The sequence below is a fragment of the Hyphomicrobium sp. genome (genome assembly GCF_041659645.1).
GTDB lineage: Bacteria > Pseudomonadota > Alphaproteobacteria > Rhizobiales > Hyphomicrobiaceae > Hyphomicrobium_B.
Genome location: NZ_JBAZXX010000002.1, coordinates 460,898 through 517,650, shown reverse-complemented (window position 1 = coordinate 517,650; position 56,753 = coordinate 460,898). Strand labels below are relative to the sequence as shown.

The following is a 56,753-nucleotide window of genomic DNA, read 5'->3' as shown; positions in this document are numbered from 1 at the left end:
TCCGATTGATATGGCACCACCACGGCGGCATAAGCCATTCCCCTTCGACCCTCGGCCGTAACGCAAAGGATAACGCTTGGACTCGATCAGCGCCCGCATCGCCAAAGAACTCAATGTTCAAACGGTGCAAGTCGCCGCCGCCGTGGCGCTTCTCCATGAAGGCTCGACGGTGCCGTTCATCGCGCGGTATCGCAAAGAAAAGACAGGTGGCCTCGACGACACCCAATTGCGGAAGCTCGAAGAGCGCCTCGGATATCTGACGGAACTCGAAGATCGGCGTGCCGCAGTCGTAAAGAGCATCACCGAGCAAGGCAAGCTGACGCCTGAGCTGCAGCGCGCCCTCAACGCCGCCGATACCAAGGTCGAACTGGAGGATCTCTACGCTCCGTTCAAGCTGAAGCGGCGAACCAAAGCTCAAATCGCCCGCGAAGCCGGGCTTGAGCCGTTGGCCGATCTGCTTCTCGGCAATCCGACGATTGACCCCTCGAACGAAGCTGAAAAATATGTGAGCGCCGAAAAGGGCGTGGCCGATGCCAAGGCGGCGCTCGATGGCGCACGGTCGATTCTGATCGAACGGTTCGGCGAGAACGCCAAGCTCGTCGGTGACTTGCGCCAGTGGCTCTGGACGACGGGACACATCACGTCAAAAGTTTTGAAGGGCAAGCAAACAGAAGGCGCGAAATTTTCAGACTACTTCGATTTCTCGCAGGCGATTTCGAAGATCCCGTCGCATCGCGCGCTGGCGCTTCTGCGCGGACGCAATGAAGGCTTTCTCGATCTCGATCTGGATGTAGAAATCGAACCGGGCCGTTCGCATCCGGCGGAAGCGAAAGTCATGACGGCTTTCAACATCGCCGAGCGCGGCCGCTTGGCGGACAAATGGCTGATCGATACGGTCAAGCTCGCCTGGAAGACGCGACTGCACACGTCTCTGGCCGCCGACCTCCTGGTACGCCTGAAGGACGACGCCGATGCCGCCGCCATCGGCGTTTTCAAATCCAACCTGAAAGATCTGCTACTCGCGGCGCCCGCCGGACCAAGGGTGACGATGGGCCTCGATCCCGGCATCCGAACGGGCGTCAAGGTCGCCGTCGTCGATCAGACCGGTAAAGTCCTCGATACGTCGACCGTCTATCCGCATGAGCCGCGAAACGATTGGAACGGGGCGCTGGCGACGCTTGCCGCGCTGAGCATCAAGAATAAGGTCGACATCATCGCCATCGGTAACGGCACCGCCAGCCGCGAGACCGATAAGCTCGCCGGCGATCTGATGAAGAAAATGCCCGACCTCAAGCTCACGAAGGTGATGGTCTCGGAAGCTGGTGCTTCGGTCTATTCCGCGTCCGAAATCGGGGCTCAAGAATTTCCGAACCTGGACGTTTCGTTGCGCGGCGCCGTATCGATCGCCCGACGTCTACAGGATCCGTTGGCCGAACTCGTCAAGATCGAGCCGAAAGCCATCGGCGTCGGCCAGTATCAGCACGACATCAACCAATCCGCGCTAGCGCGTTCGCTCGATGCCGTCGTCGAAGATTGCGTTAACTCCGTTGGGGTCGATATCAACATGGCGTCGGCGCCGCTTCTCGCTCGCGTCGCCGGACTGACCGCGACGATCGCTAGCAACATCGTTCTGCATCGAAACGAGAACGGCGCTTTCAAAAAGCGGACCGAGATCAAGAAGGTGGCGCGTCTCGGACCGAAAGCCTACGAGCAAGCCGCCGGGTTCTTACGCATCGTGAACGGCACGAACCCGCTCGACGCATCCGCCGTTCATCCCGAAGCCTACGAAGTTGTTGAACGCATCGCGGAAGCGACGAAGCGGCCGATCAAAGCCATGATTGGCGACGGCGCGTTCCTGAAATCGCTGAATGCCAAACAATTCGCAGACGAGCGGTTCGGCACGCCGACTGTCATCGACATTCTGGCCGAGCTTGAGAAGCCCGGCCGGGACCCGCGCCCGGAGTTCAAAACGGCGGAGTTTAAGGAAGGCGTCGAGAAAATCGCCGATCTGCAACCCGGCATGATGCTCGAAGGCGTCGTAACGAACGTGACGGCCTTCGGTGCGTTCGTCGATGTCGGCGTGCATCAGGATGGCTTGGTGCATGTGTCGGAGCTCGCCGACACGTTTGTAAAAGACCCGCGCGAAATCGTAAAAGCCGGTGATGTGGTCAAGGTCCGCGTCAAGGATGTCGACGTGGAACGCAAGCGCATCGCGCTGACCATGAAATCCGGTGCGATTGAATCCCAAACCACGCGTCACGAACGCAGCCCGGACGTTCGCCACTCCAACACCACCGTGTCGAACGCAAAACCCGGGGTGGAGTCGGCGCTGGCCGCCGCTCTCCGGCGTGCCCGCGAGGCCGGTTAATGATGAAAGCAGCGTCCTAGGAAGCAGCGCTCGGGTTATCGTTCAGAACCCGCATTCGTCGGAAAGGCCGCTTAACGCTACGGCGCCTCATCGGCGACGTCGGAAATATCATGTGTCCCGGCACCTGCTTCATCGCGGAAGCAGGCAAGTTATCAGGCGACGAGCGCCACGTAATCCGGAGCGGATTCTTCTTCGATCTCGAACGAGTAGGGAAGTCCGGCGCAGCAGGTCTGGGCGGCTCGTTCCGCATCATCTCGCGAGTCATAGCTGTTGAGTACATAGGCATTGTCGCCGCTCACATCACACCAGACATGAATCCGATATCGCGTCATCTCAAATCGCTCCCTCAAGCTGCCAAGCAGCAATGACACCTTCCGACATTCGCAATGAATTGAGGATGAATGGTTTGGTCTGCTTAGCGACGAGACTGGGACAAACGATTGCCACAAACAGGTATTGTATCCCGTCGCCGAACCCAGAGTTCAGATCAGTAGCCGGCAGCCCAACCCATCATCAGCATGAAGACGAACATCGCCGACATAAGGAACGTGAGCGCGAAATAGGATGCGCTCCTTGCCGCTGCGCTGTCCGCCGCGATCGCCTTGGCCTGAGCCCGCGAGCGACTCGTCGCACCAAAATTGTGTCCAGTCGGGGTCATCTCGTTTCTCCTGTCTTCAAGAAGCCTGGAGACGATATCGCCACACGGTCGACCGCGCCGCTAGCCAGCGCTTGGTCTGCTCCCATCATCCTTTGGTTTGCTTGAGCCGAACTGGAGGGAGACCGGAACCGCTTCGCCAGCGCCGATATTCTAATGCGCGCCCGCGCAATTGCTCGGAGCAGCAGTTCCTGCGAACCGGTCCGCCATCCAATCCACAGACGGCTTGGCGGCGTCGCGGCTGATCATGCCGTGGCCCACGCCATTATAGAGCAGTGTCAGTACTCGGCTGCCCGCGCCGCAAAGTGTTTTAACGTATGCGGCCGTTACCGGCGGATCGACGACATTGTCGGCGGTTCCCTGCGCGATCAAAATAGGGATGCCGGGCGGAAGCGTTCCGATTGTATTTTCGCCGAGAAGACGGTGCCAGGGCTCCATCATCGTCGGGTCTGGCACCTTCAGGAATTCTTGCGACAGATCTTTTCCGATCATGCCACGCGGCCGCAGGTCGATGATCGATTCAAGGCAGATGTTCGCGAGCCTGTCGACGTCCGGAATGGCTTCCCGAACGACGATCTCCTGCATCGGGGCATTGAAGACTCTGTTCCAGGACCATAGGGTCATCGCCAGCAGGTTCTTGCCGCCAGCCGTCGCGATGTCGGCACGCATCAGGGCGCCGAGTTCGGTCGCGGGCGCGGCGGCGACGATCCCCAGAATAGTGAGCTCGGATGCATAGCTTTTGGCGAGCTTGCCGGCGAAGAGCACAGCCTGGCCGCCTTGCGAGTGCCCCCAAAGAACGGACCGCGCGCCGATACCGCTTCCGGGTAAGGCTACGGCCGCCCGGATAGAATCCAGCACGGCCCGGCCTTCGCTCACACCGACCAGATAGGGATGAGGCCCCGGCGTCCCCAACCCTGGATAGTCGGTCGCCGCGATGGCGAGGCCGCGCTCCAGCATCATGCGCAGCCCGGGGATCTGCTGGAAGAAAAAATGCGCCAGCGTCGGCGCGCAATGCGGAACGATACCCGTCGTCGGATGTGCCCAACCAATGACGGGCCAGCCGCCGGGTGGTGGCGTTCCGCCGGGAACGATCACCGCGCCCGACACCGCAATGGGTTCCCCGTTGAGCCCCGTCGAGCGATAGAGAACGCGGACCGCTTGCGCCCCGAACCAACTGTCGCCCATCGCCTCCGTGCGGATGATCGTCCCGGGCGCGCCGGCGATTTCGCTTGGCGAAGCCTGATAAAAATTGGATTGCGCCTCGGCGGGAGCGCCCGAAAATAGCGCAAGGAATGCCATCGCGGCCGCAGCGATAAGCGTGAACGCTCTAGCGATCATAAGCGAACCTCCGCCGGACCGGCAAGCGTGGCATGGCCATGACCCACCGATATCGCGACAATCCGGATATATCTTGTGCTGCGCATATTTTGCTCCACGCGCGACGCGCGCCGATGCAAATAATCAGTAAGCGAATGGAAAGCTTCGCGACAACTTCGGAGCCACGGGGTAGCGAGAGCGGCGTTCTGGCTGTCGCTTTCTTTTGCAATGGAAGTGAGGCCGCGCTCTGTTCGCCAAAAAGGCAAATGAAGTCGAGAGCGGCTCCTCAAGGATGTCTCAACGCCGGCGGCCGCGGTGTCCACCGCCACGTCCCCCACCGTGTCCCCTTTTCGGCGCATTGAACTTACGAGCATGCCCGCCGCCATTTCCGGCCGCTCGGTGCGGACGAGCCTTGAATGAGTTTCCTGCCCCACGATTTTGGCCTTGGGACTGACGCTTATGCCGGAAACGTGCAGGATCTCCTCCGCCGCGCTTGCGATCGACATTCGCTGGAGCAATCTTCGACCGATTGACATTGCCATCCGTGCGGCGAAGATCCTTGTTTAGCTCTCTCCGGCGCGTGGCGTCGCCGGCCGCGTTGTTGTGCGGTCGCATCGAGCCGCGATGACGGGGGTTATGTTTCCATTGATCGGATGAAATGTGGTTGTGTCGCCCGTTGATCCGGTTCCACCGGTTGACGTCGACGTGAATGTCGTGTCGGCGCCAATCCCAGCGGTTCCAGCCCCAGATGCCGCCTGCGATCGCGAAACCTGCCGCTCCCCACCAATAGCCGTTGTTGAAAACAGCTCCTGGGTATCCCCAATAGTACGGTGGGTAGTCAGGATACCACCAAGGGCCGTAAACGACGTCCGGCTGGTAGGTCGGCACGTAAACGACGTCCGGGTCCGCGGGCTCGATGACGTAGGTGTCGCCGTCCTGCTTGATCGTTTGCTGCGAGTTGTTCTTCAGATGACCGGACGCGGATGCTTTTGATCGCAAGAACTGAACTTCATCCATGACTTCCGCTTGCTGGTTCGTAAAAGCGGTACCCAGGTTCTGCGTCCAGTCCAGCTGATCGCTCATGGTCTTCAGAACATCCGGGAACAGCAACAACGCCTTGATGCTCGGATCCCAGTCCTTTGACTTGACCGCGTCGGTCAACGCGTCGCCCTCGAGCTTGACGTTTTCCGGCTCACTGCGCCAGCGTTGCGCTTCAACGATGTCCAGCGGATATGTCGATCCCATCAGCACATTCGACAGAAGATCATCGGGATAGAGCGCGATCGGCGCTAGCATCTGATCGAGTTGCTGCTTCGAAAATTTCACGTCATCGGCGAGCGCCGGCCCGGTATGAAGTGCGGCGATAAATAGGAAAGCCAGCCAATACGCAAATCGCACTTTCATGGCGAAACTCCTTCGGGCTCGGTACGGATCGACCTCGTTGCCGGTTTCAACCATCCGTAGCATAACCCGATCTAGCATGGGAGCGGCCGTTACGTCATCCGCCGATATCGTCGTTTCGCAGTGCAACCTGATCATGGTTGATCGAGCAATACCGGCAGGACGGAGATGATCCACATGCTTCAATCGGTGGATCTGAGCGCTAGCTCGGATTGGGATGCGGCGGTCCGGCGAAGAATGCCTCGCAGTCTCTGATAGTCGGGCATGATTGCATAATCCGCGCAATGCGAAAGGTCTTCCTCAAGATCATCCCATTGCATGGCGAGAAGCTGATCGCGGGAGAAGCGGCCGCGAACGCGCGAGGTGTGCATTTGAACGACGGGATTGCAGGCACCCGCCGCGAGGGACGCAGCAATCGCGCCGTCGTCGCTTGAGATAAATGTCAGGAACGACAGGCCGGCCTCGCTCGGCACAACGTCGTGATGGACGAGAGCATTGATTTCGACGAACGCGACGCCGCCTTTTCCTTCTATCGGGCCGCTGTCTGGGGTGATTGCGCGAACTTCGAGTCGCCCGGCGAGACGCGCAGGCGACGCGGTATAAGTTCCCCCGCTGATGTAAAAATCGATATCGCCGTCGATGAGCGCGCGGTTCAGAAGATCATGGTCCGTCGTAATCATCTGCGCCGATCGATAAATGGCACGGGCCGTCTCGGAGAAAACAGCGAAGGCGGCGTCATCGAACGCCGCGAAGGGATTGAGGTCCGCCGCGATCGCGACATGCATGACATTGAAATCATCGTAGGAGAGAATTCCGAACCGTCGATGGAAATCCGAACGCAGCGTAAGCTTGAAACCTTGCTCGCGCGCCAGAGCTGGCGATAGCGTGTCCTGATTGATGACGAGATTAAACGGCCCACACCTTTGTGGAACTCCAATTACGTTTCCGCCGCTACCCCGTGCGGCGGCTGCGAAGCGTTCGAATGGGTCAGAGGGCTGAGACCCCAAGGCTTCAGGGAGCGAGTGGATAAATCCAGCCGGGTCCAAAGTGTCCCGGACGAATGGCGTGTTGATGTTGATGATGTCCCAGCAACCCGGATCGCCCATAAGCTTACGGCACGCGAGATCGTCGGACACATGGTTCTCACCGCCGATATTCAATCCGGTCGCGGCACGCAGCGAGGAAGGAAAGTCGCCGTCGGCGTAGCCTTCCCAGCCGAGATATCGCAGCGTTGTCATTCCCCGGCGCGCTCGAAATAGGATTGATCGAGCGGCGCCTCCTCTGACTTGCCTCGCTCGACGAGGGCCGAAAGATCCTTGACCATCCATGCGAAGAGTTCGCGTCCCTGTTCGACGCGTGCAAGGCTCGGCGTGCCCGTTACGCCGTTGAGGCTCGTCCGGTTCACGGGATGAGAAAAGACCAGACCTTCGGTGCGGTCGGGATCGTCCGAAGCCGGGATCAGCTCGGTGCGCACAATCTCAGGGGCTTCCGCCAACATGAGGGCGGTTTCGGCGGCGTTCGCATGCCAGTCTTGCGCGTCCGAAAAGTGCGCCAAGCGTACACGCTCGCTGATGGTTGCCGTGTTGATCACCGCAACCATCATATCGTCGTGCTCGGCACGGAGCATTTCAAGCGCGCAGCGGAGCGGCGCCGCGTTCGTCACATGGCTGTTGACGATGAACAGTCGTCGAACGCCGCTGTGATACGCCCAATCTCCGATCTCCTTTATCACCGTGATCAAGGTGATCGGCTGCAGAGCAATCGTCCCAGGCCACCGTCGGCTGTGTCCGAGCGAGCAACCATAGGGAAGCGTCGGAAGCATCGGGACCCCCGTCTGCGCCGCGACGGCTCGGCAGAGTTTGTCCGCGAGAACGAAGTCCATGCCGGTGCCGAGATGCGGCCCGTGCTGCTCGGTCGCGCCGATGGGTAGAATTGCCACGTGACTGGACTTCGCCAAATCGCTCGGCAATTCGCTCCAGGTTCTATCCGCCCAGTTCATTGTCGCGCCATCAGTAGAATTTCAGATAGCGGGCATGTTCCCAGTCGGAGACGTGGTTGATGTAGCTCAGCCATTCGTCGCGCTTGAAATCGACCCACGCTTTCTTCATCGCGGGGCCGAACGTCGCCTCGCTCAACGGATCGGCATCGAAGGCATTCACCGCTTCTTCGAGCGTACGCGGAAGATGATAGACACCCAAGTCTTTCAGTTCGGCTTCGCTCTTCAGGTACATGTTTTCGGTATGGGGATCGCCGGGATCGAGCTCGTTGGCGATGCCCTCGAGACCCGCGGCGAGCACGAGCGCAGCGCCGAGATAGGGATTGCAGGAGCTGTCCGCGGCCCGGAGTTCGACACGGCCGCCGCCGAGCGGAATGCGCAGCGTGTTGGTGCGGTTGTTGTTGCCGTAGCAGGCCCAGACGGGGGCCCACGTAAACCCAGACATCGAGCCCTTGAGAACGAGGCGCTTATAGCTGTTCACGGTCGGGGCGACGACGGCACAAATTGCGGGAAGATGTTTCATGATGCCGGCGAGGAACTGATAGCCGAGCTTCGACAGGCCGCAACCGCGCGAATCCGACGGGTCGGAGAACAGGTTCTTGCCGGTGGCTTTGTCCGAAAGAGACATGTTGAAATGCGCGCCGCTGCCGGCGCGGTCGCCGTAAGGCTTTGGCATGAACGTCGCGAAGCCGCCGTGCTTGCGGGCGATCTCATGCGCCATCATCCGGAAGAAGACGTACTTGTCGGCCATCGAGAGCGCGTCGAAATAGCGAAAGTCGATTTCGAACTGACCGATGCCGTCTTCGTGGTCGAAGCTGTAGACGTCCCAGCCGAGACTGTTCATCGAGTCGATCAGTTCGCCGATCCAGCCAAGATTATCGAGCGTTCTCGCGACATCGTAAGCCGGCTTTTCGAGGTTCTTGCGGTCCGAAAGCGGCTTGAAGCCGAGAACCGGATCGTCTTGAAGAACGAAAAACTCCGCTTCCATGCCAAGGTTGAGGCCGTATCCCAACGCATCGGCTTTCGCGAGGGCGCGCTTCAGAATATTTCGGCTGCACGCTTCGAATGGCTTTTTCCGGCACCAGAGATCGCTCGCGAACCACGCGACGTCCTTCTTCCATGGGAGGACCGCGCAAGAAGCGGCGTCGGGGTGCGCCGCCACCTCTTCATCGCTGACATCCTGTGGGATGCCATCGAGAGCCGCGCCGGTGCAGAGTTCCGAACCGGCCATCATGTTGCGCATGTGCGCGATTGGAACGGCCTTGCCCTTGGAAACGCCGTGCATATCGACGTAGCTTGCGAGCAGATACTTGACGCCTTCCGCAGCAAGTTGGCTTTCGAGCTCTGTCGGCCCTTTTTTGACGATGGCGTCCATTTTCGTTTCGACTCCGTTATAGGACTTGAATTGCTGAGGGGTGAAGCAAAGCGCGGCCGATACTTCCGTTTCGGCCGCGTTGGATTTGCTCTGGACTATTTCGCTGCAACCAGTGCGCTGACGAACGTCGCGTCGTAGGTGTCTTCGATCTTCGGCGCGGCTTCGATCTGCTTGCGCTTTATCAAGACATCCGCGATCAGCTTTCCAGACGTGTAGAGAGACTTCGCATCATCGCGCGGCGTGAAATATCCAGACATCTCGGAGACGGGGATGTTGTAAGCGCCTTTGGCCTGCTCTTTCACGTCATCGACGGTCGTTGAAAAATACTTCGCGACGATCGCGTAAGCTTCATCGGGATGCGCTTTTATAAAGGCCATGCCATCAATGTAGCCCTTGATGACCGCGTCGATCGCCTTCGGGTTCTTGGCGATGTAATCGGTCGAGAAATAGAGAATATCCGTGATCAAGCCGGGAGCGGACGCCGACGTATAGATCGCATGGTAGCCGCCGTTGACGTCGAGTTTCAGGATTTTGCTGACGTTCGGCTCGTAGGTGGCGCCTGCGACGGCGCCGCCGACTAGGGCCGCGGCAACGTTCTCCGGCGTCGTATCAAGGCCTTCGACATCGGCTTCCGTCAAGCCTGACTTTTGCAGTCCATAGGCGACCAGAAGGTTATCGCAGGTAGCGAAGGGATACGCGACTTTTTTGCCCTTGAGGTCCGCCATGGAGTTGACTGAATTCAGCGCGACGACGGCATCGGCGCCGTTCGAATAATCGATCGGCATCACGACACGAAATGCATTTTTATTCGCCACGAGATTGATCACCTGATCGTAGGTGTACATCGCGCCTTGAACGCCGCCGCTCTGGAGTGCCGCGGGAATGAGAGCGGGGTCTGCGAAATCCTTCAACTCGACTTTGACGCCGTATTTCTCGAACAGGTTCTTCTCAACGGCAACGTAGAACGGCGCATAGCCGATCCAGGCAACGGTCGCGAGCGTCACCGTTTCCTCTGCACGAGCGGCAGTTGCGTGGAACGAGGTGACGCCTGCCAACGCGACCGCGCCGACCATTCCCAGGTTTCGGATTTTTGTCCAAAGCTTATGCATGTACGAGGTACTCCTTCAGGAAAGGTGCCGGGCGTTATGCTTCGGCTCCGGTGTTTGCCAATGCAGATGCGTCAAGCGACATGCCAACCGTCTTGCGGACGCGTTCCATAACGGTCCGCTTCAACGCCACGAAGTTTGGGTCGACGCGCATCATGACGTTGCGGTCTCTCGGCAACGGCACGTCGTAGATCGTGTCGATTCGGCCGGGATACGGGGACATCAGAACGACGCGCGAGCCGAGATAAAGCGCTTCCTCGACATCGTGCGTGACGAACACGATTGTCGTGCCTTCGCGCTCGACGACGCTCAAAACGAGGTCCTGCATGACTTCGCGTGTCTGAGCGTCGAGCGCGCCGAAAGGTTCATCCATCAGAATTATCGACGGCTTCGACATGAGTGCGCGCGCGATGGCGACGCGCTGGCGCATGCCGCCGGAAAGTTGCGACGGATACGCGTCCTGAGCCTTGGACAATCCGACCAGCGAGATGAGTTTCAAGGCGCGCGCGTCTTCCGCACCGCGTTCGAGCGCCAAATTATCATGACTGTTGGCCGCGAGGCGCCGGCTGAAGATAACGTTCTGCTTGACGGTCAGCCATGGGAAGAGGCTGTAGTCCTGGAAGACCATGGCTCGGTCGACGCCGGGCCCATTGACCGGCTGGCCGCCGACAATGACCTTGCCGTTATCGGCGGTCTCAAGACCCGCAAGAATCCTGAGAAACGTTGATTTTCCGCAGCCCGATGCGCCGACAATCGTCAAGAATTCGCCGGCGGCGATCGAGAGCGAGATGTCGTCGAGCACGAGCATACTGCCACGCGCGGTATTGAAGCTTTTGAAGAGATGTTTGACTTCAATCGACGTCGTCATTGGTTATTGCCTCCTCAAATAGGGGAAGAGGGCATGATGCAAGGCGCGCAGAAGCTGATCTTGGATGAGGCCAAGGAAGCCAATGACAATGAGACCGGCGAAGATTTTGTCCGTCTGCAAGAAGCGCTGCGCTTTGAGAATAGCGTAGCCAAGCCCGGAATTGGCAGCGACGATTTCCGCAACGACCAGATAAGTCCAAGCCCATCCGAGCGTGATGCGGCACGTCGTTAGAAGAGCCGGTGCGGCTGAAGGGAAGATGACCCTGTAGACAATTTCCCGTCGTGTGCCGCCCATCGTCTGCGCGGCTTCGATCTGCTGCAGGGGGACTTTTCGCACGTCGTCCGCGAACATCAGAACCATCTGAAAAAAAGTCCCGATGAAGATGATCGAGACTTTTGAAAGTTCGCCGATACCGCACCAAAGCATCATCAACGGAACGAAAGCCACAGCCGGCATGTACCGAATGAAATCCATCGCCGGTTCGATAATGGCCTCAGCGGGCTTGAAGGTCCCCGCGAGCAAGCCGAGCGGGAGAGCTATGACGAGCGACGAGATAAAGCCGAGACTTACGCGCTCAAGGCTGATGCCGAGATCGCCCGCGAACCCTTCGTTCGCGATCCATGACCAAAAGCGCTTAAGCACATCCCAAGGTCCGGGCATGAATATTTTCGGCACGATGGCTGCCTCGCTGAGGAATGCCCACAGGAGTATCGGAGTGGCGACGCCGAGGATCGCGTAAGCCGCATATGGACGCCGACCGAGCGCTCCCCGGATGGTCCACTGACGTTGAGGCGCGGCGCGCTTCGGCATCGTCGCGCCCGTTCGCTTGGGCGAGATCTCCGTGGTGGAAGCGTTCATTGCAACAATCCGCATGTCGAAACGCTCATCGTTCCATCTGTTCCGGTCGGCTTCCCGATAGAAGAAGCCGCTTGCATGTTGGATAATTAGACGATTAATTAATATGGAAGCGCAAGCGATTGCGTTGGACAAAGTGCGGATTTTTTGAACAATTTTTCCACCATGACGCACATTCTCCAGGCAGTGATGTGGGGTGCAACCGCTCTTCGTTTGCTAAGAAGGTAGAGCAAGAAAGAGATTCGGGAGGTTTGAGGTTTGGCAACGGATAATAGAGCGCCGGTCGCGGTGAACGCGTCGCGTCGGCAGGTTCGCAAACCAGTGAAACGCAAGCCCGCTCGTGTAGGACGTCCGAAGTTCGACGTCTCGTCGCGAGATGCCGAGACTCACATCCGAGAAATCTCTCTCGATCTATTTGCCGAACGCGGATTTTCGGCTGTCACCACGAAGGACATTGCCGACGCGACCGGATACAATACGGCGATGATCTATTATTACTTCGGCAGCAAGGAAGAGCTGTTTCGCAACGCCGTGACGCTCGCTGTTGAACGGGCTTTCCAACAGTTCAGCATCGCAAGGGAAGGCCTAAAGCATCCGCGCGAGATTATCGATGGGTGGCTCGACAATCACGTGAAAGAGTACGAGACGATATCAAAACTAATAAAAATTTCAGTCGACTACGCAAAGACATCGAAGCGCAACGTGCGCATCGATGGGGCGATCCGGCGATTCTACGTAGATGAGCGTGATGTCTTGCGCGCCGCGTTGGTCTCGGGGATCGAGCGCGGCGATTTTCGCAAAGTGGACGTCGACGAGACGGCGAGCTTTATATCGACCTATCTCGATGGGGTCTTTGTGCGCGCGATGATCCTGAAGGATTTTGACCCGATAGAATCGATCGGCGATCTCCGGTCATTCTTGGGCGCGTATCTCAAGCGCGGGAAGTCCGTCATGCGATAATTGGCGCGTGGTTGTTCGATTGGGCGGCGAACCCTTCCGGCAGCAAGTCACGCAGGCTCGTGTCGGTCGGCTTTGGTGCTGAGTAGCACCGTGTTTGTGCTTCGCGAAAAATGTGTCGTCTCCGCTTGCTAGGCAGCTTCTCGCCCGGGAGCACGAGAGAACGATCTCACCGCTTGAGGGAGGGGCCCGTCGCCCGCTGCCGCGAGCGCGTCGCTTATCGAGGCATAGTGATAGTGCATGGCCGTCTTGACGGCATAGGTGAAAAGCAGCTGCGGCTCAAACCGCCGCGTCCGAAAAGCCCGGAAAAGTTGAGACCGGTATTTGGTTCGCAATGCGCGATCTTCGACCGATGAGACCAAGCGCCCGGCTAGCACGAAAAACATGATGTAGTTTTCAATGAAGCTCTTTACCCAGGCTCCGCGGTGGTGCCGCCAATACTCAAGCTGATGCACGGCGAATTTGAAATTGCCATCAATAAATAGCGCATCAACACGCTCGAAATAGGCGTCGGCCGTATAGGTTTTCCCCGTGATCTCGACGAAACCCTTACGCAAATCTTCCCGCGACATACCCAATGGAGCGACATTCGTACCGAAGGCCGCGCTGTCGTCATCATCGTTCAACCGGCCTTCCTTCTTCAGCCGGTCGTAGAGGGGGGTGGTCGGGATCGCGTGGAGTAGTCCAATGAGGGCATTTGCGATCCGCGCATCTGCAAGAAACCGGGGGAGCTCTCGAAAGACGGAGGGCTTGTCGCTGTCGAAACCGACGATCATTCCGCACCAGACATCAAGGCCACTGCTTTGGATCCGATGCACGCGCTCAAGCAGCGTTCCCGCTCGCTCTCGAACATTCTGAAGTTTCTTGGTTTCCCTCAGCGATTCTTCATTGGGGCTTTCGATGCCGATAAAGACACTTTGAAATCCGGCCTGACCCATAAGCCTCATAAGTTCATCATCTTCGGCCAAGTCGAGAGACGCCTCTGTGAACAAGGTGAGGGCATAAGCATGCTCCTCCTGCCATTGGATCATATCGCGTAGGATGGGTTTGATCGCTTTCTTATTTCCGATCAAATTATCATCGACCACAAACACGATCTTGATACCGGCATCATAATAAGCCTGGAGTTCCGCCATGACTTGTTTGCTCGATTTCAGTCTGGGTTTGCGACCGAAGGTAACGATGATGTCACAAAACTCGCAGGTGAACGGACACCCGCGCGAAATCTGCATGCTGCCGAACATGTAATGCTGTGATTTGAGAAGATCGAGCCTCGGCGCTGGAAGCGTCGTCATGTCAGTCCTTTCGGCCTGGACGTAACGGCTTCGATGTTTTCCCAATTCCCATTCGCGCAAAAACTGAGGAAACGTCTCGTCGGCTTCGCCAACGAAAATAATATCGGCCAAGCCATCGAGTTCTTCGGGTTCGACGGTCGCCATGGCGCCGCCGACGACCGTGAGGACGCCACGTTTGCGAACCTCAACGAGGATTTCTCGAAGTCGCCGCCCTTGAATGCTCATCCCCGTTACGCACACCATATCTGCTCGGGCGAGACGGTCGAAATCAATCTCCTCGACGTTCTCATCAACGAGCGTGACGTCGTGATGCTTAGGAACCAATGCCGCAAGGAGTGGAAGGCACGCGACCGGTAAATTTGCGCGCTTGCCGAGCATGCTCATACATTTTTCCATCCCCCAGAAGGACACATCGAAGCGCGGATTGATTATGACTATATCGGCCACAGTCGGTCCCTCCGTATTCGCCCACAAGATAACGTCCGATCTTGCCGCTACGAAGGCGCTCGTTATACGGCGGAGTCAGGGGTTAAAAGCTTTATAGCCTCGACAATGTTCCGATGGGCTACGTTTGACGCGTGCTTTCAGACGTTCAATAGCTCGTCGGACAAGCCCGCGCCGATCCGGATCCGCTGGCGCTTCGGCCACGGCCAACTTCATCCGAAAAGGCGCACCTCACAAGCTGCGCGGCGGAGTTCCGCCCTTGGCCATAAGCGGATATGGCTTACCGCTTCCAAAAAGCATTACGCAATACAATCTAGGCCGTCCTCGTAAATCCAACATTGTCGGCGATAACGGTCGTCGGGCCGATAGGAAGCGGTTCCGGGTTGGCGATGTCGAGTTTCTGGAAGCCGATTTTATCCTTCCATATCTTCCGCAGAAAATCCTCGAAGACTTGGATGGTGAGTTGTTCGCCGGGACAGCGCCGGTACCCGAAGCCAAAAGACGCGAAGCCCGCGTGATCGCATACGGGGAATGGCTTGTCGTCGATGATGCCATAGACCGTTCCGAAGCCGCTGTTGTGCATCGTCGCCTTTCGTCCATCCCGGACGTCGAACGACGTCCTGTCGAACGGACATTTTGCAAAGCCGATTTGCTCGGCTTTGGCTTCGTCGATTTGATGACTCGTTGGGACGCTGTTGTAGCGGTCTGGATCGAATTTATCGGGATCCTTCCACTGTACGGGATCAAAGCTCGTGTCCCAATGTGGACTGACGACATAGCCGAACCGTTGAAAGGGAGGGGGCCTGACTTCGTTCATCGCGGAAATGCTCCCGCCGTTCGGCGTGATCGTGCGGAACAGCTCCATCACGAACCGTTCGAGGGGCGTGAAGGCCTTGCCGTCGGCGTTATCGAAATCGCTTTCCATCGTCTTCTTGAACCAAGTCTTCGTATCGGGATCGCCGGTATCCTTCGCCAGCTTGAGCATGATGTTGTAAAGCGTATTACCCCATTGGCTCAGCGCGACGAAGTTGTGGAACACCTCGAAGACGACATCCTGGTGCGCAAAATATTCACCGTCTCCGGCATTTTTGATCCAGTAATAGGTGAACGTCTTTTCAGGATGAGGCGTCGCGCCGCTATTGAGATCTGCGATTTTCTCATCGATCCATTCCTTCAAAAACGCCAGGTGTTCACGGACTTCCATATAATTGTCGTAGACAATCTTTTGGGTTGGATCGCGATAGGCCAGGACCGTGTTGAAACTTTCGCCGATCTGACGAACTCTCTTAGGAACCGCGTCGCCTTTGACGCCGAGGTGCAAATCCCAATACAGGTCGAAATAGCTCTCCAAGTAGGGACGCATGAGAGGCTTGTTTGAGTTGGCATCGCTGAGCAGCTTATCGAAGAAGAGCTCGACCTTCTCGCCGTACATCGGGTGGTACAAATCCGGCGTCAGCGCCGACATGTAAATTCGCTTCCGGCGATTATCAGGTCCGCGCTTTTCTAGCCCCTGGAGGAAAACGGTGACTCCATCTTCCGGAGCAGGTTTCCAGCTTTCGCTCAGTAGACCCCAAAGATCGTAAGGAAGGGCATTCTCTTTGGTGAATTTGACGTCGATCATCGGCAAGCTCAACCGCTCGCCTTGGTATGTACTGACCAGAAAATGCGGAACGATCACGTTTTCGACATACGCAGCGTCAAACTCCGAAAGGTATTGTTTTCGCAGCCGGGCAACAGCTCCCTCAATATCGCTTGGCGCTAATGGTTGTCCGGGAACGGGGGGAGATTGTGAGGCAGCGGGTTGAGCGGTCGTTGCAGCAATCGCCGTCGCAGTTCCAATCAGAAATGCTCTACGTTCCATTTGAAATACCTCGCGATCTGGACGCTCCTGAATAGGAAAACGCCTTTTCAGCCGGGAATTCGTAGCTAGGCGTTCTTAGGGTTCGCTTGGTGAGAAAGTGTCTTCATATTCGGGCGGACGATGAATCCGCAAAATTTTTAATGCGCCGGAAAAGGCTCGGAAATTACGCTCGTTGCTCCGCCGTGGCAATTACTTACAGGGTTAATGCCGATAGCCATCTGCAGGGCGAACTGGCAATTGAACAGCAAAAGCGAAACGTACAATTTGAATTATCGACGTGTCCCAGATCATAAAAAATAATTCCAGGACATATGAGGCGCGTCTCCTCTATACTGCGGAATAGACGGGGGACACTTGGAGGAAGACCAAGGAGTCCAGACGATGAAATATATTTTCGCGACTGCGGCCGCTACGTTTCTCTTGGGCGCTGCGACTATTCCAGCAACAGCTGAAGATCAACCCGCCGCGAACAGCTCATCCCATACAATGGGCGACAGCGGCAAACTTCCGGCGAGCGGCGCAGTCAGTGGCCGCGTTCCGGATATGGGCGCTGGCACGGGATCAAGCACCGGCACGGAAGGCACCTCGCACCGGATGGGCGACGACGGCAAGCTTCCGGCGACGAATTCCATGAGCAACGAAGTGCCTAAAATGACCTCGCCAAGCGCTACCGATAAGTAAGAAATTTCAGGCTCATCCTCGTCACTGAGAATTGCGATCGGCGCCTTGTCTCGAAACGATAAGTTCGCTTCCGGGCAGGGCGCTTAACATTCATTTCTTTGAGTTTCTGGGAGGTTCGACATGACAGCCAGACCAATACTTGAGACGCGCTCAGAGACGGCAGATCCCAGTTGGTGGGGAGCAATTCTGGTTGGCGCCATCTTCATTTTCGCCGGACTCTTCGTTCTCGGCGACGTCGTTGCAGCCACCGTGATCAGCGCCGTTCTCATCGGCATTTTGCTCGTTGTAGCCGGCGCGTCGGAGGTATTTCAGGCCTTCTCCGCGCAGCATTGGCGTGGCTTCATTTTGAGGCTTCTCGTCGGGCTGCTGTACGCCGTCTGCGGATTGATGCTCATATCGGATCCGGCGCGAGGATCTCTCATTCTCACTTTCGTATTCGCGTTGTCGCTGATCGCTTCCGGCTTTGTACGGATCTTCCAGGCCATGCAGTACTGGGAGTGGTTTGGATCGCTGCTGCTTATCTCCGGCATCGTCGGCATCGTTGCGGGGCTCGTCATTCTCGCGAAGTGGCCAGTGAGCGGAATGTGGGTGTTGGGGCTTCTAGTTGGCATCGACCTCATGCTCCATGGCGTGTGGTGGATTTCACTCGGCGGTCGCTTGAGGCAGGAAAAAAGTCCTGTCCCGGAGTGACGCGGTCGAGAGTTGATTGTTGCGGCTCGGCGTTCGGGCGACGGATTCGCGGGTTCAATTGAGCGACGATGGCTGCTGAAAATTCCAACGCTCACAGGACGCTCGACAGAGAGACCTGTTCGGTCGACTTTGCCTTGCAGGGCGGTGGCTCCCACGGCGCTTTTACGTGGGGAGTCTTAGACCGCTTGCTGGAGGAAAGCTGGCTCAATATCGACGGCATTTCCGGTACGTCGGCAGGTGCAATGAATGCCGCCGTTCTTGTTGACGGCCACGCTGAGGGCGGCGCCGCAGGAGCGCGCGCCGCCTTGGAAAGATATTGGCGCAACGTATCCCGCGCGGCGTTGCTTAGCCCTTTCCAGCGAACGCCTCTCGACGTGATGCTGGGACGTTGGACGCTCGACACATCGCCGGTTTTCGTTGCGATGGATTTGATGTCGCGCGTTCTCTCGCCGTATGACTTGAATCCGGCAGGATCAAATCCGTTACACGAAATCCTGAATCAAAACATCGATTTCGACCGGCTGGCCCGTGCGCCGATCAAACTGTTCGTTACTGCAACCAACGTGCGCACGGGAAGAGGCCACGTGTTTCGCAACGTCGATATTTCTCCCGAGGTTTTACTCGCGTCTGCGTGCCTGCCCACCATGTTTCAGGCAGTCGAGATCAACGGAGAAAGCTATTGGGACGGCGGTTACGCCGGCAACCCTACGATTACGCCTCTCGTCCGCGAATGCACTTCTAAAGATACGATTCTTATTCAAATCAATCCGATCGAGCGTCCCGAAATCCCGCGCTCTGCACGCGATATTCTCAATCGGCTTAACGAGGTTTCGTTCAATACCGTGTTGATGAAGGAGCTTCGCATGATCGCGATGTTGCGGCAGGTCGCCGATCCGGGCAACTGCGAGGGCGCACTCTGGGCCGGCATGCGCATTCATCGCATCTCGACCGACGCGATGCTGGCTCTGGGCTATTCCTCCAAACTCAACGCCGAATGGGAATTTCTGTGCATGCTGCGCGACGAGGGGCGTCGGTCGGCCGAAGCTTTTCTTGAGCGGGATGGAAAGTGTTTAGGTCAACGGTCCTCGTTCGACCTCGACACCCTTCTCGACGGAGTATGACGCGGTGGGTCTTGTCGGCATCCTAATTGCTCTTGGTCTTCTTGTTTGGTTTGCCTTCCGGGGTTGGAGCGTACTTTTGCTGGCCCCCGCAGCCGCGCTCATCGCTGCCGCGTTCGCGAGAGAGCCATTGCTCGCCCATTGGACGCAGACTTTCATGGGAAGCGCAGCGCAATTTCTCGCGCAGTTCTTTCCGATTTTTCTTCTTGGTGCGCTTTTCGGCAAGCTGATGGAAGACAGTGGATCGGTTGCTGCCATATCCAACTTTATGACGGAACGGCTCGGGGAAAAGCGGGCGATACTCGCCGTCGTACTCGCTGGCGCGATCGTCACCTATGGCGGCGTCAGCCTTTTTGTTGCATTTTTTGTTTTGGCACCGATGGCCCGAGCGTTGTTTCGTGCCGCCGCCATTCCACTCCGGCTCATGCCGGCGGCGATCGTTCTTGGAACATCCACTTTCACCATGTCTGCGCTTCCGGGAACGCCGGCCATTCAAAACGCGATCCCGATGCCGTTCTTCGGAACGACGCCCTTTGCCGCGCCCGGCCTTGGCATTATCGCTTCGGCTATTATGCTCGGCTTTGGCCTGTGGTGGCTCAGCCGCGCCGAAAACGCCGCGCGCGTCGCCGGCGAAAGTATCGGTGACTCGATCGTGAACGTCGATGCGGCAGTGGATGATGAACTTGTGCGGGAACTCGCAACGACCGCACGTGAATTCGATCCGGCCGAAATCCATCGAGGCCATCGCAGCAGAACCTCTCCTCCCATCGCTTTGGCCGCGTTGCCGTTGATCGTGGTCGTCGGCGTCAATTTCTTGATGTCGATGTTTGTCCTGCCGCGCTTTAACGCCGATTTTCTCGCTGAGCCTCGGTGGGGCTCGACATCCCTCTCGGCCGTTGGTGGCGTGTGGTCGGTGGCGGCCGCGCTCTTTGCGGCAATCGTGACGCTTATCATCATCAACCAACGACGTCTGCCGGCCCTTCGCGAGAGTATGGACGCTGGAGCAAACGCTTCGGTCTTGCCCGCATTCAGCGTGGCGAGCCTTGTCGGATTCGGCGCGGTCGTGGCGGCGCTACCCGCCTTCGCGATGGTGCGAGACTGGGTCTTATCGATCGGCGGCGGACCGCTCGTCTCCCTCGCCGTCGCCACTAACATTCTTTCCGCGCTGACAGGATCGGCATCGGGCGGATTGACGATCGCGCTCGACGCCCTCGGCCCGACGTATATGAACCTCGCAGCGCAACACGGGATCGATCCGGCTCTTTTGCACCGTGTCGCGGTGATCGGCTCGGGTACGTTGGACAGCCTACCCCACAACGGCGCAGTCGTTTCGCTGCTTGCCGTCTGCGGCTCGACTCATCGGGAGAGTTATTTTGACATCGTCATGGTCGCTATCGTCGGCGCGATTATCGCGTTGGTGGCAGTGATCGTGCTAGGTTCAATATTCGGATCGTTCTGATCGGCTGGTTATCGCGTGCTGATGTCGCGAACCGATCGCATAGGAGACACAACGCAATGCGCCCGATCGTCGACCCGCGTCACGGCGATGTCGAGGACGACGCATCGAGCACAAAACGGCGAACGTTAATCTCGTTGGCCGGAAGCCTATTGGCTGAAATCAGCCTGCCGAAGCTCTTTGCCGCGTGGGCAATTCTCATTGTGTTACCGGCATTGCTGCTCGGAGCGGCGCCGTTGCTTGCATCGATCTGGATCAGCGCCGTCTCGTCGAAGGCAGCAGCAATTTATACGGGCCTTTTGGCTCCCATATTATTTGCCATTCTGATTGGAGTGGGCTGGTTCGGCGGAAAGCCGTTGTGGCGGCTGATCGAGACGAATTTCTGGTCGTTGAACGCACTGGCCGTGCAACCAGCCTATGCGCTGTCGCGCGAGGCTCTGCGTCAGCTCGCCGAGAGATTTCTGCCGATCGACGTCGATCAATACGCACGCGCCACTGCGCGCGCGATCAGTTCCGCCGCCTCGGGCCTGCTGATCTGCGGGCTGTCGCTTTGGGTCGTCACGCTCGCTTGGCCGGGCACACGCTGGACAGGATCGCTAACCGATCTCTCATCCCCGACTGCTCTCGCCTATGCCGCACTCCACAATAGCGTCGTCATCATCGCGGCCTATACGGCTGTCGCCGGGCTAGTGTGGGGGCTGGCAGATACCGTCATGACGCAGCCGCTCGATCTTTTGCACTTCGGACCGAAGCCGCTCGGCGGGAAAATTTGGCGGGTGGTTCATCTTTCCGACATTCATGTTGTCGGGGAAAGATTCGGATTTCGCCTCGAGGGAGGGCGTTCCGGTCCGAGGGGCAATAATCGCCTGAAGCAAGCACTTTCGAAGCTTGATGCAATCCATGCGCGCGATCCCCTCGATCTCATATTGATCACGGGGGACATCACAGATGCAGGGCGTTCTTCGGAGTGGGCGGAGTTCATCGATACGCTGTCTCCTTATCCGCGGCTCGTCGAGGTGATGGTCATGCTTCCGGGAAATCACGACCTCAATGTCGTGGACAGGGCCAATCCCGCCCGCCTGGATTTGCCAACGAGCCCAAAAAAACGTCTGCGTGAAATTCGGGCGCTTTCGGCGATGGAAAGCTTGCAAGGCGACCGCGTCCGCGTCGTCGACGGCGCGACCGGAAAACTCGGCGCGACTCTCGATGAGTTTCTTGAACCCCACGCCGAGCGCATTGCCGACTTCGCCGACCGGGGTACTGCGCGCCTGACATGGGAGTTGGCTGAGCTGTGGCCGCAGACCTTTCCCATGGTGCTGCCTCCCGATACGGAGGACGGCCTCGGAGTCATGCTTCTGGATTCAAATGCGCAAACGCATTTCTCGTTTACCAACGCGCTTGGTCTCGTATCTACGGAACAGATGCGAGCGATCGAAAAAACGGTGGAGAATTTTCCCAAGGCCAAGTGGATCGTCGCGCTGCACCATCACGTGGTCGAATATCCTAAGGCAGCAAAAGCATTATCCGAACGAATTGGTACAGCGCTCATAAATGGAACGTGGTTTGTACGCCGTATGCAACCGCTGGGAAGCCGAGCGGTGCTCATGCATGGACATCGCCATATCGACTGGATCGGACGTTGCGGAGATCTCGTCATCGTCTCGGCTCCCTCACCTATCATGGATGTGACGGACGATCGGGACACATATTTTTACATTCATAATCTCGGTATTGGAGCAGATGGTAACATCGCGTTGTTCGAGCCGGAGCGCGTCGTTCTTCGTGGCGGCGTCAATCCGGCGCCGGCGGCGGAACCCGTAGCTGCTATCGGCGATCTGCTGGAGGCGAGCCAAGAAGGTCGGCGATCCAGCGCGTCGACGGATGTTCCTCACAAAGCGTGAGGAGAGCTATCACGATCGGAACACCGATGAAGGCTCCGGCGAGGCCCCACAGAAAGGTCCAGAAAAAGACCGAGAACAAAACGACAAAGGGCGAAATCGATAATGCATTACCGATGAACCGAGGCTCCAGATAGCTGCCCACCACGAATTGAATAACGTTGAGGCACGCGAATACAAGGACCGCCATTTGCCACGATTCGAACTGTGCCATGGCGAATACGGTGGGAAACACGGTCGCGATCAAGGGGCCTATGAATGGGATAAAGTTCAGCGCGAACGCGATGACGCCCCATTCGGGAGCAAGCGGCAGCCCTGCTAGCCACGCAAATCCCCACACCAGAAGTCCGGTCATGGCGCTCATCAATGTTCGAACGAGCATGTAGCGCCGGAATTTGAAGGCGGTTTTCGAGCCCCCGGCGAGCAAAACCTCGCCCAGCCTTCCGCGCCGCCATGCTCGGAGTTTGCGGGAAACGTCATCGACCTCCAGCAGACCAAGCAGAACGTAGATAAAAACCACGATCAAAAAACTGACCGCCGTATTGAGGTGAGCGGTGACCTGCTGAGCCATGCGGATCAATTGATCGACGCTAAAATAGTTCGCCCAAACTCCGGCAACTTCGATGCCATGGCCTTCGAGCCAAGAGGCAATCGAGCCGTAAAGCGCCTGAAGGCGGCTCGCGTCGCTCACGACGAAGCGTCCTACGCGACCTGCGGCCCAAGCAACCAACGACGCAAAGACGACTGCTACAAAGATCGTCGCCGCCATTGTTAGAGCGAGTGCGAGAAGACGCGGCATGCTGGCCTGTAAACGCCGCTGGAGCGGCCACGCGATCGCTATAACAAAGAGCGCGAAAGCCAGCGGGGCGAAAACAGACTGTGCCAGCGAGAGCGCGGCTGCCACCAGCACAACGGTGCACAAGCCGACCATCGCAATAAGCGAACGGCTGGTCTCTGACTGAGGTGAGGATTCGGGATCTGTCACGACGGAAAGTCTGGGCTTGCGACTTCCGTCGGTCAAGTCATCCCCGTTCGAAAGAAGAGCGGACGTCAAATTTAGGGATGGCTGCGCCACTTTTTAACTGAACCAGAATGTTAGGTTCCGCGATAGCGCCGTGGCCCGTAATTCTAACCGCCCGTCATTCATAAGTCCCGACAGTCAGCGTACTGGTAGCACTGCTTCGGGAGCGCCGGAATTTCCCACCCACCCAAAACGTGAATCTCGCTGCTCTGCGGTCATTCTGCACATTTCCGGTCATCCCAGGTGCCTTCAAAAAGTTGGTGGAGCTGCAGAGATCGAATGAAGTTCAGAAAGGATACCCTCGGCGTGTGGGGCAGCGCCGGCGAAGTGGCCGGACCTGCTGGTCGCGAGCGTCATGGCGGGGGTGTTCCTCACCTCGTCCGCGCAGATTCTGCGCCAGGCCTAGGCTGAGCGCCGGCAGGCAGTGGCGGCGTAGTATCGCATTACGCATTATCATCGGTCATTAAGGCGGCAGCGCCTATGTTGCGGTGCAGCCGAAGGTGTGCCACTCTCATGCTCGTGAGAAACCGTCTGTTCCAGCGCTGGTTTTTGGTCCTCGGCATGGTCGCCATGTTGGGGGCGCTCCTCTCCATGCCGATGGCCTCGACTTACGCCTTCGCGATGTCCGCCCAATCAACGTCGATGGCGGCCGACAGCCACGACACGTCGATGGCCTCGATGTCGAAAGACATGGACTGTGCCAAGCCCGCAAATCATTGTCCGAATTGCCCGCAGAAGTTTTGCCCGGAAATGGGCAGCTGCTTGGTCAAATGTTTCCAACCCCTGTCGCCGCCCGCCGCCGAGGCGCGGCTGCAAGGGGTTGTGCCCCGCGAACGGGTGATGCCGACACCGTCGCGCGTCACCGCCAGTTCCCTGATCCCACCGCTCCTCCGACCTCCCAGCGTCTGAACCGCGCCCATCGGGCGTGACTGCGGCCGCGGCTGACGCCGTGGCTACGCGCGCGCGTTAGCCATTGTGGCCCGCGCCGGTTCACGACAACAGGAGATTTCCAACATGCAAGGTTCCTCATTGCGTGCGGCCGCCATCGGCGTCGCACTCCTCATGGGTATGGCTGGATCGGCGATGGCCGATACCAAGGACTACGAGTTCCAGCTTCTCGACAAGGAAGTGAAGCCGGGCGCGGCGGTCATTTCGGTCAAGCTCGTCCACAAACCGTCCGGCCGCGCCATCGCCGACGCCGTGATCTTTGCCAAGCGCATCGACATGGGCCCCGACGGCACGGAGACGATGACCGCGCCGATCGAGCTGACCTCGTCCACCGAACCCGGCGTCTACCGCTTCAAGACCGACCTCGGCATGGCCGGCGGGTGGGCCTTGTCGCTCGGTGCCAAGGTTCAGGGCGAGACCGGAACGGTCGAGAACAAGCTCATCGTCAAGGCCACCCAATGAGCCCGCTCAAGGGATTGGTTGCCGCCGTAGCCATTTTGGCTGCGGCGGGAGCCGGGCTGTGGGCCGGCCAGACGGGCCTGCTCAAGCTTCCGATGACGCAGGTAGCGGTCATGACCGAAGCCCACCCCGCCGCCATCGGGCCGGTTATCTATTACCGCGACCCGGACGGCAAAGCGTTCTATTCGCTGACGCCCCGCAACACCGACGACGGGCAAGCCTATGTGGCCGTCCTCGCCAGCGAGGATGTGTCCTTCGATCAAAAGACGAAGGCCGCCTCTGCCGCGCAGGTCGCCGATGCACCGGCGGGCGCCAAGAAGATCAAGTTCTACCGCAACCCGATGGGCCTGCCGGACACCTCGCCCACGCCGAAGAAAGACTCGATGGGGATGGACTACATCGCGGTCTATGACGACGAGGACAGCGACGACGGATCGGTCAAGGTGTCGCCGGGCAAGATCCAGCGCATCGGCGTGGAGACCGTCGCCGTAAGCCGGCATCCCATCACCCGCACCATCCAGGCGCCGGGCACGGTGGCGATTGATGAGCGCCGCGTCGCGGTGGTGGCCCCGAAGTTCGACGGCTATGTGGTCAAGGTGGGCGACGTCACCACCGGCACCCACGTGAAGGAAGGCGACGTGCTGGCGACGGTGTTCGGCCAGGCGATCCTCGACCAGGCCGCCCGCCTGCTCATCGAAGAGAGTTCCGGTTTTACGCGCGGCGATGATGCGTTCACTCCTCCTGGCCTCAAAGGCCCCGGCGGCGTGGTCGGCGCCAGCCGCCGACTGCAGAACCTCGGCGTGACGCAGGAGTTCATCGACCAAGTTAAGCACGACCGCGAAGTGCCGGACACCTTCACCATCCGCGCGCCGATTAGCGGCGACGTGCTGGAACGCAATTGGAGCGACGGCCAGGGCTTCAAGGCCGGCGACGTCGGCTTCCGCGTCGCCGACCATTCCGTGGTGTGGATGATGGCCGACGTGGCCGAGGGCGACATCGCCGCCGTGAAACCCGGAGAGCGGGTCAAGGTCACGACGCGCGCGTATCCGGGCCGCACGTTCGAGGGCCGGGTAACGGTGCTCTATCCTCACCTGATGAAAGAGACGCGCACTGCACAGGTCCGTATCGATCTACCCAATCCCGACATAGCGCTGCTGCCGGATATGTACGGCAACGTCGAGATCGCCACCGGTGGCAATGCCGATGCGCTTGCGGTGCCAGAGAGCGCGGTGATCGATAGCGGCAACCGGCAGGTGGTGCTGGTTGACCTCGGCGACGGTCGCTATGAGCCGCGCGACATCAAACTCGGCCGCACCGGTGACGGGTTCCGCGAGGTTCTCAGCGGCGTTTCCGAAGGCGACAAGGTCGTCGTCAACGGCAACTTCCTGATCGACGCCGAAAGCAACCTGCAATCGGCGCTGAAGGGCTTCGAGGCGGCATCGCCGACCACGCCCTCAAACACGGAGGCAAGCCAATGATCGCCCGTCTCATCGCCTGGTCGGCGAAAAACCTGATGCTGGTATTCATCGCCACCGCCTTCGTGGTGGTGGCAGGCGTGTGGGCGGTGAAGACCTTGCCGCTGGATGCCATCCCCGACCTCTCGGACACCCAGGTCATTGTGTACACCGAGTTCCCGGGCCAGTCGCCGCAGGTGGTCGAGGACCAGGTCACCTATCCGCTGACAACCGCGATGCTGACGGTGCCGCGCTCCAAGGTTGTGCGCGGGTTTTCCTTCTTCGGCGTCTCGTTCGTCTACATCATCTTCGAGGACGGCACCGATATCTATTGGGCGCGCTCGCGCGTGCTGGAATACCTGAGCGCCGCCGCCAAGCGTTTGCCCGCCGGTGTGACGCCGACGCTGGGGCCTGACGCCAGCGGCGTGGGCTGGGTCTACCAATACATCTTGCAGTCGCCGAACAAATCCCTCGCCGACCTGCGCTCGATGCAGGATTGGGACGTGCGCTTCGGCCTGTCCAAGGCCGAAGGGGTGGCCGAGGTGGCCAGCGTCGGCGGCTTCGTTAAACAGTACAATGTCGTCGTTGACCCTAGCCGCCTGCGCGCGCTGAACATACCTCTCTCCAAGCTCCGCGACGTCATCCGCGGCAACAACATGGACGTCGGCGGCCGGACACTGGAGCTGTCCGAACACGAGTTCATGGTACGCGGCCGCGGCTACCTGCGGGGCATCGACGACCTCAACAACATCATGGTCAAGTCCGACGGCGGTACGCCGGTGCTGCTTAAGGATGTCGCCCACGTCGAGATCGCCGGCGACGAACGGCGCGGTATCGCCGAGCTGAACGGCGAAGGCGAAGTGGCAAGCGGCATTGCCCTGCAGCGTTCCGGCGCCAATGCGCTGACCGTCATCGACAACGTCAAGGATCGGCTGAAGGAGATCATGCCGTCGCTGCCCGCCGGCACCGAGGTGGTTTCGGTCTACGATCGATCGCAATTGATCGCGCGCGCCATCGAAACCTTGAAGCACACGCTGTTCGAGGAAAGCGTCGTGGTGGCCCTGGTGTGCATCATCTTCTTGCTTCACTTCCGCAGCGCGCTGGTGGCGATCCTGATGCTGCCGGTCGGCATCCTCATGGCCTTCACCGCCATGAAGCTGCTCGGCCTCGGTTCCAACATCATGAGCCTCGGCGGTATCGCCATCGCCATCGGCGCCATGATCGACGCCGCCATCGTGATGATCGAGAACGCTCACAAACACCTCGAACGCGCGCCGCCGGGGAAACCGAGAACCGAAATTCTCATCGAGGCGGCGGCGGAAGTAGGTCCGGCGCTGTTCTTCTCGCTGCTGGTCATCACGGTGTCGTTCCTGCCGATCTTCACATTGGAGTCGCAGGAAGGGCGCCTGTTCGGCCCGTTGGCCTTCACCAAGACCTTCTCCATGGCGGCGGCCGCCATCCTGTCGGTGACACTGGTGCCGGCGCTGATGATCCTCTTCGTGCGTGGCCGCATTATCCCGGAAGCGAAGAACCCGCTGAACCGCGCGCTGATCGCTATATATCGGCCGGTCATCCGCGCCGTGCTGAAAGCCAAGACGCTCACCATCGTGCTGGCCATGGCGATCCTCGCGGTGTCGGTCTGGCCGATCACGCAAGTCGGCAGCGAGTTCATGCCCAACTTGAACGAAGGCACGCTGCTCTTCATGCCGACGACATTGCCCGGCGTGTCGATCACCAAGTCGGCGGAGCTGCTGCAGATGCAGGACCGCATCATCAAGTCGTTCCCCGAGGTCGCTTCGGTCTACGGCAAGGCAGGCCGAGCGCAAACCGCCACCGACCCGGCGCCGACCGAAATGTTTGAGACGGTGGTCAACCTCAAGCCGAAGGAGGAATGGCGGCCCGGCGTGACGACCGACAGCCTCATCGCTGAAATGGACAAGGCGCTGCAGTTCCCCGGTGTCTCGAATGCCTGGACGATGCCGATCAAGGCCCGCATCGACATGCTGTCCACCGGCATCCGCACGCCCGTGGGTGTCAAGGTGATTGGTACTGAACTCACGGCCATGGATCAGGTCGCCCGCCAGGTCGAAACCGTCCTCAAAACCGTCCCAGGCACCTCCAGCGCGTATGCCGAACGCGTCATGGGCGGCTATTATCTCGAAATCCTGCCCAACCGCGAACAGCTTGCCCGCTACGGCCTGATGATCTCGGATCTGCAGGATGTGGTCTCGATGGCGCTTGGTGCAGAACCCCTCACCACCACCGTCGAAGGGCGTGAACGGTATACGGTCGCCCTCCGCTATCCGCGCGACCTGCGGTCCGACCCGCAAGCCATCGCCAAGAACGTGGTGGTGTCGCTGCCGAACGGCGGCACGGTGCCGTTGGGTGAGATCGCCGACATCAAGCTCACGCAAGGACCCACCACCATCCGCACCGAGAACGCCAAGCTCGCCACCTACGTCTACGTCGACATCCGCGGCCGCGACCTCGGCGGCTACGTGGCCGCCGCGCGCAAGGCGGTGGATGAGCAGGTGAAAATGCCGCCCGGGACCTATCTCGTGTGGAGCGGCCAGTTCGAATACCTCGAACGCGCCGAGGCCCGCATGAAGCTGGTGGTGCCGGTGACGCTGATGATCATCTTCCTGCTGCTCTATCTCAACTTCCGGCGCCTCACCGAAACCCTGATCGTCATGCTGTCGCTGCCGTTCGCGCTGGTCGGCGGCTTCTGGCTGATGTGGTGGCTGGGATTCAATATGTCGGTAGCGGTGGCGGTGGGCTTTATCGCGCTGGCGGGCGTTGCCGCCGAGACCGGCGTGGTGATGCTGATCTACCTCGACCACGCCTCACGGGAAGTTCAGGCCGAGTGCATCATCGAGGGGAGACCCTACACGCGCGCCGATCTCTACAACGCGATCATGGTCGGCGCGGTGGAGCGCGTGCGGCCGAAGATGATGACGGTGGTGGCCATCATGGCGGGGTTACTGCCCATCATGTGGAGCACCGGTACCGGCTCGGAAGTGATGCAGCGTATCGCCGTGCCGATGATCGGCGGCATGGTGTCATCAACGCTGCTGACGCTCATCGTCATTCCCGCGATCTACGCCTTGGTGACAGGTTGGCGCCTGCCGGCCAAGGCGCCGGCGCGGACGCACCGGCTCGAAGCGACCCCGTCATGAAGGAGAAGCCACGATGATGGGCAACGGCAGTGCGGGCATGATGTGGACGATAGACATTCTCGGTCTGCTCCTGCTCGCCGCGCTCGTGCTCGGGATTGCGGCGCCGCTCAAATATCTATTCTCGCGCAAGTCGCCGGAGGCCCATCACTGCAGTCCAACCGGCTTACTTGAACTCTCAGGGCAAGCGGACCGGACCGTTCATCTGCCTGTCAGAGGAAAATTAGAAAACCACCTAGCGCGTTGTCAGCAGCGTCAGAGTGTCCTTGCCCTCTTTGCGGATAGGCACCAAACGGCCGAGGGCGTCGGCGCCGCTGAGGTCGCTGTCGTTGTCCAGTTTTCGGGAAGTTCGCGTGGTGTCCTAATTTCGTTTTGAACGTACCAATTTGAACTCTTTAGCTGACGTCGGATTCGGGGGGCTTTCCGGATTCGAATTGGACACCATGGCACGTCTGGATGGGGCGTGAGCGGACGTAGTATTAGAAGTCCTTCGGAATCTATTCACTCTTCAACCGCGAACGCGGCTTTTAAGCGCTGGAGCACGTAAGGCTGCGAGTGGTCATCTAGGTTCTGCCACTTAAACCGCGAACGACGTCGGCAAAGCGATCGCCATAAGACGTGATATGGCGCGGTCGATATTCGCTGACGTTCCCGAACGCGCTGTTATGCCGATTGGACGCGTGCGCTCTCCGATGATGCGGATCAGCTCCTCTCTATTATCCTGGGGAATATTGCGGATGTGAGCATGTCTGGCGATTGCGAGGAAGTCGTTACGCCACAGCGCTGCCATGAGCGCGAGAGGGCCGAATTGTTCCTTCTGCATGACGATCGCTTTGTGGCCGCCGTCCATGCCGGCCGCGCGAAGATATTCTTCGTAGTAGTGGCTCCAGTGACGGGCCGGCTTCTGATGATGCTCGACGTGATAGTCAAAGCCGAGATTGCCGTGCTCGGCATCGACAAAGTCGGTCGTATGACAATGAACCTCGTGCGGGTCATCTGGATCGACAAGGCCGTGCTGGTAGAAGGTGATCAGCGTAATGAACGGGCCGCCGAGAAAGCGCGAGATGAAGAGATAGATGGCCGCCGCTGGATTGAAGATCGCTACAGCGAGCACAAACCCGTACCAAATCGCGAAACCCTTGATGACTTCACGCAGCTGCCGCTTCTTGCCCTTCTTCACGAGATAACCGATCAGCAGGTACCCGGTGACGAGATCGATTGACTGCCAAAAGGCGTGGCGGCTGAAGTCGAAAAAGCTCGTGCGGTCATAAGGTAGCGTCGATTGAGTATCTAGCGGACCGTTGTCTTCCGCATGGTGTACGTAGACGTGCTGCACGCGGTAGAAGCCCGGCACGCGCGACGTCAGCAGCGCGAAGATATATTCGAAATAGAACTGCAGCACGTTGAGCAGCATCTTGATGCGCGGACCGGAGCCGATCTTCGGCGCAAAGACGCGCGTATGGATGTTCTGGTGTTCGACAACCTCCTGTGGGAATTGGCCGAGCAGAAGTGTCGTCGCATATGCCATGATGACGAAATAGTTGATCGTGTAGGGCAGGATAAGCAATAGCGTCATCGGCGCCATGAGGACGGAGTTCGCGACCCAGACGCGGGTGAAGACTGCATCGACCGGATGATGCAGCACGTTTGCGAGCCAGCGCTCAAGAGGGCGTTGAGCGATTGACGTATTGAGACCGTCGAAGGTATCCGCGCACTCGGTGTAAAGAAGGTAGGCGCGCGCGACGAGGCCGAGCGACAGCCAGAAAGAAACCTCGAGAAGTACTTCACGCGGGTTGCTGTAATCGGGAAAGAACCCGGGCACCGACTGGGTGAGGGCCGTAGTCAAGCCCGACGCTGCGATGAGCCATGCGCATGGGTGCCGCTTGATGATGGAGCGCGGAAAAATCCAGGCGCCGAGCGCGCCGGCTCCGGCAACCAGCCAATAGAGCATGCCCGCTGCCAGAATGAAGTACCCTGAGAGCACACTTGCCAAGGCCGTCAACAATCCGCCGAGAAATGAGGATTCGCGTTCCACATTGCCGCCTGACTGAGGCTGCAAAGCAAACTCCGCAATGTTCGACTGATACAATCCGTTTGCCATTCTCGCGATCCCCAAGCTGAATTGTTCAGCGATATTATCTGGGGGCCCACGCCCAGGCTGTTACCCCGGTAACTGCTCCTCTATGTCCAGTTTTGCTGTGTGGATGTCTCGCCCGATGGGCTGGCTCAGCGGCGACGCTCGATCGCGGTCGACATCCAGGTGCGCGTTTGCAGTTGGATTGGCGTTCGCGTCCGGGTCTTCGCCTCGAGGCGTGATCCGACAAGGGGCATCAGGCTATTGACCGGAAAATTGTAGCTGGACGGCTGAAATGCTTTGAGACGCTGTCTCAATTGCTCAAGTGACTTTCTGGACGTAGACGCTCTCTTTGTATGGTCAATTTATCTCTTCGTTGCATATTGTGAGCGAGCGTACGCAATGTGGCAGCCTGCAAGATCCAAAGGATACGCCGATGAGCGCGACGGCTGCTATTCGCCCTAGCAACTACTGGATGGCGGGACGGCCTGTGGCCGAGGCGACGCCCGCTCTTCGGTCCAACGTGAAGGCTGATGTCGCAATCATTGGCGGCGGCTATACCGGCCTATCAACCGCTTACCATTTGAGGGCCGCAGATCCGAGTCTCGAAGTCTCGGTCTTAGAGGCTGAGACCACGGGCTTCGGCGCCAGCGGCCGAAACGCCGGCTTCGTGATGACGTTGTTTGGCGCCTCCACCGGTTTGATGAAGAGATTGCACGGCAGTCATGCCGTTCGAGATGCGCACACGTATATGGAGCGCGCTATTACGGCGCTTGAGGAGACACTGCACGATCATTCGCTCGATTGCGATTACGAGCGCAACGGCTTTCTGAAAGTCGCGACCTCGCCAGCCTATGTTATGCGCATTCAAAATGAGATCGAATTCTTTCGCTCGCTCGGCGTCGAAGGATTCGAATGGTTAGATCGTGAGCAGACGCAAGAGCGCGTGCAATCAGAGACGTACCTCGGCGCCTGCTATGAGCCGCGTTGCGGGCTCATCAACCCGATAAAATGGTCGGACGCGCTGCGGCGTCTGGCGCTGCAAAACGGCACGCGGCTTTACGAGAAGACGAAAGTTCTCGATGTAAGGCGCCAAGCGGGCCGCTATTACATCGTTACGGACGGTGGCTCGATCATCGCCGAACGCATCGTTTATGCGACGAACGGATACACGCATCGTCTGCCAGGAATTGCATCCACGCAGGTGCCGGCGTTCGCGTATATCGTCGTTACCGAGAAACTTTCCGACGAGCAACGCGCCTCGATGGGCTGGATGGGACAAGAAGGAATAGAGGACGGTCGCAATTTCATGCACTTCTATCGCCTGACGCCAGATGGGAGGCTGCTCGTCGGCGGCGGTCCGGGAGTCGTCCCCTTCGCTGGCAATATGGACAACGACGCCTATCCAACAGCATGGAACCACCTCGAGCAATTTATTGGCACGACGTTTCCGGCGCTGCGAAACATAGGCATCGATTACAGATGGGGAGGCGCATTTTCCGTTACCTCGAATTCAACGCCACAGGTTGGGACTGTCGATGGCGGCGCCGGGATATACGCGGTCGGTTGCACCGGCCATGGTGTGGCGATGACCCACATGAATGGTCGCATCATTCGCGACCTCGTGCTTGATCGAAAGACCGACCTCACCGATCTCTGGTTCGTCAATCGTCGGTCGCTTCCGCTACCACCGGAACCGCTTCGCTCGATCGCTGCCAAAGCCGTGACGACAGCGATGAAGATTGACGACTGGTTGTGCGATCGCGGAAAGGCCCAATAGCACTCCGAAGCATCGTCGGCTTCGGGTCATTCGCGAAGCATTTGGCGTGTGCAGGATCACGTCCGGTTTGGGGGCGATCTCGCAGGGTTGTTGCTGTGGTGATAAGGGTCAGGGCATAGAGTTCGGGTGTGTTTCTCACGGATAGCGTCCGATAATCACGCTTAGTTTCAGACGACTGTCGGGCATTCCTGCGGAGCGCCTCCATTCCAAGATTTGACGATGGTGTCCGAGAACCTTTTTTTTGCTAATGCCCGCCCAAATGGCCGCGCAGTTCGAGCTCCGGGACGCCCAATGGTCAGCTCAGCCAAAACGAAAGAGATGAAGATGGATTTCTTCGAAAGCCTAATCGAGCGCAACGCGGAGTTTGCTCACACCGGCATAAACCCGAAATTAAAAATGATACCGTCGCGCCAGACGATGATCATCGGTTGCGTCGATCCCCGCGTCGACCCAATGGAGCTTTTCAAGCTGGCGGGTGAGGTGGCGATCATCCGCAACGTCGGCGGAAGAGTAATGCCGTCGCGCTTCGAGACGATAGGCATTTTGAGAGTTGTGTCGCGCGTGGCGGGGCAAGAGGTGGGCGCTGGTTGGGACCCTTTGTGCTTCAACACACAGACTGCGGCATCACCCATTGCTATAACCACGCCCCGGAGCTGTTAGCGAAGCATATGGGCGTTCCGCCGGAAGATCTCGAGTGTCTGGCCATCACCGATCCGTTTAAGGCAGTGGCCATCGATGTGGCCAAGCTAAATCCAATCCCAATCTCCCCGGCGGGTTTATGGTCTCGGGCCTAGTTTACGACGTCGCAACCGGAAAGATTGAGACGATCGTCCCACCCGAACTCCTTCGACCGGACAAAGGTTGACAGCGGAGGCCTTGCATCAAAAGGGACCCCTTTCGCAAACGCGGATCGGCGCAAATGAAGGATTGCCATCCTCTGGTTGCCAATTTAGGCAGCGGAACACGCCCGAGCGTCGGAACCGTTCAGGCGCGGTGAGGGCCCGCATGGTAGCATGAACAATCTGGATTAGCGGCAACAACGCATTCTCAGCCGCATTTTCTTCGCGGTCGAGAAGCATAGCGTCGTGCCAGACTCCTTCGGCTACCCCGAATTATTTTTCCGGCGAGCAATCAGGCCCGAGGTATTTCCCGTCGATCGTCACGCCCATGTGTGCGACGCCATTTTGCGCCGGGTCGAACGTGATCTTCGACATGGCATGATACCACGTCGTGAAATCCCCCGTCAGCACCGTGCTTGTCGTTTCCTTGCCCGCTGGACTTCGGCAAACGACATCGACGTAGCGCTCATCGCCCAATGTCTTGACGGCCGAGGTCTGGCAATTCTTATCGCCAATTCCCGTGATCACGGGATCTACCGCCGTAATGCAGGTATCGAACGTCTTCATGCCGACGGTCTCCGCGACTGTCGTCAGCCGCCAATGCCCTGCCTTTCTGACGGGCAGTTCGTCGGCGAATGCCGGCGACGCATAAATCGTGAGCATGACTTCAAGAACCAAAGCCGCAAACGATAGAGAAGATAATCGCATTGTGAGAGCTGCTTCCATCTAGCGGTTGATGCGAGAGCCATTAAGCGACAGCGCATCGCAGCCCAATGTTTTTTCGAGCGCTCGGACGAGATCCTCTACCGTCTCGGCAGTGAGGTTGTGGCCACCAGTCGCGTCGGCCAGACACTTAGCGCCGGATACCAGCGGGCGGCCATCTAGAGATTGCAGCTTGTAGCCGATGACGTGGACGACGGTGTCGGGCCACGTCGCACGCAATTGGGTTGCGAGCTGACAGGGATCGCCGCCGCACGTCTCCTCCCCGTCGGTCAGAAGAATGATAGTGGCGGCTTTATCAGCCGCGCCAAGCGCATCCGCAGCAAGTGCGACGGATTTCGTAAGCGGCGTTCTTCCATAAGGGGTCAGGCGATCGATCGCTGTCTGGATCTTCGTCGCTGCATTCGGCAACGGCCGAAAGCGCAGGTCTACATTTTCACAGTCGTCACGATGAGATCCGGGGCCGTAAACAACAAGACCGAGATCTCTCGCTGAAGCAACGCGCGGCAAAACGTTTTTAAAAGCCTGCCGCACGCGATCAATTCTATTCGACTCTCCGCTGGGAAAGTCGCTCGCCGACATCGAGCCAGACGCGTCGAAAACAATCATCGCATTCGATGTGCATGTCACTTTGTCTTCGCCCAACGCACCGTGGCTCGCGGCCAGGACCAGTCCCATCACGATTGCGGGGAACAACTTCGGCATGGTGTGTCCGATCAACGGCTCGCGCCTAACGACGGTTCACGTCAGTTGGCGGAAACGGACGGAGGATCGATCGTCAAATCGCGGTCGACCGAGAAGGTCCCATCATAGAGCCGCTTGTTCGGATCGGTCACTGGAGTAACGATATTGCGAACCGGCAAACCCGTCGTCCTATCGATATAGACGTTTTGCAGGTTCGGGACGCTCATCGCTGTGACGCGCGGACCTTTATCTTTCGCGTCTGCCGAAAGTGGCATCGCAAGCGCGGCCTGATAGAGAGCATACGTCTTACCCTCGAAATCCTTGTCACCGATACACTTGTAGTCCGTCGCGACCTTCGGCGCCTCGGCTACGGTCTCTTTGATTTGCTCAGCGACTTTGTCCGCGAAATTTTGCGGAAGCTCCGCCCAACCGCCTCCCTGATTGGACCACGCCTTCCTGCCGATCACGACCATCTCCATCGGCACGCCGTCGCCGCCGAGGGTCACGGTCTGGCGCATGCGATCCGGCAGCACATAGTCTGCCTTCATCTTCAGCATTCCGTCGGTATTTTTGATCGTCGTTTCGAGGCGGAACGCCTTTTCTCCGCGTAACTTGGCGAACGCAGCATCGACTTGCTCTTTGCACGTCTCGCCGGCAAACGCCGGAGCGCCAATGAGAAGAAATAATCCAACCAGACCTGATCGCATGAAGGTGTTTCCCGAGCAGTTTCTTGTGTTTTGGAAAACAAACAAATGACGCAAGATGGCCTGCCGTGTCATGGCAATTCGGGCTACCAAACCTTCCCGAAACGCATCGGCTGGACTGGCCTGTCGTTCGCCCGCTGCCCTGACATCTCCGGGAGATGGTCGATCGCGATACGCATCAACTCGGGTAGCGACCTGACGCCAAGCTTCGTCTTGATCTGCGAGCACGTATTCGCGATTGTCTTGTAACTGACGTGAAGCTCCTCCGCGATCGCGGCGTATTGCTTGCCTTGGGCAATGAGTTCCAACGTCTGAAGTTCGCGCAACGTCATGCCGTTGAGCGGGTTGGTCCGGCCTTTCGTCTCCATCACGGCGATGGCGGACGCGATGGCGTGGCTCAGAAATGCCTTGCCATTCCGGACCGCTTGTAACGCCTTCACGATATCGACCGACGAGGTATCTTTCAGGATGTAGCCGTTGGCGCCGAGCCGCAGCGACTGGCTGGCGATCATCGGATCCTCGTGCATCGACAGCACGAGGATCGGCGTGTGCTTATCGTGAATGCGCAGGCGGCGGATGAACGACAGTCCTCCGAGCACGCCCTTCTTGATCGCAAGATCGACGATGATCAGATCGGGTTTGTCATGCCGGTAAGCACGAAAACCATCGATGAGATTAGAGGCGAGCGTGATGTCCACTATGCCGGCGTCTTCTAAAACGCGACGGCATCCCTGAAGCACGATCGGATGGTCGTCGATTACGAGAACTTTGGTCATGCAGAAGCCCGGTTAAACGCATTGATGGAGCCGCCGTGAAGATCGCTCTGCCACAGCGGAATTTTTATCGAAATCGTCGTTCCATGCGGCTCATGCCCCGCGATGACGAGGCTGCCACCGGATGCAAGCACGCGCTCCCTCATCGCGGACAATCCGAATCCGGCTTCGTTATCCGGCTTAAGCCCGACTCCGTCGTCGCTGATGCGCAACGCGATGACACCGTGATTAGCCCCGTCGCCGGTGCTCTCCTCCCGAAGTTCGACAACGATATGGGACGCCCGGCTGTGACGGATGGCATTCGTCAATGCTTCCTGCGTCGAGCGGTAGACCGTGAGATCAATGCGTTCGCCGTAGGCCTTGATGAACGGCGCGACCGACAGACCGACTCGAACATTTGAATGCCGACGTTCGAAATCGAATACCAATTCCTGAATGAGTGCCGAGAGCGGCACCTTGCCGACCGACACAGGGTGAAGACGCTTTAGAAGCGCGCGGTTCATTGCTTTGAGCCGCGTGGCTATCGAGAGAATTTCGTCGGTCCTCTTTCGAATGGAATCGCCGTCTTTCGCGGCAAGAGAATTCGTGAGGCTGCCGATGGATTCCGCATTCGCCGTGATTCCGAAGAGGCAGGGACCCGCTTCGTCATGAAGTTCTCGCGCGATCTCGCGTCGCTCATCTTCCTGCACAGACTGTATTTGCCGGTAGAGCTCGCCATTCTCTGCCCGCGCCTGATCGAGCGACGCGGCCAACGAGTTGAACTTCATCGCGATGTCCGCTACTTCGCTTACCTTCGGTATGTCGAGGCGCCGCGAACGCTCGCCGGCCTCGAGCGCGACCAACCCCTTTGCCAACGCGGTCAGAGGATTGAGGATGCGCCCAAGAACAAAATAGAAAGCCGCCATGATAAGAACGATGGCGATGAGGGCAACAGTTGCGAACGCGGAAAGTTGCTCCCATTTTTCCGCGATTTCGTCATCCGGGTCGCCCTTAAGAATCAGGGACCGACCGTTCATCTCGATATTTATCACGCGGGTATGATCGTTGCCCCCTTTGGGCATCATGAGCTGCTCGAACCAATCCGGTGTCCGATCCTCGGCGTCTTCGACGTCCGAAACGGTTTCCGGCGACCGCAACATCCGCTGTGGCTTGTCGTTATCTTGAATGTAAACGCGAGCATGACGCAAATGCTGAATTTCACGCGCCACGAGGTCGTCGAGTTCCGACAACTTGTTCTCGGCAGTGATGCGCCGGACCAACTCGCGGAGATACCCTTCGGCGGTATCCATAGAGGCTTCGATCTCGACGTTCACCGATTGCCGGCCATTGAGAACGGCCGTGGTCCCCATCAGCACAGTCGCAAGAAAAAGCATCGCGGAAATTGCGAGTAGAACTTGGTGGCGGATGGAGCGGCCGAACCACGCCGCCTCCCTTAGGCGGTCGCCAAAGCCGAAAATTCGAGATGACAGCTGCATCACTTTAACTCGGTGAACCGTACCGCTTGGAGAGCGCGTCGATGGCCTGCTCACCGGTAAAGCCGGCCTTGCGCATATTGTAGTATTGTTGCCCTGCAGCGCCGAAGCTCTCGATCCGGCCGGGTGCTACCGCTCCATTCAGCCGGCTGATCAAGACGATTGCTGTTTCATCACCGCCTTCTTCCTTGAGCATTCGCTCAAGCTGCACCGCGCGATTTGCGATCATGCGAGGCGTGTCGTGAAACTTCTCGGACGCAGCAACGAGTGAGCGGTGCACCTCACCGGCATCTCCGGTCGATGGCTTCGAGCCGGCAGTCGTTTCATGTTCAATCAACCAGACCTCCGGCCTCACGTCATCCTGCGGAGTCAACCAACTGATCGCGCCGACTTTGGTCAGACCGGAGCGTTGCTCAGCGTGCTTTTGCTGTGGTTGCGCATCGCCGCATCCGTTTAGAGCGGCCCCAAGCAGAATGGACAGAGCAAAGACGAATAAGAGCTTTTGCATCACGATTATTTGCACTCTTTGAGAGCTTTTAAGCCGGTTTCCACCAGCTATGGCAGACCCCCTCCGAGACTTCCAGGACAACATCTGCAGTCTTCTTTGCCAAAAGTTCCCGGCCCAATTTGCCGATCAATCTGAAGACCTCGCAAAGTTACATCGTTACGGTCCGGCCCGTGCTGATTGCGCAACCATCGGACGACCAGCGATCCGAACGCACGGTACGCATCTAAGAGCGGCAGCGGGATTTAACCGTCTACCCGTGATCCGCTCGTGCCTCAGATGGTCGGGGGCGACTAAGGACCTCCTCCGGTTTTCCGGGGAGACCGCTTTCGGCCGAAAAAGAAAAAGCTGGGTTTAGGAAACGCGAGGTTAAATGGGCATGAAAAAAGTCGTTGGCACCTCAATGCTGATGTCGGCGTCCTGCATGGCGATAGCTGCCGCTATGCAGCTCGGCGCCGCAACCAGCGCTTACGCAAATGACAAGCTGATCGAGCTGTCGAAAAGCAAAGACAACTGGGTGATGCCGGGCCGTAATTACGACTCGAACAACTACAGCGAAGACGATCAGATCAACGCCGAAAACGTTAAGCAATTGAAGCACGCTTGGTCATTCTCGACGGGCGAATTGCATGGCCATGAAGGCGCTCCCCTCGTCGTCGACGGAATTATGTACGTCCACACGTCATTCCCCAACAAGACGTTTGCTCTCGACCTGAACGATCCGGGCCATATTCTTTGGCAGCACAGCCCGAAGCAGGATCCGGCCGCTCGCTCCGTCGCGTGCTGCGATCTTGTGAACCGCGGTCTCGCTTACTGGCCGGGTGATGGGAAGGTTCCGCCGTTGATCATCAAGACGCAGCTTGACGGTCATCTCGTGGCGCTCAACGCCAAGACCGGCGAAGAATTCTGGAAAGTCGAGAACGCCGACATCAAGGTTGGCCAGACCGAAACCCAGGCCCCTTACGTCGTGAAGGACCTTGCGATCGTCGGTTCGTCGGGCGCTGAGCTCGGTGTCCGCGGCTACACAACCGCCTACAACATCAAGACCGGCGAACAGGTCTGGCGCAAATACGCAACCGGTCCCGACAACGAAATCGGCATCGGCGACGACTTCAACAAAGCTAACCCTCACTATGGTCAGAAGGGCCTCGGCCTCGCGACCTGGGAAGGCGACGCTTGGAAGATTGGCGGCGGCACCAACTGGGGCTGGTACGCTTATGATCCGGCTGTGAACCTCATCTACTACGGATCGGGTAACCCGGCTCCGTGGAACGAAACGATGCGTCCCGGCGACAACAAGTGGACCATGACGATCATGGCTCGCGATGCTGACACTGGCGAACTGAAGTTCGGTTACCAGAAGACGCCTCACGACGAGTGGGATTTCGCTGGCGTTAACGTCATGATGCTCTCCGAGCAGAAGGACAAGGACGGCAAGGATCGCAAGCTCCTGACGCATCCTGATCGTAATGGCATCGTCTACACGCTCGACCGTGAGAACGGTGATCTTATCTCGGCGAACAAGCTCGATGATACGGTCAACGTCTTCAAGACCGTCGATCTGAAGACGGGCCTTCCTGTCCGCGATCCGGAATACGGAACGCGTATGGATCACAAGGCGACTGAAGTCTGCCCGTCGGCCATGGGTTATCATAACCAGGGCCACGACTCCTACGATCCCACGAAGCAGTTGTTCTTCATGGGCATCAACCACATCTGCATGGACTGGGAGCCATTTATGCTTCCCTACCGCGCAGGCCAGTTCTTCGTTGGCGCAACGTTGTGGATGTACCCTGGTCCGAAAGGCGACCGTCAGAACTTCCTCGGTCTCGGTCAGATCAAGGCCTACAACGCCATCACTGGCAAGTATAAGTGGGAACACATGGAGAAGTTCTCTGTGTGGGGCGGCACGATGGCAACCGCGGGCAACCTCGTGTTCTACGGTACGCTTGATGGCTTCATCAAAGCACGCAACTCGGATACGGGCGAACTGCTTTGGAAGCACAAGCTGCCGTCGGGCGTGATCGGCTACCCGATGACGTATGAGCACAATGGCATCCAGTACATTGCGATCATGTCGGGTGTTGGTGGCTGGCCGGGCGTCGGTCTCGTGTTCGACCTCAACGATCCGACGGCGGGTCTGGGTGCGGTCGGCGCTTTCAAGAGACTGCAGAACTTCACTCAGATGGGCGGCAGCGTCGAAGTGTTCTCGCTTGACGGCAAGAACCCCTACGACGACGTCAACGTCGGCGAGTTCGAGAAGGGCTGATAACCAGCTCTGGGTTGCGGCATCGGCAAAAACTGCTGATGCCGCAACACTCTATATCTCTCTCGGCATCCGGATGGATCCGGGCCGCGCGGCGGTAGTCGTTCTTTAGCTTCACAACGGCGGCTATCTGCTTCGCGAGCACTGCATTCGATTTCTTGGATGAGCGGTTCAATCCGCGCGACGACATCGGCGGCCAACCGCCATACCGATTTGAAAGGCCTTGTTCAAACCATGGCTCCAGAACTCGAAACCACCGGCTCCAGAGAAGCAGCGTCGCGCTTCTGGCAGATCGCAGCCGCCGTCGGCGTGTCGCTTCTTGCCCTTGCCGTCTCGAACCCATCCAAGTCGGATGAAAACAATGCCGTCAAAACGGCTGCGGACCCATCGGTTCTGCGCGTTTGCGCGGCGGCAAAAGAATTGCCCTATTCCGCCGACGACAAATCCGGATTTGAAAACAAAATCGGAGAAATTCTTGCAGACGGCATAGGCCGAAAAGTTCAGTTCGTCTGGTCGGATAAGCCGGCGATCTACGCTGTCCGCGATCAGCTCGACAAGAACCTGTGCGACGTCATCATCGGAACGGACACAGGCGATCCTCGGGTGCTGACATCGAAGCCCTATTATCGGGCGGCGTATGTTTTCATTCAGCGCAAGGACTCGCCGCTTAAGATCGATAGCTGGGACAGCCCCGATCTGCTGAAGGCGCATCCGATCGGCTTCGTGCAGGGAACGCCCGCGGAAGTCATGATCACGAAGCTCGATCTCTATAACGACAACATCAATTACGTCTCGTCGCTGACGAACTTCAAGGACAAGCGAAATTCTTACACGCGCGTCCCCCCCGAGCGCATGGTCGGGGAAGTCGCCGAGAAGAAGTCGGATCTCGCGATTGGGTTCGCGCCTGAAGTGGCTCGCTACGTCAAGGCCAACGATGCCCTGAAGCTGATCGTCATTCCCGACAACAACGTTCGCGCCGACGGCGTGCCTGTTCCCCACCATTTCGACCAGTCGTTTGCAGTACGCAAAGACGACAAGGACTTGATGGCGGCAATCAACACTGCGCTGCCGAAGGTGCAGGAGAAAATCGACGCGGCTCTGAAGGACGAAGGAATACCCTTCGAGGCGCCGCAACCGCCGACGTAGAGGCGCAAAGCCCGCAAACGCCGGTTCAGTCAGAAGAGAAAGTAGAAGAGAAATTGCAGATGAAATTTGGAGTTCTGGCAGCGGCATTCGCTGTCTCGGCAATGATCGCAGGCGGGAAGATTGCTCATGCTGATGGGCTTGATTTCAGAAATACAATCACTGGAGATCCGCTCGATATCGACAGCACTTCGCCCAAGGAAGGGCGCGATACGCCAGCAGTCAAGAAGTTCATGGAAACGGGCGTTGACACTTATGTCGAGGTCCCAGGTTGTCTGCCGAAGGGGGAGGAGATTTATCTCGAGTCCTGCTCCGGCTGTCACGGCCATATCGGCGAAGGGAAAGTCGGGCCCGGTCTCAACGATAGCTATTGGACCTATCCTAAGAACGGAACCGACAAGGGCATGTTCGAGACGATCTTCGGCGGTGCCGCCGGCATGATGGGGCCGCACGGACAAGACCTCACTCTCGATGACATCATGCATGTCATCGCGTGGATCAGACACATGCAGAAAGACGACGTCAAAGACGCCGAGTGGTTCACGCCTGAGCAGAAGAAAGCGTTCAAGCCGTTCAACATCGAAGAATGGGAAAAAACGGGACGCGCCGCCGCTGCAAAGGAGCAGTGCAAGATTTCCGGCAACTAGCTCATCGCCCGATAAGGTCCGCCTTACGGGAAATGGCTGGTACGGAACAACAAGAACGGATCGGACCGTTCGAAGACGAGTAAAAAAATGGAGGAATGCCTATGAAGAACCTTTCACTCACGCTCGTTGCCGGAATTGCATTTGCCGGTCTCGCTGGCGGGATGGCCCCCGCGGCCATGGCCTACGACGGTACGCATTGCCAGGCCCCGGGCAACTGCTGGGAGCCGAAGCCTGGTTTCCCGGCCAAAATCGCGGGCTCGAAGTATGACCCCAAGCATGACCCAAAGCAGCTCGCAAAGCAGGGCGAGTCGATGAAGGCCATGGAAGCGCGCAACGCACAGCGTGCTGAAAACTTCAAGAAGACCGGCAAGTGGGTCTACGACGTTTCGAAGATCGAGTAGTCCGGCCAAAAAAAACTTCCTCGGATCTTGCTACGCTTGCAGAACGAAATTGCTTTCGCTCCGAGGCTTCTGGGGTGCTGCACAAACAGCACCCCCCTTTCGTTCGAGCAAAGACTAGCGCCCAGCTGTTCGGCCGGCTGGAATGCGATACGCTTGGAAAACAAGAATAATGAATAGCCCAACGCTTGAGAACCAATCTTCTGCCGATGGGCCCGAACCCATCGATCTTGAGACTTGGCGAAAAAACGCCCAGGCTTTCGAACGCGAAATTTCCAAGGCCGTCATCGGACAGGAACGCGCCATCCGTCTTTTGACAATCGCGGTCTTTGCGCGCGGTCACGTCCTTCTCGAAGGTGATGTCGGCGTCGGCAAGACGACCCTTTTGCGAGCCGTCGCACGCGCTCTTGGCGGTTCCTACGAACGTATCGAAGGCACAATCGACTTGATGCCATCGGATATGATTTATCACACCTTCCTCAATGAGGAAGGCAAACCGCGAGTTGATCCCGGCCCCGTCCTCCGCCACGGCACCGATCTGTCCGTCTTCTTCTTCAACGAGATCAATCGTGCCCGCCCCCAGGTCCACTCGCTTCTTCTAAGGTTGATGGCCGAGCGCAGCATTAGCGCCTTCAACAAAGAGTACTTTTTTCCAAACCTGCTGGTCTTCGCCGACCGCAACCGCATCGAGCGCGAAGAAACATTCGAGTTGCCCGCCGCCGCGCGCGATCGCTTCCTGATGGAGGTCGGGATCTCGACACCGACAAGCGATGCCGCACGACGCGATCTCGTCTTCGAAACGAGATTTCACGACGTCGATGCGCTGATCGGATCCATCAAGGAGAGTGTGATCGATCATCGTCGCCTCAACGCACTCGCCAAAGTCGTTCAAAGCACGATCATCGTCAGTCCTGTTCTCGAAAAATATGTCCTCAATCTCTGGAGCGCTATCCGCGAGCCAGACAAGGCCGGCATCCCGGTTCCCGGCGTCGATGTTTCGCGCCTCGTTGCAGGCGGCGCCAGCCCGCGAGGCATGAGCTATCTCATCCGCGCGGCGCGTGTGCAGGCTTGGCTTTCCGGCCGCGAGATGGTCGTTCCAGAAGACATCCGCGAAACCTTCGAAGAATGCATGGCGCATCGAATCTTTCTTGCACCCGTGTACGAGCTTCGCCGAGACGAGATCGTTCGATCGCTCATCAGCGGGGTCTTTTCAAAGGTACCGGCGCCATGAACGAGGCGGCGCGCGATCTCGCTTACGCCATTCCCTGGCGCACAAGCGGCGTCCGCATCGGCGCGCATAGAAGCTATCTCTCGGGCAGTAGCGGGCTCTTTCGGGACATCGTCCCCCTTACTTCCTTCCCCGATCCGCGGCGCATCGCGATCCGCGCATCTCTCAGCGATCCGTTCGAAAGACTTCTGGTTCGCCGCGCCGAGCAGCCGAGTTCCATCGACGTTGTCGTTCTCGTCGACGTGTCCGCATCAATGGCTTTCGAGGGTCGTTGCAATAAAATTTCTGTCGCGGCCGATCTTGCGGAAGCTCTAGCCATCTGCGCGGGGCGGACAGGCGACACCTTCGCGCTTTTGCCTTTCGACAGCACCCTTCGGCGCGATCTCGTCCTTTGGAAAACCCTGTCGCGCGCCGCGCAATTGGATGCGGTCGAGCGGCTCCGCCACGCAACGACTGAACGTAAGGGCGCCGAAGGCATCGCTGAAGCCGGTGGCGCGATTGCCGGATCGCGTAAGCTTGTCTTTATCATATCGGACTTCCTCTGGCCTGAAAGCGTTGCGCAGGCGGCCGCCGACGCGCTCGCTTTCCATGACGTGGTTCCAATCGAGATCCGCGACAGCCTTGAGCTCGAAGACTTGCCGAGTTGGGGTCTTCTCAATTTGCGCGATCTCGAAAGCGGGGGGCACCGCCTCGTCGCGATGCGGCCGTCCCTCAAGGCGCAATGGCTCACGCTCCGTAGCGAACGACGCGCCCGCATCACGCGCGTTCTCGATGCGAATTCGCGTGAGATGTTCACCGTTCGAAATTCCGTCGATTGGATGCAGCTGACCGCTTACCTTCTCTACGGAGCGGCCTGATGCGCGGCTGGTGGATGGCTGCAATCTTGCTTTTAAGTGTCCGCCCAGCAGCGGCGGCCATCGACGCGGTCAACGTCTACGAGCCACGGACATTCGGATATTTTATCGGCGATACGCTCGAGCGCGACGTAGAGGTGATCACCAGCGGCAATACGGAGCTTTTCACCGCGGCGCTTCCGCGCCCGGGCGCCCTCACCTATTGGCTGGACCTTATTGCGATCGATCACAGCGAACGTGAGGAAAACGGCCGCAAGATCTACGACATCAAGCTTAAGTATCAAATTTTCTATTCCGCCATCGAAGCGACAGGTCTCAATATCCCGGCGTTACCGCTGAAATTCAAGAATCCGAACAGCGTTGCCTCCGACGCGACCGCATCCGACGAACCCGCCGATCCGGCCGCGAAATATTCGGCCTCTATACCTGCGCTTGCCCTAACGATTGCGCCGCTCCGCAACCTCGTGCTGACCGACCTGATGCCGGACAAGACGAAAGAGCTTTCCGACATTTTGCGGCCCGACGCCCCCGCACACGAACTGGCGACGGCGCCAAAGGAAAGTGTGCTCGCAATTTCCGGCGTCTCGCTTCTCATCTGCGGGCTCTTGCTGCTTTGGCACTATGCGATCTGGCCGTTCAAAAAGCGGACGGGGCGTCCGTTCACACAAGCCGACCGTCAGATCCGGGATCTGCTGTCCTATGGCATGGGAGATCCGACGTATCGCGAAGCGCTCTTGATCCTGCATCGCGCCTTCGACGAAGCCGCCGGCCGTCGCCTCTTTGCCGAGGACGCTACCCGGTTCACCGAGGAGCATCGTCGATTCGCCGGACTCTCCTCGCGGCTCAAAATCTTCTTCGATAGCTCCCGCCTCTATTTCTTCTCCGATGACCGCAGAGCGGCCGAAGAGCATTTTCCGATCGAGAACGTCCGGAAGCTCGCCGGCGATCTCGCGCGAGAAGAACGAGCGGCCGCATGATTTTTACGAATCCGATTGGCTTGTATCTGCTGCCGCTGATGCTCGTGCCATTCTTTCTCGGGACGCAGCAGCAGGAAGGATATCCATCGCTCGCGTCGCTTCCCTCCGACCGTCTTTCGCAGGCCATCACTTGGGCTTTGCGGATCGCGGGCGTTATAGCGACCGCGGGCCTGATCCTCGGACTTTCCGGCATCGCGTTTCGCGAACGCACGATCGAACGCTTTGGCCAGGGAGCCCACATCGTTTTGCTGATCGATCGCTCGGCAAGCATGAACGATACGTTCGCTGGCCGGCAGCCGAGCGGCGCTGAAGAATCGAAATCGTCCGCGGCCAAGCGGCTCCTCAAAGATTTTATCCTCGAGCGCACACACGACCGCTTCGGTGTCGCGGCGTTCTCGACAGCGCCGATGCCTGTCGTCCCGATCACCGACCATAAGGGCATAGTGCTTGACGCCATCAACGCCATCGACCGCCCGGGGCTGGCCTTTACCGACGTCGGTCGCGGTCTCGGTATGGGATTGAGCATGATCGACGAGGACGTTTTGCCCGGATCTCGCGCCATCGTGCTCGTCTCGGATGGCGTGGCCGTGATCGGACGACGCGTACAGGAAAGTCTGAGAATGGATTTCGCGCGCCGCCCCGTGCATCTCTATTTCCTCTATTTGCGCTCCGAGGGCTCGAACAGCATGTTCGCGACGCCGCCTTCGGATGCCGAAGATACGCCGCAAGCGCTTCCCGAACGCCACCTCAACAAGTTCTTTGAGAGTTTGCGCGTTCCCTATCATGCCTATGAGGCGGAGAACGCGCAGGCGGTAAAAGCCGCAATTGACGACATCGGTAAACTTGAACAGACGCCGATCATCTATACCGAACGTACCCCTCAATACGACATGTCGCGCTGGGCTTATGCAATTGCGGCATTCGCTTTGGCGCTTCTGCTCGCTGCAAAGCTCTGCTCGCGGACCCTTAGATCCGAAGTGCGAGGCGCCCATGCACATTGAGCAACTGTTCTCGCTTCTCGCGGACCAGAGACGGAGGATTCTTTGGCTTCTCGCCGCGGCAAGCGCCGTGTGGTTTGGCTATGCCGCCGACGATTTCTTCCGCACCGAACGCGCCAATCGCAACATTCGTGAACTTGTCTCACGTCACGACATCCCAATCGACGTCCGCCAGGCGGACCCGCAGGAAATCCTCGCGCGGATCAACGAATCCATCCGGCGCGATCATATCGATGACGCACAGGCTGCCCTCAGCACCGCGGAAGTGAGCTTGCCGGCCAATGTGCGTGGCGCAGCACTCTATAACATCGCGAACGCCAGAACGCTTTTGGCTGGTGAAGCTGTGCGTAAAGGCGATCTCGACAGCGCTGCCGCGCTAGTCAATCTAGCGAAATCCGAATACCGGCTCGCGTTGCACCTCGATCCCGAAAATTGGGATGCCCGTCACAACATCGATGTAGCCATGCGCGTCGTGCGCGACCTTCCCCAAGCGGACAATCCCGAGACGACCTCTCCCGACGCACCGAAGAAATTATGGACTGACCTGCCTGGCGTCCCGAAGGGGTTGCCATGACCGCCCTCGGTATCACGTTTGACCGCAGAATGGCGTTGCTCCTCGCAGCCCTAGGTCTGGCGATTGCTGCGATTATCGGGTTCCATCTCGTACGCAATCAGCGGATCGCCGACGTTCTTGCTGTCGTCGATATCACGGGCAGCATGAACACGCGCGACATGGGAAACCCGCGCGGATCGCAGAACCGCCTCGAAGCCGCCAAGACCGCGCTCACCAATCTCATGCAGGATGTACCGTGTGAATCTCGACTCGGGCTTGGTGTTTTCACCGAGCGCATTTCCTTCCTGCTCTTCGATCCCGTCGAGATCTGCGATAACTACGACGCCCTTGAAGGCGCCATTTCCGGACTCGACTGGCGAATGGCATGGGAGGGTGACAGCTACATCGCAAAGGGGCTTTATTCCGCGATTGACATCGCGTCGAGCCTGAAATCCGATCTGATCTTCATGACCGACGGCCATGAAGCGCCGCCGCTTCCCTTCAGCGGCATTCCCGACTTCGATGGTAAGCCGGGAGTCGTCAAAGGACTGATTGTCGGTGTCGGCGGCAGCGAAAAAACGCCGATCCCGAAGTACGATGACGAAGGACGACAGGTCGGGGTCTACGGCGAAACCGACGTACCGCAGGACAATCGCATCGGCCCGGCGCCGAAGGATGCTGAAACGCGCGAAGGCTATAATCCGCGCAACGCGCCTTTCGGTGCAGCGGTCGCGAGCGGTGACGAGCAGCTTTCTTCGGTCAAGACCGCGCACCTCGAAGATCTTGCGCGCCGCACCGGGCTTCACTACGCCGGGCTTCAAAACGTCAGCTCCGTGGCGCCGAGCCTTCTGGCCGCGACCGAGCCGAGGCTCGTACCCATCGATACAAACATGGCTTACGTGCCGGCGCTTCTCGCGCTGGTCTCGCTATTGACGCTCTACGCGCTTTCGCTGTTCGAGACGATGCCGGCTCTGAATATGCGGCGCCTTTCGAAAATCCCTTTCACGTCCCACGCTAAAGGAGCCTTGGTTTATGGCAATTAAGTTACGGCCGCTTCTCGTCCTCGCCGCCATCCTCTCTTGCTCGGGCACGGCCTGGGCGCACGGCCCGACGCCGCAAAAAGTCGACGAAAAGATTACGATCGCAGCACCTCCGGCTGACGTCTGGAAAGTCGTGAAGGATTTCGCATCCATCGGGTCTTGGCATCCCGCCGTCACGAACATCAAAGTCGAAGGCACCGGGAACGAAACAACACGGACACTGAGGCTCAAGTCCGGCGGTAAACTCATCGATAGCCTCGACGTTATCGACGATAAGGCGATGGAGATCGATTATCGACTTCAAGACGGGGACTTGGCTGCGCTTCCCGTCAGTTCGTATTCCGATGCGATCACCGTGCAACCCGCCCCCGGCGGCAGTGAGGTGGAATGGATTTCTCGCCTCTATCGCTTCGATACGGGAAACGAGCCGACCGACGATAAGAATGACGAAGCAGCGGTGAAGGCCTCCACGGCTTTCATCAAAGATGGCCTCGCGGGGCTCAAGGCAAAAGTCGAAGGTAAATGAGGACACGTCTTCCCGTCGCTGTCCTCTTGAGCGCCATTGTCATTGCGTTGCGAAGCGCAATGGCAATGGCCTCCTTGCAGAATATTTACGTTCTCAGTCAGGATGACGGCATCCTCTCAGTCATCGACACCGACACCGACGAGATAGCGGCGAAGATCGCGATCACCGGCAAACCGGCCGCCTTCACCATCGACTCAGCGTCTCGCAAGGCATTCGCGACGCTTCCCGACGCAGGTGAGATCGCGGTCGTCGATCTCGAACGCCGCGTCGTCCGGTCGATGTTGAAAATCGGAGGGCAGCCGTTCGGCATCACGTCCGATAACGCCGGCCGATTGTTCATCAGCGACTGGAGCGCGAACCGGATTTCCATCGTCAATGAGACGACAGGCGTGATCGAGACAACGCTTTCAGTCGGCCGTTCGCCCGCGCATCTCGTCGCGACGCGCGACGGAACCCGCGTCTACGTCGCCGATCGCGAGTCGAACACTGTCGCCGTTATCGACACCAGGGGTCTGAAGATTTTGACTGAGATTGCCGTCGGCCGCGCCCCGTTTGCGCTGTCGTTGAGCCCCGACGACAAGCAACTCGTCGTCGCCAATGTTCAGGCCGCGACACTCTCCATCGTCGATACCGACATGTTGCGGATCGTGTCGTCGCCCGCGACCGGCAAGATGCCTTACGGCGTCACCATCACACCCGATAATTCAGAGATATTGGTTTCAAACCAGCACGGCGGAACGGTTTCGATCTTCGACGCGCGGACGCATGAGCCGCGCGGAGAAATCAAGGTCGGGCGTTACCCCGAAGGCGTCGCGGCGCTAAGAAACGGGAGAAAAGCATATGTCGCAAATTGGTTTTCAGGGAGCGTTTCGGTCCTCGATCTCCAAACCAAAACCGAGATCAAAAAAATCAAATGTCCAGAAGGCCCGCGCATGGTTCTCGTCGACACTACGGCGCACTAATTTCGCTATCGTGGCGGCCGCGATCTGGATGTTTAGCGCGACGAGCGACGGTCGCGCCGATACGTTTTGCGCGGCAACCGTCAAAAGCGGCATCGCGACTGGCACAACCGAGGCCGAGGCCAAAACCGCCGCAACGACGTGGTGGTCATCTCGTGCGGGCGCACTTGGCGAAGGCTACCAGGTCTGGGACCGGGCGAAGGACAAATCCCTCAGCTGCGATCCCGGCCCATCCGGAACATTCAGATGCAAGGCATCTGCAAGGCCGTGCCTTCCCGACGGCAAACTACCCGACGACCCGCAGAAGCGCGATCTGTAATCAAGCGAAGCCGACGATCGTTATAGTTCGCTGAAAGTCCTGGTCGACTGCATCGAACCGAAATACGTGCCCGTCCAGCGCTCGACTTTCTCCGGCAGGAAGATGAAGCTCTGAACCTTGTAGACGAGCCCGTTGCTCAGAACGGTTTCGTCTTTCACCGGGATGGCGTTTGCGGGGAGAAAGTAAGCACACGTCTGCTTTCCAACGACCTTGTTGACGACGTTCGCCGCGATCTCTTCGGCATCGCCTTCCGCCTCACGCTGCAGAAACGCAACCTGCTCATGCTTGGCGCCACAGAAGTATCCCGACACCCTGACCGGATCATCGGAGCGCGCGGGCGCCGATGAGCAAAGCGCAACGGACGTAAGAAGAAGAGCTATTCGAGGAAGGCTGATGAAAGGCATCGAACGTCTCCAAAGGCTAAACGGTTCACAACCTGCGTGAACCCAAACCCCGAGCGCGCCTCCGACCCTTTTTCTCAATTTCTTTTAGCGTGAAGGAAGAGTCGGCAGACCTCAATGGCGATGAGGTCACATGCGTCGCGAAATCCCGGGCAAGCACACAGATGAAAGGGCTGCCCGGCCGCGACTTGCATACGGCCAGGCAGCCAAGGAATTTTACTCGACGACTAGCAGGAAAGATTTCCCCGCATCCGTCGCGAGTTCAGCGTCATCGAGCGTACCGTCGTTGTCGGGGTCGGCGGCCTTGAAGCGGGCCTCGACGATCGTCTCGTACTCTTTCGCATCAAGCGTACCGTCGTTATCGGGGTCCGCCGCCTTGAGACCAGCCTCGTCGACGCGGCCCGAAAGCTCCTTGGCGTCGAGCGTTCCGTCCTTATCCGGATCGAGCTTGGTGAAAACCTTTGCCGCCGCGGCTTTCGCTTCCGCAATATCGGCGGTTCCGTCGTTGTCGGGGTCGAGCGCTGTCAGCGAGGCCGAAGCCGCCAACACCGGTTTTGCGGGATGAAAGAACGCAAAACCGGCGACCGCCAGCAAAGCCGCGACGCTCAAGAGTCTAAATTTCATATCGAAAATCTCCTCTATGGGCCGCGCGAATTGCTTCCCCGTTTGGAAGTCAGTTCTTAAATTATCGAGATCATTTCCCGAAGCGCGCCACATGGAGCACGCTATCAGAGGACTATTTCCCGTATTAAGGTGATAAATTGGAATAGATTTCAGGAATTTATTCCCGGGCGGATGTCCAGCTGTCGACCGCTGCGATCAGCATCAAATCAGCTTCATCTCGAGGGCGATGCGCACCATCTCTGTCGATGTCCGCGCCCCCCAGGAGCAGTCATTTCGGCCGTCTGCCATAGCATCTCGCTATCGAATCCGAACACCAATGGCATTTCAGCTTTTGCGAGGCGCGAGGCACTATAGCATTATTGAAATTTGGCCTCATCGCTCATTGCGGGCGTTTTGGGGGGATCTCGTACGCTTTATCGGCCGCGAAGGAGAACTCCGCTGCGGACCGAAGCTGGTCATCTAAACATCCGGATCGCGCATTTGACCCGAACTCAGACCCTCGCCGATGCCTTTGCCGACATCTGCATGATGGACGCGCCCTTGAATGCACGGCTGGCAGCTTATGCCGGTAAACTCCGCGAGCTGAACTTTCCCTTCGCCGAGGCCTATGACGATCTCGTGACGCGCCTCTACACCGGGGAGGTCGGAAGGGTCGCACCTTCCGTTGGCGAGGTGATGCCGCCGTTTATCCTTCCATCCCGGTCAGGAACGCTCGTGAGCCTCGATGATCTGACCGCGAAGGGATCGGTGGTGCTAAGCTTCAATCGTGGTCACTGGTGTCCCTTCTGCAAAATCGAGCTTAAGACCATCTCCGACTATCATCTGGAGATCGAAAGAGCGGGGGCACAGGTTGTTTCAATCATGCCGGACCAGCAGGAATTCATGGACGGCGTCAGAACGCTGACGCACGATGCCGTCCTAATCCTGACCGATATCGATAGCGGTTATGCCCTTTCGCTCGGCTTGGTGATGTGGGTCGGAGAAAGCTTGAAGAAAATGATGAAAGGGCGCGGCTATCACCTCGATGCCTTCCACGGCAACGACGGATGGTTTTTGCCGGTCCCTGCCACATTTGTCGTCGGACAGAATTCCCAAATCAGAGCGCGATTTGTCGATCCGGATTTCAGAAAGCGCATGGAAATTGATGATATAATCGCGGCTCTCCCGAGGAGCGAGGTCTGATCCGCGGTTGAGAGCCGGAACGATTCAGACTAAGTTTTTCGCGCGGATGTGTGTGGCGCAACGACAGGGCACATTATCCGCGGAGAATGCCTGAATGGCCTCAAAGTCGCTATCGGACGCCCTCCAGGAATGCACGACGCGTTGTCAGACCATGGATGCGCCGCTGCCCTTGCGGCTCCAAGCATTCGCGAATGACGTCCGCAATCTAAGTCCTGATTTTGCGGACATCGTAGACCGTATGGTCGCGCAGCTTAGGGCTACCGGTCTCGGCGAGAACGCGCCAAAACCCGGCGAACCCATGCCGGATTTTGTGATGCCGGACCAAACGGGCCGGCTCCATAGTCTTGGCGAATTGATCGAATCCGGGCCAGCAGTGATCGCCTTTCATCGCGGACATTGGTGCCCTTACTGCCGCATCAACGCAGGAGGGCTCGCGGCGATTCATGACGACGTGCGCCGCCTCGGTGCACAGCTTGTCGCCATCACGCCGGAAATGGAGCGGTTCAATGCTCAGCTCCGATTGGAGGGCGGAGCGAAGTTCCCGATCCTTTCCGACATGGATAACGGCTACGCGTTGATGCTGAACCTTGCCTTCTTGGTCAATGATGAAAAGCGGCACGCGATGACGGAAGCCGGTTGGGATTTCTCGCCCTATCAAGGCAACACAAATTGGAGTCTGCCGATCCCGGCGACTTTCATCGTCGACCGCGACGGGCTGGTCAAGGCCCGCTTCGTCGATCCCGATTACCGAAAGCGCATGGACACGATCTCAATTCTGAATGAGCTCAGGTCGCTGGCGAATTGACCGCCGCCGCAGGGGCGCCGCCGCTTGCGAGAAACAATTGCTCTTCGACGACCCTCCAGTCGGCCGCCCGAAGCATTTTGATGAGTGTGCTCGCCGCCGTGGAGCGCTGTCTCCCAGCAACACCATAGACATAGACGGTTCTCTCGATCATCAGACCGTCAAGGTCCAGCTGTTTGGATTTCATGCTGAGCACCGAGCTTCGGGGTGCAATGCCAATACCGAAATTGCTTTCGAGAAGTGTTGTCAGATCCTGCTCTGTCGAAACGTCGTGCTTTGTCTTGGGGCGAGCGCATCGCTCGTCGAGAAATTGCAGAATTTCCTTCAAGTTCTCGCAGTTGCTGCGGCAGAGCAGACGTTCGCTTGCAAGCTCGCAAGGAGAAACGACACCGGGAGCGGAAGCCAGCCGGTGACTGTCTGCAACCACCAGTCTGTAGGGTTCAGTGAACAATGGCCAGGAATCAAGCCGCTCCCAGGTCCCATCGATCGGCCCGGCCACGCCAACCTCCACTTCCCCTTTTTTCAAGAGTTCCGCAACTTCGCTGTTGGTGCCGCGATAGAAGCGAAGTTCAAGGCCTGGGAACGCTCGTATAAGTTCCGACAAAAACGAGATAAGTAACATAATATTGACGGTCACCGACAATGCGATCGCAAGCGGAGCGACGGCGCCGCTCTTCATCGATTTTGCCAAAGATTTCGCGGTCAAAGCGCTATCGTAGCACTGTTGGAGCATCGGCAGCATACGGTGTCCAAGCTCTGTCAGATGCGAAAGATTGCGTTCGCGCCTGAAAAGCTCGCCGCCAAACTCGTCCTCAAGCTGCTTGATCGCTCGTGTCAAAGAAGGCTGAGCAACATTGCAGCTTTCCGCCGCGCGCGTGAAATTGAGCTCCCGCGCCACGGCCAGGAAGTATCGAACCTGATGCATTTCCATCGGGAATAGTCCGAAACTCTGGGTCGGGCGGATATCGTCCGGGTAACGACGTTCAAAAGTGCCGATAGTCAGAAGGTATCGAAACTTAGCTCAAACGATATTTCTGATCTAGCGCCAGCACAGATAGTTTGAATGCGGACAAAAGCCAAGAAATTAGGCGCTTAGCCAAAGTCGCTTCCTCCGCGCCGGCTCAAGCCGAAATCGAGGTTCGCAGACAGCCGTTACGCATCCCTAGGCGTCTGCTATCGGGACCCGGCGACGCCTCCCCTGTACCGGCCGGGTCCCTCCTTTTTTGCGACACCCAGAATGGAGCCGACTATGCAAGCCACCGACGCAACGCTGGAAAGGTCAAAGCTTAACCGTAACCTGCGAGGAAAATCTGCAATCGTCACGGGTTCGACGAGCGGAATAGGTCTTGGCATCGCCCGCGCGCTCACAGAAGCCGGCGTAAATGTTATGTTCAACGGCTTTGGATCGTCGTCCGACTTTGATCGCCTTCGCAAAGCCCTGGAGGACGACAACAGAATAAAAACGGCATTTTCCGGCGCCGATATGTCGAAGGAAAGTGAGATCGCGGATATGATCGAAGAAGCCAGAACGGCGTTCGGCCATATAGATATTCTCGTCAACAACGCCGGAATCCAGCACGTCGAGGCAATAGAGACGTTTCCCGTGTCGAAGTGGAACGCGATCATCGCCATTGATTTATCGGCGGCGTTTCACACAATTCGGGCGGTCGTTCCGGAGATGAAGGCGCGTGGATGGGGCCGGATCATCAACATCGCGTCCGCCCATGCGTTAGTCGCATCGCCGTACAAGTCCGCTTATGTGGCGGCCAAACATGGAATTCTTGGGCTTACCAAAACTGTCGCGCTTGAGGTTGCTGAATACGGCATCACGGCAAATGCAGTCTGCCCCGGCTACGTACTTACGCCTCTCGTAGAAAAGCAAATCCCCGAGACCGCAAAAGCGCGCATGCTGACGGAAGCGCAAGTTGTGCGCGACGTCCTCCTGCACGCACAGCCGACACGCAAATTCGTCACGACGGAAGAACTCGGTGATTTGGCAGTCTTCCTTTGTCAGGATGGCGCCAAGTCGATCACCGGCGCTGCACTCCCGGTCGAAGGCGGGTGGACCGCACGATAATAGTCAGAGCAGCGGTGCAATGGTGCGTCGGCGCCCTGGGCTGGTGCACTTCTTTGTTCGTTACATACCGTGCAATAGCCCCGCGCTATCAAACAGAAACGCAATCGATATTTCAAAGAAGACCACCGAACTCCCCATTGTGTCTCTCGGAAAGCGCCCCCGCGCTTGACAAATGAAACCCAATTCGGAGTGACACACGATGACATCATCCTTCAGCAAGTCCTGGATCGCGATATTGATTGCTGGCGCTCTTGCCGGCACTATGGTTGTCGGCATTACCGCAGCAAGCGCCGGCGAATGCCCGGCCGATAAAGTTGTGGCGAGCGATGGCCAGAAGCCCGGCGCGACTGCGCACAAGGGCGTCACCGAAAAGCTTCTTGGTCAAATCGATCTATCAAAGGAAAAGATCGCGCTCGCGGATCATCACCTCCGCATGCGCCGGCTTGAGATCGCACCGGGCGGGGAAGTCGCGTGGCATAGCCACGATGATCGGCCGGCTCTGATTTACATCGTCTCCGGCACGATCACGGAATACGCGAACACATGCTCCGTTCCGATCGTCCACAAGGCCGGCGATCTTTCGATCGAAAGCCACCTGTCGCATTGGTGGAAGAACTCGTCGAGCAAGCCAGTCGTGCTGATCTCGGCCGACATCGCGACCGACGTGCACGACCACAACATGTAAGGCCGTCGTTCTTCAGTTTGTCATCCCGGCTCTGCGTTACGGCCGGGATGACCGAGACAACGCAGCGGGACCCGCGCGGATCAAACGCAAACGAATGGAAGGAAGCCGCCTATGCCGATGAGCCTCA

Annotated in this window: 54 protein-coding genes and 2 pseudogenes; 32 read left to right on the top strand and 24 right to left on the bottom strand. The window is 58.3% G+C overall.

Going from position 1 to position 56,753, the window contains the following annotated elements; genetic code table 11:
- Positions 1–76 precede the first annotated feature (76 nt).
- Positions 77–2,368, top strand: a complete 2,292-nt coding sequence (locus WC811_RS07515) for a Tex family protein (protein ID WP_372642599.1) — start codon at positions 77–79, stop codon at positions 2,366–2,368.
- Positions 2,369–2,520: 152 nt separating this feature from the next.
- Here the strand turns inward: WC811_RS07515 and WC811_RS07510 are convergent, their stop codons facing one another.
- From WC811_RS07510 to WC811_RS07465, 10 genes are all read right to left on the bottom strand, one after another.
- The gene (locus tag WC811_RS07510) at positions 2,521–2,700 is read right to left on the bottom strand and encodes a hypothetical protein (RefSeq protein WP_372642597.1); all 180 of its coding nucleotides are present in this window, start codon (positions 2,698–2,700) and stop codon (positions 2,521–2,523) included.
- Between the two features lie 155 nt (positions 2,701–2,855).
- Positions 2,856–3,026 carry a hypothetical protein gene (locus WC811_RS07505; RefSeq protein WP_372642595.1) on the bottom strand — a complete coding sequence of 57 codons (171 nt, stop codon included), beginning with the start codon at positions 3,024–3,026 and terminating at the stop codon, positions 2,856–2,858.
- A gap of 150 nt (positions 3,027–3,176) precedes the next feature.
- Positions 3,177–4,361 carry an alpha/beta fold hydrolase gene (locus tag WC811_RS07500; RefSeq protein ID WP_372642593.1) on the bottom strand — a complete coding sequence of 395 codons (1,185 nt, stop codon included), beginning with the start codon at positions 4,359–4,361 and terminating at the stop codon, positions 3,177–3,179.
- Positions 4,362–4,637: 276 nt separating this feature from the next.
- Positions 4,638–5,744, bottom strand: coding sequence for a DUF3300 domain-containing protein (locus WC811_RS07495; protein WP_372642591.1), 1,107 nt, complete (start codon positions 5,742–5,744; stop codon positions 4,638–4,640).
- Positions 5,745–5,923: 179 nt separating this feature from the next.
- On the bottom strand, positions 5,924–6,979 hold the full coding sequence (locus WC811_RS07490; RefSeq protein WP_372642589.1) for a hypothetical protein: 1,056 nt from the start codon (positions 6,977–6,979) through the stop codon (positions 5,924–5,926).
- A complete protein-coding gene (locus WC811_RS07485; RefSeq protein WP_372642587.1) occupies positions 6,976–7,740 on the bottom strand; it encodes a creatininase family protein in 765 nt (254 codons plus the stop codon). The genes WC811_RS07490 and WC811_RS07485 overlap by 4 nt, the downstream gene beginning before the upstream one ends.
- A gap of 10 nt (positions 7,741–7,750) precedes the next feature.
- Positions 7,751–9,112: a type III glutamate--ammonia ligase gene (gene glnT, locus WC811_RS07480; protein ID WP_372642585.1), complete on the bottom strand. Its 1,362-nt coding sequence runs from the start codon at positions 9,110–9,112 to the stop codon at positions 7,751–7,753.
- A gap of 95 nt (positions 9,113–9,207) precedes the next feature.
- The gene (locus tag WC811_RS07475) at positions 9,208–10,221 is read right to left on the bottom strand and encodes an ABC transporter substrate-binding protein (RefSeq protein WP_372642583.1); all 1,014 of its coding nucleotides are present in this window, start codon (positions 10,219–10,221) and stop codon (positions 9,208–9,210) included.
- Between the two features lie 34 nt (positions 10,222–10,255).
- The gene (locus tag WC811_RS07470) at positions 10,256–11,086 is read right to left on the bottom strand and encodes an ABC transporter ATP-binding protein (RefSeq protein WP_372642581.1); all 831 of its coding nucleotides are present in this window, start codon (positions 11,084–11,086) and stop codon (positions 10,256–10,258) included.
- 3 nt (positions 11,087–11,089) lie between these two features.
- Positions 11,090–11,944, bottom strand: a complete 855-nt coding sequence (locus tag WC811_RS07465) for an ABC transporter permease (protein ID WP_372642579.1) — start codon at positions 11,942–11,944, stop codon at positions 11,090–11,092.
- Positions 11,945–12,262: 318 nt separating this feature from the next.
- Here WC811_RS07465 and WC811_RS07460 point away from each other — a divergent pair, with 318 nt between their 5' ends.
- The gene (locus tag WC811_RS07460) at positions 12,263–12,901 is read left to right on the top strand and encodes a TetR/AcrR family transcriptional regulator (RefSeq protein ID WP_372642577.1); all 639 of its coding nucleotides are present in this window, start codon (positions 12,263–12,265) and stop codon (positions 12,899–12,901) included.
- A gap of 128 nt (positions 12,902–13,029) precedes the next feature.
- On the opposite strand, the gene WC811_RS07455 is transcribed toward WC811_RS07460, so the two are convergent.
- Both WC811_RS07455 and WC811_RS07450 read right to left on the bottom strand, forming a co-directional pair.
- Positions 13,030–14,577 (bottom strand): B12-binding domain-containing radical SAM protein, encoded by a 1,548-nt coding sequence (locus WC811_RS07455; protein WP_372642575.1) that lies wholly within the window; start codon positions 14,575–14,577, stop codon positions 13,030–13,032.
- A gap of 373 nt (positions 14,578–14,950) precedes the next feature.
- A complete protein-coding gene (locus tag WC811_RS07450; RefSeq protein WP_372642573.1) occupies positions 14,951–16,258 on the bottom strand; it encodes a hypothetical protein in 1,308 nt (435 codons plus the stop codon).
- A gap of 621 nt (positions 16,259–16,879) precedes the next feature.
- Here WC811_RS07450 and WC811_RS07445 point away from each other — a divergent pair.
- From WC811_RS07445 to WC811_RS07425, 5 genes are all read left to right on the top strand, one after another.
- On the top strand, positions 16,880–17,179 hold the full coding sequence (locus tag WC811_RS07445; RefSeq protein WP_372642571.1) for a hypothetical protein: 300 nt from the start codon (positions 16,880–16,882) through the stop codon (positions 17,177–17,179).
- Between the two features lie 120 nt (positions 17,180–17,299).
- On the top strand, positions 17,300–17,869 hold the full coding sequence (locus WC811_RS07440; RefSeq protein WP_372642569.1) for an HdeD family acid-resistance protein: 570 nt from the start codon (positions 17,300–17,302) through the stop codon (positions 17,867–17,869).
- A 68-nt stretch (positions 17,870–17,937) separates the two neighbouring features.
- Positions 17,938–18,990: a patatin-like phospholipase family protein gene (locus WC811_RS07435; protein WP_372642567.1), complete on the top strand. Its 1,053-nt coding sequence runs from the start codon at positions 17,938–17,940 to the stop codon at positions 18,988–18,990.
- A 4-nt stretch (positions 18,991–18,994) separates the two neighbouring features.
- On the top strand, positions 18,995–20,446 hold the full coding sequence (locus WC811_RS07430; protein WP_372642565.1) for a GntP family permease: 1,452 nt from the start codon (positions 18,995–18,997) through the stop codon (positions 20,444–20,446).
- 56 nt (positions 20,447–20,502) lie between these two features.
- Positions 20,503–22,344 carry a metallophosphoesterase gene (locus WC811_RS07425; protein WP_372642563.1) on the top strand — a complete coding sequence of 614 codons (1,842 nt, stop codon included), beginning with the start codon at positions 20,503–20,505 and terminating at the stop codon, positions 22,342–22,344.
- Here the strand turns inward: WC811_RS07425 and WC811_RS07420 are convergent.
- Positions 22,268–23,272 (bottom strand): AI-2E family transporter, encoded by a 1,005-nt coding sequence (locus WC811_RS07420; protein WP_372643700.1) that lies wholly within the window; start codon positions 23,270–23,272, stop codon positions 22,268–22,270. The genes WC811_RS07425 and WC811_RS07420 overlap by 77 nt on opposite strands.
- Positions 23,273–23,662: 390 nt before the next feature.
- Between WC811_RS07420 and WC811_RS07415 the strand changes: the two are divergent.
- The 6 genes and pseudogenes from WC811_RS07415 to WC811_RS07390 all read left to right on the top strand — a co-directional run.
- Positions 23,663–23,768: pseudogene (locus WC811_RS07415) on the top strand (cation transporter); the annotation flags it as partial.
- Between the two features lie 107 nt (positions 23,769–23,875).
- Positions 23,876–24,271 (top strand): hypothetical protein, encoded by a 396-nt coding sequence (locus WC811_RS07410; protein ID WP_372642561.1) that lies wholly within the window; start codon positions 23,876–23,878, stop codon positions 24,269–24,271.
- Between the two features lie 105 nt (positions 24,272–24,376).
- Complete coding sequence (locus WC811_RS07405; protein WP_372642559.1) at positions 24,377–24,772, top strand: FixH family protein; 396 nt, start codon at positions 24,377–24,379, stop codon at positions 24,770–24,772.
- On the top strand, positions 24,769–26,247 hold the full coding sequence (locus tag WC811_RS07400) for an efflux RND transporter periplasmic adaptor subunit (protein ID WP_372642557.1): 1,479 nt from the start codon (positions 24,769–24,771) through the stop codon (positions 26,245–26,247). The genes WC811_RS07405 and WC811_RS07400 overlap by 4 nt, the downstream gene beginning before the upstream one ends.
- Complete coding sequence (locus WC811_RS07395; protein WP_372642555.1) at positions 26,244–29,399, top strand: efflux RND transporter permease subunit; 3,156 nt, start codon at positions 26,244–26,246, stop codon at positions 29,397–29,399. The genes WC811_RS07400 and WC811_RS07395 overlap by 4 nt, the downstream gene beginning before the upstream one ends.
- A 13-nt stretch (positions 29,400–29,412) precedes the next feature.
- Positions 29,413–29,772, top strand: a complete 360-nt coding sequence (locus WC811_RS07390) for a hypothetical protein (protein WP_372642553.1) — start codon at positions 29,413–29,415, stop codon at positions 29,770–29,772.
- 201 nt (positions 29,773–29,973) lie between these two features.
- Here the strand turns inward: WC811_RS07390 and WC811_RS07385 are convergent, their stop codons facing one another.
- Positions 29,974–31,497 carry a fatty acid desaturase gene (locus WC811_RS07385; protein WP_372642551.1) on the bottom strand — a complete coding sequence of 508 codons (1,524 nt, stop codon included), beginning with the start codon at positions 31,495–31,497 and terminating at the stop codon, positions 29,974–29,976.
- 409 nt (positions 31,498–31,906) lie between these two features.
- Between WC811_RS07385 and WC811_RS07380 the strand changes: the two genes are divergently transcribed.
- Both WC811_RS07380 and WC811_RS07375 read left to right on the top strand, forming a co-directional pair.
- The gene (locus WC811_RS07380; RefSeq protein WP_372642549.1) at positions 31,907–33,250 is read left to right on the top strand and encodes an NAD(P)/FAD-dependent oxidoreductase; all 1,344 of its coding nucleotides are present in this window, start codon (positions 31,907–31,909) and stop codon (positions 33,248–33,250) included.
- A gap of 291 nt (positions 33,251–33,541) precedes the next feature.
- Positions 33,542–33,910 carry a hypothetical protein gene (locus tag WC811_RS07375; protein ID WP_372642547.1) on the top strand — a complete coding sequence of 123 codons (369 nt, stop codon included), beginning with the start codon at positions 33,542–33,544 and terminating at the stop codon, positions 33,908–33,910.
- Between the two features lie 452 nt (positions 33,911–34,362).
- On the opposite strand, the gene WC811_RS07370 is transcribed toward WC811_RS07375, so the two are convergent.
- The 6 genes from WC811_RS07370 to WC811_RS07345 form a co-directional block, all read right to left on the bottom strand.
- A complete protein-coding gene (locus tag WC811_RS07370; protein WP_372642545.1) occupies positions 34,363–34,797 on the bottom strand; it encodes a DUF3617 domain-containing protein in 435 nt (144 codons plus the stop codon).
- Positions 34,798–34,815: 18 nt separating this feature from the next.
- Entirely contained in the window at positions 34,816–35,514 is a 699-nt protein-coding gene (locus WC811_RS07365; RefSeq protein ID WP_372642543.1) for a VWA domain-containing protein, read from the bottom strand.
- A gap of 41 nt (positions 35,515–35,555) precedes the next feature.
- Positions 35,556–36,200, bottom strand: a complete 645-nt coding sequence (locus WC811_RS07360) for a hypothetical protein (protein WP_372642541.1) — start codon at positions 36,198–36,200, stop codon at positions 35,556–35,558.
- A gap of 83 nt (positions 36,201–36,283) precedes the next feature.
- Complete coding sequence (locus WC811_RS07355) at positions 36,284–36,973, bottom strand: response regulator (protein WP_372642539.1); 690 nt, start codon at positions 36,971–36,973, stop codon at positions 36,284–36,286.
- Positions 36,970–38,445, bottom strand: a complete 1,476-nt coding sequence (locus WC811_RS07350; RefSeq protein WP_372642537.1) for an ATP-binding protein — start codon at positions 38,443–38,445, stop codon at positions 36,970–36,972. The genes WC811_RS07355 and WC811_RS07350 overlap by 4 nt, the downstream gene beginning before the upstream one ends.
- A 4-nt stretch (positions 38,446–38,449) precedes the next feature.
- Entirely contained in the window at positions 38,450–38,950 is a 501-nt protein-coding gene (locus WC811_RS07345) for a hypothetical protein (protein ID WP_372642535.1), read from the bottom strand.
- 406 nt (positions 38,951–39,356) lie between these two features.
- Here WC811_RS07345 and WC811_RS07340 point away from each other — a divergent pair, with 406 nt between their 5' ends.
- The 13 genes from WC811_RS07340 (at position 39,357) to WC811_RS07280 (ending at position 50,855) form a co-directional block, all read left to right on the top strand.
- A complete protein-coding gene (locus WC811_RS07340) occupies positions 39,357–41,216 on the top strand; it encodes a methanol/ethanol family PQQ-dependent dehydrogenase (RefSeq protein ID WP_372643697.1) in 1,860 nt (619 codons plus the stop codon).
- Positions 41,217–41,375: 159 nt separating this feature from the next.
- A complete protein-coding gene (moxJ, locus tag WC811_RS07335; RefSeq protein WP_372642532.1) occupies positions 41,376–42,359 on the top strand; it encodes a methanol oxidation system protein MoxJ in 984 nt (327 codons plus the stop codon).
- Between the two features lie 59 nt (positions 42,360–42,418).
- The gene (gene moxG / locus WC811_RS07330) at positions 42,419–43,003 is read left to right on the top strand and encodes a cytochrome c(L), periplasmic (RefSeq protein WP_372642530.1); all 585 of its coding nucleotides are present in this window, start codon (positions 42,419–42,421) and stop codon (positions 43,001–43,003) included.
- 101 nt (positions 43,004–43,104) lie between these two features.
- Positions 43,105–43,404, top strand: coding sequence for a methanol dehydrogenase [cytochrome c] subunit (locus tag WC811_RS07325; RefSeq protein WP_372642528.1), 300 nt, complete (start codon positions 43,105–43,107; stop codon positions 43,402–43,404).
- 169 nt (positions 43,405–43,573) lie between these two features.
- The gene (locus WC811_RS07320; protein WP_372642526.1) at positions 43,574–44,632 is read left to right on the top strand and encodes an AAA family ATPase; all 1,059 of its coding nucleotides are present in this window, start codon (positions 43,574–43,576) and stop codon (positions 44,630–44,632) included.
- Positions 44,629–45,486 (top strand): DUF58 domain-containing protein, encoded by an 858-nt coding sequence (locus tag WC811_RS07315; RefSeq protein ID WP_372642524.1) that lies wholly within the window; start codon positions 44,629–44,631, stop codon positions 45,484–45,486. Before WC811_RS07320 ends, WC811_RS07315 begins: the two co-directional genes overlap by 4 nt.
- The gene (locus WC811_RS07310) at positions 45,486–46,460 is read left to right on the top strand and encodes a nonribosomal peptide synthetase MxaA (protein ID WP_372642522.1); all 975 of its coding nucleotides are present in this window, start codon (positions 45,486–45,488) and stop codon (positions 46,458–46,460) included. Before WC811_RS07315 ends, WC811_RS07310 begins: the two co-directional genes overlap by 1 nt.
- On the top strand, positions 46,457–47,461 hold the full coding sequence (locus WC811_RS07305; protein ID WP_372642520.1) for a VWA domain-containing protein: 1,005 nt from the start codon (positions 46,457–46,459) through the stop codon (positions 47,459–47,461). The genes WC811_RS07310 and WC811_RS07305 overlap by 4 nt, the downstream gene beginning before the upstream one ends.
- Positions 47,451–48,032, top strand: a complete 582-nt coding sequence (locus tag WC811_RS07300; protein WP_372642518.1) for a hypothetical protein — start codon at positions 47,451–47,453, stop codon at positions 48,030–48,032. Before WC811_RS07305 ends, WC811_RS07300 begins: the two co-directional genes overlap by 11 nt.
- Complete coding sequence (locus WC811_RS07295; RefSeq protein WP_372642516.1) at positions 48,029–49,054, top strand: vWA domain-containing protein; 1,026 nt, start codon at positions 48,029–48,031, stop codon at positions 49,052–49,054. The genes WC811_RS07300 and WC811_RS07295 overlap by 4 nt, the downstream gene beginning before the upstream one ends.
- Positions 49,044–49,577: an SRPBCC family protein gene (locus tag WC811_RS07290; RefSeq protein ID WP_372642514.1), complete on the top strand. Its 534-nt coding sequence runs from the start codon at positions 49,044–49,046 to the stop codon at positions 49,575–49,577. Before WC811_RS07295 ends, WC811_RS07290 begins: the two co-directional genes overlap by 11 nt.
- Complete coding sequence (locus WC811_RS07285) at positions 49,574–50,539, top strand: YncE family protein (protein ID WP_372642512.1); 966 nt, start codon at positions 49,574–49,576, stop codon at positions 50,537–50,539. The genes WC811_RS07290 and WC811_RS07285 overlap by 4 nt, the downstream gene beginning before the upstream one ends.
- Before the next feature lie 28 nt (positions 50,540–50,567).
- On the top strand, positions 50,568–50,855 hold the full coding sequence (locus WC811_RS07280; protein WP_372642510.1) for a hypothetical protein: 288 nt from the start codon (positions 50,568–50,570) through the stop codon (positions 50,853–50,855).
- A 20-nt stretch (positions 50,856–50,875) separates the two neighbouring features.
- Here the strand turns inward: WC811_RS07280 and WC811_RS07275 are convergent, their stop codons facing one another.
- Together WC811_RS07275 and WC811_RS07270 are read right to left on the bottom strand one after the other, a co-directional pair.
- Complete coding sequence (locus WC811_RS07275; protein ID WP_372642508.1) at positions 50,876–51,259, bottom strand: hypothetical protein; 384 nt, start codon at positions 51,257–51,259, stop codon at positions 50,876–50,878.
- A 213-nt stretch (positions 51,260–51,472) separates the two neighbouring features.
- Positions 51,473–51,880 carry an EF-hand domain-containing protein gene (locus tag WC811_RS07270; protein ID WP_372642506.1) on the bottom strand — a complete coding sequence of 136 codons (408 nt, stop codon included), beginning with the start codon at positions 51,878–51,880 and terminating at the stop codon, positions 51,473–51,475.
- A 480-nt stretch (positions 51,881–52,360) separates the two neighbouring features.
- On the opposite strand from WC811_RS07270, the gene WC811_RS07265 reads away from it, so the two are divergent.
- Both WC811_RS07265 and WC811_RS07260 read left to right on the top strand, forming a co-directional pair.
- The gene (locus WC811_RS07265; protein ID WP_372642504.1) at positions 52,361–53,062 is read left to right on the top strand and encodes a peroxiredoxin-like family protein; all 702 of its coding nucleotides are present in this window, start codon (positions 52,361–52,363) and stop codon (positions 53,060–53,062) included.
- Positions 53,063–53,156: 94 nt separating this feature from the next.
- Positions 53,157–53,867, top strand: coding sequence for a peroxiredoxin-like family protein (locus tag WC811_RS07260; protein ID WP_372642502.1), 711 nt, complete (start codon positions 53,157–53,159; stop codon positions 53,865–53,867).
- Here the strand turns inward: WC811_RS07260 and WC811_RS07255 are convergent.
- Both WC811_RS07255 and WC811_RS07250 read right to left on the bottom strand, forming a co-directional pair.
- The gene (locus tag WC811_RS07255; protein WP_372643694.1) at positions 53,848–54,543 is read right to left on the bottom strand and encodes a LysR family transcriptional regulator substrate-binding protein; all 696 of its coding nucleotides are present in this window, start codon (positions 54,541–54,543) and stop codon (positions 53,848–53,850) included. The two genes, WC811_RS07260 and WC811_RS07255, sit on opposite strands and share 20 nt — an antisense overlap.
- 81 nt (positions 54,544–54,624) lie before the next feature.
- Positions 54,625–54,789, bottom strand: a pseudogene (locus WC811_RS07250) (LysR family transcriptional regulator); the annotation flags it as partial.
- A 324-nt stretch (positions 54,790–55,113) separates the two neighbouring features.
- Between WC811_RS07250 and WC811_RS07245 the strand changes: the two are divergent.
- Together WC811_RS07245 and WC811_RS07240 are read left to right on the top strand one after the other, a co-directional pair.
- Positions 55,114–55,941, top strand: coding sequence for a 3-hydroxybutyrate dehydrogenase (locus tag WC811_RS07245; RefSeq protein WP_372642500.1), 828 nt, complete (start codon positions 55,114–55,116; stop codon positions 55,939–55,941).
- Between the two features lie 199 nt (positions 55,942–56,140).
- Positions 56,141–56,626: a cupin domain-containing protein gene (locus WC811_RS07240; RefSeq protein WP_372642498.1), complete on the top strand. Its 486-nt coding sequence runs from the start codon at positions 56,141–56,143 to the stop codon at positions 56,624–56,626.
- The last annotated feature ends 127 nt before the right edge of the window (positions 56,627–56,753 follow it).

Excerpts from the sequence above, each read along its gene's own strand:
- WC811_RS07510 (WP_372642597.1), bottom strand. The coding sequence starts at position 2,700 with ATGACGCGATATCGGATTCATGTCTGGTGTGATGTGAGCGGCGACAAT.
- WC811_RS07505 (WP_372642595.1), bottom strand. The coding sequence starts at position 3,026 with ATGACCCCGACTGGACACAATTTTGGTGCGACGAGTCGCTCGCGGGCT.
- WC811_RS07500 (WP_372642593.1), bottom strand. The coding sequence starts at position 4,361 with ATGATCGCTAGAGCGTTCACGCTTATCGCTGCGGCCGCGATGGCATTC.
- WC811_RS07495 (WP_372642591.1), bottom strand. The coding sequence starts at position 5,744 with ATGAAAGTGCGATTTGCGTATTGGCTGGCTTTCCTATTTATCGCCGCA.
- WC811_RS07490 (WP_372642589.1), bottom strand. The coding sequence starts at position 6,979 with ATGACAACGCTGCGATATCTCGGCTGGGAAGGCTACGCCGACGGCGAC.
- WC811_RS07485 (WP_372642587.1), bottom strand. The coding sequence starts at position 7,740 with ATGAACTGGGCGGATAGAACCTGGAGCGAATTGCCGAGCGATTTGGCG.
- glnT (WP_372642585.1), bottom strand. The coding sequence starts at position 9,112 with ATGGACGCCATCGTCAAAAAAGGGCCGACAGAGCTCGAAAGCCAACTT.
- WC811_RS07475 (WP_372642583.1), bottom strand. The coding sequence starts at position 10,221 with ATGCATAAGCTTTGGACAAAAATCCGAAACCTGGGAATGGTCGGCGCG.
- WC811_RS07470 (WP_372642581.1), bottom strand. The coding sequence starts at position 11,086 with ATGACGACGTCGATTGAAGTCAAACATCTCTTCAAAAGCTTCAATACC.
- WC811_RS07465 (WP_372642579.1), bottom strand. The coding sequence starts at position 11,944 with ATGAACGCTTCCACCACGGAGATCTCGCCCAAGCGAACGGGCGCGACG.
- WC811_RS07455 (WP_372642575.1), bottom strand. The coding sequence starts at position 14,577 with ATGAGCATGCTCGGCAAGCGCGCAAATTTACCGGTCGCGTGCCTTCCA.
- WC811_RS07450 (WP_372642573.1), bottom strand. The coding sequence starts at position 16,258 with ATGATCGACGTCAAATTCACCAAAGAGAATGCCCTTCCTTACGATCTT.
- WC811_RS07445 (WP_372642571.1), top strand. The coding sequence starts at position 16,880 with ATGAAATATATTTTCGCGACTGCGGCCGCTACGTTTCTCTTGGGCGCT.
- WC811_RS07440 (WP_372642569.1), top strand. The coding sequence starts at position 17,300 with ATGACAGCCAGACCAATACTTGAGACGCGCTCAGAGACGGCAGATCCC.
- WC811_RS07435 (WP_372642567.1), top strand. The coding sequence starts at position 17,938 with ATGGCTGCTGAAAATTCCAACGCTCACAGGACGCTCGACAGAGAGACC.
- WC811_RS07425 (WP_372642563.1), top strand. The coding sequence starts at position 20,503 with ATGCGCCCGATCGTCGACCCGCGTCACGGCGATGTCGAGGACGACGCA.
- WC811_RS07420 (WP_372643700.1), bottom strand. The coding sequence starts at position 23,272 with ATGGTCGGCTTGTGCACCGTTGTGCTGGTGGCAGCCGCGCTCTCGCTG.
- WC811_RS07410 (WP_372642561.1), top strand. The coding sequence starts at position 23,876 with ATGCTCGTGAGAAACCGTCTGTTCCAGCGCTGGTTTTTGGTCCTCGGC.
- WC811_RS07405 (WP_372642559.1), top strand. The coding sequence starts at position 24,377 with ATGCAAGGTTCCTCATTGCGTGCGGCCGCCATCGGCGTCGCACTCCTC.
- WC811_RS07400 (WP_372642557.1), top strand. The coding sequence starts at position 24,769 with ATGAGCCCGCTCAAGGGATTGGTTGCCGCCGTAGCCATTTTGGCTGCG.
- WC811_RS07395 (WP_372642555.1), top strand. The coding sequence starts at position 26,244 with ATGATCGCCCGTCTCATCGCCTGGTCGGCGAAAAACCTGATGCTGGTA.
- WC811_RS07390 (WP_372642553.1), top strand. The coding sequence starts at position 29,413 with ATGATGGGCAACGGCAGTGCGGGCATGATGTGGACGATAGACATTCTC.
- WC811_RS07385 (WP_372642551.1), bottom strand. The coding sequence starts at position 31,497 with ATGGCAAACGGATTGTATCAGTCGAACATTGCGGAGTTTGCTTTGCAG.
- WC811_RS07380 (WP_372642549.1), top strand. The coding sequence starts at position 31,907 with ATGAGCGCGACGGCTGCTATTCGCCCTAGCAACTACTGGATGGCGGGA.
- WC811_RS07375 (WP_372642547.1), top strand. The coding sequence starts at position 33,542 with ATGGTCAGCTCAGCCAAAACGAAAGAGATGAAGATGGATTTCTTCGAA.
- WC811_RS07370 (WP_372642545.1), bottom strand. The coding sequence starts at position 34,797 with ATGCGATTATCTTCTCTATCGTTTGCGGCTTTGGTTCTTGAAGTCATG.
- WC811_RS07365 (WP_372642543.1), bottom strand. The coding sequence starts at position 35,514 with ATGCCGAAGTTGTTCCCCGCAATCGTGATGGGACTGGTCCTGGCCGCG.
- WC811_RS07360 (WP_372642541.1), bottom strand. The coding sequence starts at position 36,200 with ATGCGATCAGGTCTGGTTGGATTATTTCTTCTCATTGGCGCTCCGGCG.
- WC811_RS07355 (WP_372642539.1), bottom strand. The coding sequence starts at position 36,973 with ATGACCAAAGTTCTCGTAATCGACGACCATCCGATCGTGCTTCAGGGA.
- WC811_RS07350 (WP_372642537.1), bottom strand. The coding sequence starts at position 38,445 with ATGCAGCTGTCATCTCGAATTTTCGGCTTTGGCGACCGCCTAAGGGAG.
- WC811_RS07345 (WP_372642535.1), bottom strand. The coding sequence starts at position 38,950 with ATGCAAAAGCTCTTATTCGTCTTTGCTCTGTCCATTCTGCTTGGGGCC.
- WC811_RS07340 (WP_372643697.1), top strand. The coding sequence starts at position 39,357 with ATGTCGGCGTCCTGCATGGCGATAGCTGCCGCTATGCAGCTCGGCGCC.
- moxJ (WP_372642532.1), top strand. The coding sequence starts at position 41,376 with ATGAGCGGTTCAATCCGCGCGACGACATCGGCGGCCAACCGCCATACC.
- moxG (WP_372642530.1), top strand. The coding sequence starts at position 42,419 with ATGAAATTTGGAGTTCTGGCAGCGGCATTCGCTGTCTCGGCAATGATC.
- WC811_RS07325 (WP_372642528.1), top strand. The coding sequence starts at position 43,105 with ATGAAGAACCTTTCACTCACGCTCGTTGCCGGAATTGCATTTGCCGGT.
- WC811_RS07320 (WP_372642526.1), top strand. The coding sequence starts at position 43,574 with ATGAATAGCCCAACGCTTGAGAACCAATCTTCTGCCGATGGGCCCGAA.
- WC811_RS07315 (WP_372642524.1), top strand. The coding sequence starts at position 44,629 with ATGAACGAGGCGGCGCGCGATCTCGCTTACGCCATTCCCTGGCGCACA.
- WC811_RS07310 (WP_372642522.1), top strand. The coding sequence starts at position 45,486 with ATGCGCGGCTGGTGGATGGCTGCAATCTTGCTTTTAAGTGTCCGCCCA.
- WC811_RS07305 (WP_372642520.1), top strand. The coding sequence starts at position 46,457 with ATGATTTTTACGAATCCGATTGGCTTGTATCTGCTGCCGCTGATGCTC.
- WC811_RS07300 (WP_372642518.1), top strand. The coding sequence starts at position 47,451 with ATGCACATTGAGCAACTGTTCTCGCTTCTCGCGGACCAGAGACGGAGG.
- WC811_RS07295 (WP_372642516.1), top strand. The coding sequence starts at position 48,029 with ATGACCGCCCTCGGTATCACGTTTGACCGCAGAATGGCGTTGCTCCTC.
- WC811_RS07290 (WP_372642514.1), top strand. The coding sequence starts at position 49,044 with ATGGCAATTAAGTTACGGCCGCTTCTCGTCCTCGCCGCCATCCTCTCT.
- WC811_RS07285 (WP_372642512.1), top strand. The coding sequence starts at position 49,574 with ATGAGGACACGTCTTCCCGTCGCTGTCCTCTTGAGCGCCATTGTCATT.
- WC811_RS07280 (WP_372642510.1), top strand. The coding sequence starts at position 50,568 with ATGTTTAGCGCGACGAGCGACGGTCGCGCCGATACGTTTTGCGCGGCA.
- WC811_RS07275 (WP_372642508.1), bottom strand. The coding sequence starts at position 51,259 with ATGCCTTTCATCAGCCTTCCTCGAATAGCTCTTCTTCTTACGTCCGTT.
- WC811_RS07270 (WP_372642506.1), bottom strand. The coding sequence starts at position 51,880 with ATGAAATTTAGACTCTTGAGCGTCGCGGCTTTGCTGGCGGTCGCCGGT.
- WC811_RS07260 (WP_372642502.1), top strand. The coding sequence starts at position 53,157 with ATGGCCTCAAAGTCGCTATCGGACGCCCTCCAGGAATGCACGACGCGT.
- WC811_RS07255 (WP_372643694.1), bottom strand. The coding sequence starts at position 54,543 with ATGAAGAGCGGCGCCGTCGCTCCGCTTGCGATCGCATTGTCGGTGACC.
- WC811_RS07245 (WP_372642500.1), top strand. The coding sequence starts at position 55,114 with ATGCAAGCCACCGACGCAACGCTGGAAAGGTCAAAGCTTAACCGTAAC.
- WC811_RS07240 (WP_372642498.1), top strand. The coding sequence starts at position 56,141 with ATGACATCATCCTTCAGCAAGTCCTGGATCGCGATATTGATTGCTGGC.